The sequence below is a fragment of the Mesorhizobium sp. WSM4983 genome (assembly GCF_029625765.1).
Lineage (GTDB): Bacteria > Pseudomonadota > Alphaproteobacteria > Rhizobiales > Rhizobiaceae > Mesorhizobium.
The window spans coordinates 342,501-397,808 of record NZ_JARTVM010000002.1 but is presented as its reverse complement, the minus strand read 5'-3'; the positions used below and the strand labels follow the sequence as shown (position 1 = coordinate 397,808).

At 64.6% G+C, this 55,308-nt stretch carries 57 protein-coding genes and 1 tRNA gene (2 of these 58 running past the window's edge); 32 read left to right on the top strand and 26 right to left on the bottom strand.

What is annotated here, in order from left to right:
* A protein-coding gene (locus P9254_RS09175) for a sn-glycerol-3-phosphate import ATP-binding protein UgpC (RefSeq protein WP_278053279.1) crosses the window boundary here: on the top strand, window positions 1-232 show its 3' end. It extends 851 nt beyond the left edge of the window; only the last 232 of its 1,083 coding nucleotides appear in the window; its start codon lies beyond the left edge, outside the window; the stop codon is at window positions 230-232.
* Between the two features lie 7 nt (window positions 233-239).
* On the opposite strand, the gene P9254_RS09170 is transcribed toward P9254_RS09175, so the two are convergent.
* The 3 genes from P9254_RS09170 to P9254_RS09160 form a co-directional block, all read right to left on the bottom strand.
* Entirely contained in the window at window positions 240-1,322 is a 1,083-nt protein-coding gene (locus tag P9254_RS09170) for an ABC transporter ATP-binding protein (protein WP_067319100.1), read from the bottom strand.
* The gene (locus P9254_RS09165) at window positions 1,319-2,890 is read right to left on the bottom strand and encodes an ABC transporter permease (RefSeq protein WP_095799909.1); all 1,572 of its coding nucleotides are present in this window, start codon (window positions 2,888-2,890) and stop codon (window positions 1,319-1,321) included. The genes P9254_RS09170 and P9254_RS09165 overlap by 4 nt, the downstream gene beginning before the upstream one ends.
* Window positions 2,891-3,051: 161 nt before the next feature.
* Window positions 3,052-4,059 carry an iron ABC transporter substrate-binding protein gene (locus P9254_RS09160; RefSeq protein WP_278053277.1) on the bottom strand — a complete coding sequence of 336 codons (1,008 nt, stop codon included), beginning with the start codon at window positions 4,057-4,059 and terminating at the stop codon, window positions 3,052-3,054.
* A 204-nt stretch (window positions 4,060-4,263) separates the two neighbouring features.
* On the opposite strand from P9254_RS09160, the gene P9254_RS09155 reads away from it, so the two are divergent.
* The 4 genes from P9254_RS09155 (at window position 4,264) to P9254_RS09140 (ending at window position 7,533) form a co-directional block, all read left to right on the top strand.
* Window positions 4,264-4,800 carry a sigma-70 family RNA polymerase sigma factor gene (locus tag P9254_RS09155; protein WP_278053274.1) on the top strand — a complete coding sequence of 179 codons (537 nt, stop codon included), beginning with the start codon at window positions 4,264-4,266 and terminating at the stop codon, window positions 4,798-4,800.
* 1 nt (window position 4,801) lies between these two features.
* Window positions 4,802-5,440 carry an NrsF family protein gene (locus P9254_RS09150; RefSeq protein ID WP_127243011.1) on the top strand — a complete coding sequence of 213 codons (639 nt, stop codon included), beginning with the start codon at window positions 4,802-4,804 and terminating at the stop codon, window positions 5,438-5,440.
* A gap of 132 nt (window positions 5,441-5,572) precedes the next feature.
* Complete coding sequence (locus P9254_RS09145; protein WP_278053270.1) at window positions 5,573-7,168, top strand: PAS domain S-box protein; 1,596 nt, start codon at window positions 5,573-5,575, stop codon at window positions 7,166-7,168.
* A complete protein-coding gene (locus tag P9254_RS09140) occupies window positions 7,066-7,533 on the top strand; it encodes a GGDEF domain-containing protein (protein ID WP_278053269.1) in 468 nt (155 codons plus the stop codon). Before P9254_RS09145 ends, P9254_RS09140 begins: the two co-directional genes overlap by 103 nt.
* Window positions 7,534-7,564: 31 nt before the next feature.
* Here the strand turns inward: P9254_RS09140 and P9254_RS09135 are convergent, their stop codons facing one another.
* The 7 genes from P9254_RS09135 to P9254_RS09105 all read right to left on the bottom strand — a co-directional run bounded on the left by P9254_RS09135 (window position 7,565) and on the right by P9254_RS09105 (window position 13,185).
* On the bottom strand, window positions 7,565-8,443 hold the full coding sequence (locus tag P9254_RS09135; protein WP_066990182.1) for a 3-hydroxybutyryl-CoA dehydrogenase: 879 nt from the start codon (window positions 8,441-8,443) through the stop codon (window positions 7,565-7,567).
* Between the two features lie 271 nt (window positions 8,444-8,714).
* Window positions 8,715-9,644 carry an electron transfer flavoprotein subunit alpha/FixB family protein gene (locus P9254_RS09130; protein WP_095799913.1) on the bottom strand — a complete coding sequence of 310 codons (930 nt, stop codon included), beginning with the start codon at window positions 9,642-9,644 and terminating at the stop codon, window positions 8,715-8,717.
* A gap of 24 nt (window positions 9,645-9,668) precedes the next feature.
* Window positions 9,669-10,418 (bottom strand): electron transfer flavoprotein subunit beta/FixA family protein, encoded by a 750-nt coding sequence (locus P9254_RS09125; protein WP_127216820.1) that lies wholly within the window; start codon window positions 10,416-10,418, stop codon window positions 9,669-9,671.
* 248 nt (window positions 10,419-10,666) lie between these two features.
* Complete coding sequence (locus tag P9254_RS09120; RefSeq protein WP_127240568.1) at window positions 10,667-11,476, bottom strand: rhomboid family intramembrane serine protease; 810 nt, start codon at window positions 11,474-11,476, stop codon at window positions 10,667-10,669.
* 25 nt (window positions 11,477-11,501) lie between these two features.
* The gene (locus P9254_RS09115; protein ID WP_127240567.1) at window positions 11,502-12,083 is read right to left on the bottom strand and encodes a cob(I)yrinic acid a,c-diamide adenosyltransferase; all 582 of its coding nucleotides are present in this window, start codon (window positions 12,081-12,083) and stop codon (window positions 11,502-11,504) included.
* An 18-nt stretch (window positions 12,084-12,101) separates the two neighbouring features.
* On the bottom strand, window positions 12,102-12,293 hold the full coding sequence (locus tag P9254_RS09110) for a twin transmembrane helix small protein (protein ID WP_127240566.1): 192 nt from the start codon (window positions 12,291-12,293) through the stop codon (window positions 12,102-12,104).
* 25 nt (window positions 12,294-12,318) lie between these two features.
* The gene (locus P9254_RS09105) at window positions 12,319-13,185 is read right to left on the bottom strand and encodes an SDR family oxidoreductase (protein WP_127240565.1); all 867 of its coding nucleotides are present in this window, start codon (window positions 13,183-13,185) and stop codon (window positions 12,319-12,321) included.
* A gap of 58 nt (window positions 13,186-13,243) precedes the next feature.
* Here P9254_RS09105 and P9254_RS09100 point away from each other — a divergent pair, with 58 nt between their 5' ends.
* A complete protein-coding gene (locus P9254_RS09100; RefSeq protein ID WP_066990164.1) occupies window positions 13,244-14,095 on the top strand; it encodes a YihY/virulence factor BrkB family protein in 852 nt (283 codons plus the stop codon).
* Here the strand turns inward: P9254_RS09100 and P9254_RS09095 are convergent.
* Window positions 14,065-14,967 carry a DMT family transporter gene (locus tag P9254_RS09095; protein ID WP_278053266.1) on the bottom strand — a complete coding sequence of 301 codons (903 nt, stop codon included), beginning with the start codon at window positions 14,965-14,967 and terminating at the stop codon, window positions 14,065-14,067. The genes P9254_RS09100 and P9254_RS09095 overlap by 31 nt on opposite strands.
* A 160-nt stretch (window positions 14,968-15,127) precedes the next feature.
* On the opposite strand from P9254_RS09095, the gene P9254_RS09090 reads away from it, so the two are divergent.
* The gene (locus tag P9254_RS09090) at window positions 15,128-15,415 is read left to right on the top strand and encodes a hypothetical protein (protein WP_066990158.1); all 288 of its coding nucleotides are present in this window, start codon (window positions 15,128-15,130) and stop codon (window positions 15,413-15,415) included.
* Here the strand turns inward: P9254_RS09090 and gluQRS are convergent, their stop codons facing one another.
* The gene (gene gluQRS, locus P9254_RS09085; RefSeq protein WP_278053571.1) at window positions 15,416-16,291 is read right to left on the bottom strand and encodes a tRNA glutamyl-Q(34) synthetase GluQRS; all 876 of its coding nucleotides are present in this window, start codon (window positions 16,289-16,291) and stop codon (window positions 15,416-15,418) included.
* Window positions 16,292-16,383: 92 nt separating this feature from the next.
* On the opposite strand from gluQRS, the gene P9254_RS09080 reads away from it, so the two are divergent.
* Both P9254_RS09080 and P9254_RS09075 read left to right on the top strand, forming a co-directional pair.
* The gene (locus P9254_RS09080; RefSeq protein ID WP_066990156.1) at window positions 16,384-17,043 is read left to right on the top strand and encodes a DNA-3-methyladenine glycosylase family protein; all 660 of its coding nucleotides are present in this window, start codon (window positions 16,384-16,386) and stop codon (window positions 17,041-17,043) included.
* Between the two features lie 110 nt (window positions 17,044-17,153).
* Complete coding sequence (locus tag P9254_RS09075; RefSeq protein ID WP_040970486.1) at window positions 17,154-17,711, top strand: HNH endonuclease; 558 nt, start codon at window positions 17,154-17,156, stop codon at window positions 17,709-17,711.
* Between the two features lie 199 nt (window positions 17,712-17,910).
* On the opposite strand, the gene P9254_RS09070 is transcribed toward P9254_RS09075, so the two are convergent.
* Window positions 17,911-18,429: a disulfide bond formation protein B gene (locus P9254_RS09070; protein ID WP_278053264.1), complete on the bottom strand. Its 519-nt coding sequence runs from the start codon at window positions 18,427-18,429 to the stop codon at window positions 17,911-17,913.
* Between the two features lie 127 nt (window positions 18,430-18,556).
* Window positions 18,557-19,147: a YqaA family protein gene (locus tag P9254_RS09065; protein ID WP_095831101.1), complete on the bottom strand. Its 591-nt coding sequence runs from the start codon at window positions 19,145-19,147 to the stop codon at window positions 18,557-18,559.
* Between the two features lie 263 nt (window positions 19,148-19,410).
* Here P9254_RS09065 and P9254_RS09060 point away from each other — a divergent pair.
* A tRNA-Leu gene (locus P9254_RS09060) sits at window positions 19,411-19,495 on the top strand.
* A 96-nt stretch (window positions 19,496-19,591) separates the two neighbouring features.
* Here the strand turns inward: P9254_RS09060 and P9254_RS09055 are convergent.
* From P9254_RS09055 to secA, 7 genes are all read right to left on the bottom strand, one after another.
* Window positions 19,592-20,791, bottom strand: a complete 1,200-nt coding sequence (locus tag P9254_RS09055; protein ID WP_278053260.1) for an MFS transporter — start codon at window positions 20,789-20,791, stop codon at window positions 19,592-19,594.
* Between the two features lie 14 nt (window positions 20,792-20,805).
* A complete protein-coding gene (locus P9254_RS09050; protein WP_278053570.1) occupies window positions 20,806-22,194 on the bottom strand; it encodes an NAD(P)-binding domain-containing protein in 1,389 nt (462 codons plus the stop codon).
* 53 nt (window positions 22,195-22,247) lie between these two features.
* Window positions 22,248-22,568, bottom strand: a complete 321-nt coding sequence (locus P9254_RS09045) for an ArsR/SmtB family transcription factor (RefSeq protein WP_066990141.1) — start codon at window positions 22,566-22,568, stop codon at window positions 22,248-22,250.
* Between the two features lie 174 nt (window positions 22,569-22,742).
* A complete protein-coding gene (locus P9254_RS09040; protein WP_278053257.1) occupies window positions 22,743-23,897 on the bottom strand; it encodes a YncE family protein in 1,155 nt (384 codons plus the stop codon).
* 70 nt (window positions 23,898-23,967) lie between these two features.
* Window positions 23,968-25,248 carry a GNAT family N-acetyltransferase gene (locus tag P9254_RS09035; protein WP_067319080.1) on the bottom strand — a complete coding sequence of 427 codons (1,281 nt, stop codon included), beginning with the start codon at window positions 25,246-25,248 and terminating at the stop codon, window positions 23,968-23,970.
* Window positions 25,248-26,651, bottom strand: coding sequence for a lipopolysaccharide biosynthesis protein (locus P9254_RS09030; RefSeq protein ID WP_278053254.1), 1,404 nt, complete (start codon window positions 26,649-26,651; stop codon window positions 25,248-25,250). Before P9254_RS09030 ends, P9254_RS09035 begins: the two co-directional genes overlap by 1 nt.
* A gap of 122 nt (window positions 26,652-26,773) precedes the next feature.
* The gene (gene secA, locus P9254_RS09025; RefSeq protein WP_278053252.1) at window positions 26,774-29,506 is read right to left on the bottom strand and encodes a preprotein translocase subunit SecA; all 2,733 of its coding nucleotides are present in this window, start codon (window positions 29,504-29,506) and stop codon (window positions 26,774-26,776) included.
* 263 nt (window positions 29,507-29,769) lie between these two features.
* On the opposite strand from secA, the gene P9254_RS09020 reads away from it, so the two are divergent.
* The 6 genes from P9254_RS09020 to P9254_RS08995 all read left to right on the top strand — a co-directional run bounded on the left by P9254_RS09020 (window position 29,770) and on the right by P9254_RS08995 (window position 34,087).
* On the top strand, window positions 29,770-30,687 hold the full coding sequence (locus tag P9254_RS09020) for a peptidylprolyl isomerase (protein WP_066990127.1): 918 nt from the start codon (window positions 29,770-29,772) through the stop codon (window positions 30,685-30,687).
* Between the two features lie 166 nt (window positions 30,688-30,853).
* Window positions 30,854-32,095, top strand: a complete 1,242-nt coding sequence (gene argJ / locus P9254_RS09015; RefSeq protein ID WP_278053250.1) for a bifunctional glutamate N-acetyltransferase/amino-acid acetyltransferase ArgJ — start codon at window positions 30,854-30,856, stop codon at window positions 32,093-32,095.
* The gene (locus P9254_RS09010) at window positions 32,095-32,874 is read left to right on the top strand and encodes a GNAT family N-acetyltransferase (protein ID WP_278053248.1); all 780 of its coding nucleotides are present in this window, start codon (window positions 32,095-32,097) and stop codon (window positions 32,872-32,874) included. Before argJ ends, P9254_RS09010 begins: the two co-directional genes overlap by 1 nt.
* On the top strand, window positions 32,871-33,293 hold the full coding sequence (locus tag P9254_RS09005) for a (deoxy)nucleoside triphosphate pyrophosphohydrolase (protein WP_066990121.1): 423 nt from the start codon (window positions 32,871-32,873) through the stop codon (window positions 33,291-33,293). Before P9254_RS09010 ends, P9254_RS09005 begins: the two co-directional genes overlap by 4 nt.
* Window positions 33,294-33,475: 182 nt before the next feature.
* Window positions 33,476-33,793: a hypothetical protein gene (locus P9254_RS09000; RefSeq protein ID WP_067319072.1), complete on the top strand. Its 318-nt coding sequence runs from the start codon at window positions 33,476-33,478 to the stop codon at window positions 33,791-33,793.
* A gap of 111 nt (window positions 33,794-33,904) precedes the next feature.
* Window positions 33,905-34,087, top strand: a complete 183-nt coding sequence (locus P9254_RS08995; protein ID WP_066990483.1) for a Flp family type IVb pilin — start codon at window positions 33,905-33,907, stop codon at window positions 34,085-34,087.
* A 29-nt stretch (window positions 34,088-34,116) separates the two neighbouring features.
* On the opposite strand, the gene P9254_RS08990 is transcribed toward P9254_RS08995, so the two are convergent.
* A complete protein-coding gene (locus P9254_RS08990; RefSeq protein ID WP_278053246.1) occupies window positions 34,117-34,989 on the bottom strand; it encodes a methyltransferase domain-containing protein in 873 nt (290 codons plus the stop codon).
* Window positions 34,990-35,053: 64 nt separating this feature from the next.
* Between P9254_RS08990 and P9254_RS08985 the strand changes: the two genes are divergently transcribed.
* The 4 genes from P9254_RS08985 to P9254_RS08970 all read left to right on the top strand — a co-directional run bounded on the left by P9254_RS08985 (window position 35,054) and on the right by P9254_RS08970 (window position 37,485).
* On the top strand, window positions 35,054-35,854 hold the full coding sequence (locus P9254_RS08985; protein WP_278053568.1) for a ComF family protein: 801 nt from the start codon (window positions 35,054-35,056) through the stop codon (window positions 35,852-35,854).
* Window positions 35,855-35,930: 76 nt separating this feature from the next.
* A complete protein-coding gene (gene grxC / locus P9254_RS08980; protein ID WP_066990112.1) occupies window positions 35,931-36,200 on the top strand; it encodes a glutaredoxin 3 in 270 nt (89 codons plus the stop codon).
* 2 nt (window positions 36,201-36,202) lie between these two features.
* Window positions 36,203-37,063, top strand: coding sequence for a carbon-nitrogen hydrolase family protein (locus tag P9254_RS08975; protein ID WP_278053245.1), 861 nt, complete (start codon window positions 36,203-36,205; stop codon window positions 37,061-37,063).
* The gene (locus tag P9254_RS08970) at window positions 37,060-37,485 is read left to right on the top strand and encodes a DUF1178 family protein (RefSeq protein WP_066990107.1); all 426 of its coding nucleotides are present in this window, start codon (window positions 37,060-37,062) and stop codon (window positions 37,483-37,485) included. The genes P9254_RS08975 and P9254_RS08970 overlap by 4 nt, the downstream gene beginning before the upstream one ends.
* Here P9254_RS08970 and P9254_RS08965 read toward each other — a convergent pair.
* On the bottom strand, window positions 37,448-37,963 hold the full coding sequence (locus P9254_RS08965) for a MarR family winged helix-turn-helix transcriptional regulator (protein ID WP_278053244.1): 516 nt from the start codon (window positions 37,961-37,963) through the stop codon (window positions 37,448-37,450). The genes P9254_RS08970 and P9254_RS08965 overlap by 38 nt on opposite strands.
* 102 nt (window positions 37,964-38,065) lie before the next feature.
* On the opposite strand from P9254_RS08965, the gene P9254_RS08960 reads away from it, so the two are divergent.
* Window positions 38,066-38,980, top strand: coding sequence for a DMT family transporter (locus P9254_RS08960; protein ID WP_095823953.1), 915 nt, complete (start codon window positions 38,066-38,068; stop codon window positions 38,978-38,980).
* Between the two features lie 15 nt (window positions 38,981-38,995).
* Here the strand turns inward: P9254_RS08960 and ubiG are convergent, their stop codons facing one another.
* Both ubiG and P9254_RS08950 read right to left on the bottom strand, forming a co-directional pair.
* Window positions 38,996-39,745 (bottom strand): bifunctional 2-polyprenyl-6-hydroxyphenol methylase/3-demethylubiquinol 3-O-methyltransferase UbiG, encoded by a 750-nt coding sequence (gene ubiG / locus P9254_RS08955; protein WP_095824176.1) that lies wholly within the window; start codon window positions 39,743-39,745, stop codon window positions 38,996-38,998.
* A gap of 127 nt (window positions 39,746-39,872) precedes the next feature.
* Window positions 39,873-40,169 carry an antibiotic biosynthesis monooxygenase family protein gene (locus P9254_RS08950; RefSeq protein WP_127325526.1) on the bottom strand — a complete coding sequence of 99 codons (297 nt, stop codon included), beginning with the start codon at window positions 40,167-40,169 and terminating at the stop codon, window positions 39,873-39,875.
* A gap of 218 nt (window positions 40,170-40,387) precedes the next feature.
* Between P9254_RS08950 and P9254_RS08945 the strand changes: the two genes are divergently transcribed.
* The 11 genes from P9254_RS08945 (at window position 40,388) to P9254_RS08895 (ending at window position 55,255) form a co-directional block, all read left to right on the top strand.
* Entirely contained in the window at window positions 40,388-41,641 is a 1,254-nt protein-coding gene (locus P9254_RS08945; protein WP_066990093.1) for an aspartate kinase, read from the top strand.
* Window positions 41,642-41,724: 83 nt separating this feature from the next.
* Window positions 41,725-43,995 (top strand): phosphoenolpyruvate--protein phosphotransferase, encoded by a 2,271-nt coding sequence (gene ptsP / locus P9254_RS08940; RefSeq protein WP_278053241.1) that lies wholly within the window; start codon window positions 41,725-41,727, stop codon window positions 43,993-43,995.
* 139 nt (window positions 43,996-44,134) lie between these two features.
* A complete protein-coding gene (gene prfA, locus P9254_RS08935; RefSeq protein ID WP_127216785.1) occupies window positions 44,135-45,214 on the top strand; it encodes a peptide chain release factor 1 in 1,080 nt (359 codons plus the stop codon).
* Window positions 45,207-46,076 carry a peptide chain release factor N(5)-glutamine methyltransferase gene (gene prmC, locus P9254_RS08930; protein ID WP_067319053.1) on the top strand — a complete coding sequence of 290 codons (870 nt, stop codon included), beginning with the start codon at window positions 45,207-45,209 and terminating at the stop codon, window positions 46,074-46,076. Before prfA ends, prmC begins: the two co-directional genes overlap by 8 nt.
* 337 nt (window positions 46,077-46,413) lie before the next feature.
* Entirely contained in the window at window positions 46,414-47,379 is a 966-nt protein-coding gene (locus P9254_RS08925; protein ID WP_082953662.1) for a DUF4167 domain-containing protein, read from the top strand.
* Window positions 47,380-47,532: 153 nt separating this feature from the next.
* Window positions 47,533-47,898: an ArsR/SmtB family transcription factor gene (locus tag P9254_RS08920; RefSeq protein ID WP_067319638.1), complete on the top strand. Its 366-nt coding sequence runs from the start codon at window positions 47,533-47,535 to the stop codon at window positions 47,896-47,898.
* Window positions 47,876-48,397, top strand: a complete 522-nt coding sequence (locus P9254_RS08915) for an SRPBCC family protein (protein WP_245307350.1) — start codon at window positions 47,876-47,878, stop codon at window positions 48,395-48,397. Before P9254_RS08920 ends, P9254_RS08915 begins: the two co-directional genes overlap by 23 nt.
* Window positions 48,398-48,653: 256 nt before the next feature.
* On the top strand, window positions 48,654-51,260 hold the full coding sequence (gene clpB, locus P9254_RS08910) for an ATP-dependent chaperone ClpB (RefSeq protein WP_278053239.1): 2,607 nt from the start codon (window positions 48,654-48,656) through the stop codon (window positions 51,258-51,260).
* 181 nt (window positions 51,261-51,441) lie between these two features.
* Window positions 51,442-51,801, top strand: a complete 360-nt coding sequence (locus P9254_RS08905; protein ID WP_066990072.1) for an MmcQ/YjbR family DNA-binding protein — start codon at window positions 51,442-51,444, stop codon at window positions 51,799-51,801.
* Window positions 51,802-51,941: 140 nt separating this feature from the next.
* Window positions 51,942-53,456, top strand: a complete 1,515-nt coding sequence (locus P9254_RS08900) for a L,D-transpeptidase family protein (protein ID WP_278053238.1) — start codon at window positions 51,942-51,944, stop codon at window positions 53,454-53,456.
* 242 nt (window positions 53,457-53,698) lie between these two features.
* Window positions 53,699-55,255, top strand: a complete 1,557-nt coding sequence (locus P9254_RS08895) for an MFS transporter (protein WP_278053237.1) — start codon at window positions 53,699-53,701, stop codon at window positions 55,253-55,255.
* Here P9254_RS08895 and P9254_RS08890 read toward each other — a convergent pair.
* A protein-coding gene (locus P9254_RS08890) for a M23 family metallopeptidase (RefSeq protein WP_278053236.1) crosses the window boundary here: on the bottom strand, window positions 55,252-55,308 show its 3' portion. It continues 1,923 nt past the right edge of the window; only the last 57 of its 1,980 coding nucleotides appear in the window; the start codon falls outside the window, past its right edge; it ends in the stop codon at window positions 55,252-55,254. The genes P9254_RS08895 and P9254_RS08890 overlap by 4 nt on opposite strands.

The window sequence follows — 55,308 nt, the reverse complement described above, 5'->3', positions numbered from 1 at the left end:
CGAGGACCGATCCGGGGCGCTGATGCTGCCCGCAACGGTCGAGGTCGTGGAGCCGGTCGGCGCGGAAACCTTCCTGCACTGCTCGGCTGCCGGCAATAATATCGTGGTAGGGGTCGGCGGCCGCACGGCGGCAAAGCCCGGCGACAAGTTGCGCATCACCGCCACAGCCGAGAAGTTGCACTGGTTCGATCGGGGCGGCAGGCGCCTCGGCAGCGTAAGCCCCTCCTCTTGACTCAGCTTCAGGCAAACACATGCGCCTTGCCGGTCACCGTGAGGCGCACGATCTCGCCGACCTCCGGCACGTCCATGCCGGTCTTGCGCAGGACGAGCGGTGTGTTGCCGATCGCGGCCGCATCCGGCGGATCCGGGCTATTGAGCAGCCGCACGGCGATGGTGCAGACTGAGCCGGCGAATTCGGAGTCCGTCACCTCGCCGAACAGCATGTCCGGCGTCCCCGACATGCCTTCGCGGGAGGTTCGTTTAAGCACCACCTGCTCGGGCCTGAGCATGATACGGGCGACGTCGCGCCGCTCGGTGATGTCGACCGCGATGCGGCCGAGCGGCGATATGGCAAAGCCGTCGGCGATCTTGGCTGGCACGATGATGGCGTCGCCGAGGAACTCGGCAACCATCCTGTCCCTGGGCTGGAAGTAGAGCTCGCGCGGCGTGCCGACCTGCGAGAACAGGCCGTCGCGCATGACGGCCACCTGGCTGGCGAAGGACAGCGCCTCGGCCTGATCGTGGGTGACCAGGATGGTGGTGATGCCCGCATCCTCCAGAAGCTCGGCCACAGCCTTGCGCATCGAGGCCCGGAGGCCGGTGTCGAGCGCCGAGAACGGCTCGTCGAGCAGCATCAGGCGGGGTTTCATCGCCATGGCACGGGCAAGCGCGACACGCTGCTGCTGGCCGCCGGAAAGCTCGTGCGGACGGCGCTTCAGGATCGCCTTGTCAAGCCCGACGATATAGGCGAGCTCGACAATGTGCTCGGCGCGCTTCTCGGCGCTTCGGGGCATGCCGAAGCCGATATTGTCGGCGATGGTGAGATGCGGGAAGAGGGCGCCGTCCTGCGCCACCACGCCGATGCCGCGGCGATGCGCCGGCACCGCCGCCCCGCCATTGGCGAGCAGCTTGCCGTCGAGCGCGATGCGGCCGCGGTCTGGCGCCTCGAAGCCGGCGATCAGCCTCAGCAAAGTGGTCTTGCCGCAGCCGGAGGGTCCGACGATCGCGGTGCGGCTGCCGCTTTCGACGGTGAGGTCGACGCCGGCAAGTGCTGCCACCGGGCCATAATGTTTTGCTACGTCGCGGAGCTCGAGGAAGCTCATCGGCCGGCCATCCGCTTTGACTGGACGTAGAGCACCCAGGTCATGGGGAGCGACATCGCCACCATGATCAAGGCGTAAGGGGCGGCCGAGGCGTAGTCGATCTCGCCGCTGTAGGACCAGAACGCCATCGCAAGGGTGCGGGTGCCGTTCGGCGCCAGCATCTGCGTGGCGGTCAATTCATTGGTGATGCCGAGTGCCACCATCGCCATCCCGGCCGCCGCGCCCGGCGCCGACAGCCGGATCGTGGTCGACCATAGCGCCCTGAGCGGCGGGCGGCCGAGGCTCGAAGCTGCGCGTTCGAGTTCCACCGGCGCCTGGGCGATCGAGGCGCGCAGGCTGACCAGCGCGCGCGGCAGGAACATCAGCGCATAGCCGAAAAGGATGGTGAAGAGCGTCTGATAGAGCGGCAAGGCGATGCGTACGGTGATGGTCACCAGCGCCAGCGCGACGACCACACCCGGCAGCGAGCCGACGATGTAGTTGCAGCTCTCGAGCAGGCGCTGCAAGCGGCCGGGCGCACGGATCGAGATCCAGGCCATGGGCATTGCGGCGACCGTGGCAAGCAGCGCGCCGGCGACGGCGAGGACCAGCGTCTGGCCGAGCGCCAGGCTGATCTCGTCCCAACGCCAGACGTCGGCGCCACCGGCAAGCAGCCAGCGGCCGACGGTCACAAAGGGCACGCCGAGCGTGAGCAGCGCAGTCCCGGCGGGCAGCAGCAAGCAAGGCAGCGTGGCGCGGCCGAGGGCGACACGCTGCTGCTGGCGCGCCGCCCCGGAGCCGACGCGGGCATAACGCTCCTCACCACGCACGATCACCTCCACGCCAAGCAGCACGAAGCAGCAGGCGACCAGCACGGCGGCGAGCATGTTCGCCGCCGCGCCGTTGAAGGTCGACTGGAACTGGTCGACGATCGCGGTGGTGAAGGTATCGAAGCGGATGAAGACATAAAGCCCGTATTCGGCAAGCAGGTGCAGGCCAACCAGCAGCGAACCGCCACAGATGGCCAGCCTCAACTGCGGCAGCACGACACGCGCGAAGACGCGCCAGGGTCCGAGGCCCAGCGCTGCGGCGGCATCTTCCAGCGCCGGGTCAAGCCGGCGCAGCGCCGCTGCGATCGGCAGATAGAGAAACGGGAAATAGGCGATGACGGAGACGAGCACGCCGGCCCAGAGCCCGTGCAGGCCGGGGATCAGGCTGATCCAGGCGTAACTGTGGACGAAGGCGGGAATTGCCAAGGGCGCCACCGACAGCCACGACCACCAACGGTTGCCGGGAAGGTCGCTGCGCTCGGTCAGCCAGGCAAGCGCCACCGACAGCGCGATGGCGATCGGGACGGCCAGGACGACAAGCAGGATGGTGTTGACCAGGAGCGCGCCGACGCGAGGCCGAAAGATCAGCGCCACCACCGTGTCCCATCCCGTCTGGATGCCCACCCAGACGATGAAGGCAAGCGGCAGGAGAGCGATCAGCGAGACGATGGCGGCCGCAAGCGTAATCCACGACGTGGACCGCCGGCTCTGCCTTGCGGCAGCCGGCGGCCCCGAATGCGTGAGGTCGATCGCGGACATCAGCCGGAATGCACCGCCTGGAGACGATCTGATGAACCGCGAACGCGGTCGGAAACGCAGATGATCGTCATCGACGAGGCCATCTCCAAAACAAAAGCGCTCCCGCGGAAAGCGAATTCCGGCGGGAGCACGGTCGGTTGTCCTTTTAGGACGAACGCGGACTAAAGCAAGCCGGCTTGCGTCATCAGGTCGATGACCTTCTTCGAGTTCAGGTGCGTCGGATCGATCTTGGGCGCCTGCAGATCGGCCAGCGGCACGAGCTTCGGGTTCGACATGGCATCCTTGCCGACCGCGTATTCATAAGAGGTCCCGGTTTTCAAAACCTCCTGGCCGGCCTTGCCGGTGACCCACTTCAAGAAAGCCTGGGCTTCCTTCGGATGCTTGCTCGAGGCCAGCACGCCGCCGCCAGAGATCGACACGAACGCGCCCGGGTCCTGGTTCTTGAAATAATGCAGGCCGACATTCTTGCTGTTCTCGCCGGTCTTCGCCTGGTCGCCGAAATAGTAGTAGTGGTAGATCACGCCGCCATCGATCTCCCCGGCATTGACCGCCTTCATCACCGTATTGTTGCCCTTGTAGGCGGTGAAGTTCTCCTTCATGGCGTTCAGCCAGTCGGAAGTCGCGGCTTCACCTTTGAGCTCGAGCATCGCGCTGACGATGGCCTGGAAATCGGCGCCGGACGGCGAGGCGGCCCACCGGCCCTTCCAGCTCGGATCGGCAAGGTCGAGCAGCGACTTGGGCAGCTGGCCTTCCTTGAGCTTGTCCTTGTTGTAGGCAAAGACGGTGCTGCGCGCGGCGACGCCCACCCATTTGCCGCTCGAAGGCTGGTATTCCTGCGGAACCTGAGCGAGGGTGTCGGCATCCACCGGCGCGAACAGGCCGGCCGCCTCGACCAGCGCCATTGCAGGCGAATTCTCTGTCAGGAACACGTCGGCCGGCGAGGCAGCACCCTCGGCAACGATCTGGTTGGAGAAATCGCTGTCGCCGCCGTTGCGCAGCGTGACCTTGATGCCGGTTTCCTTGGTGAAGCCCTTCGCCCATTCCTTGGCCAGGCTTTCATGCTGGGCGTTGTAGACGATGATGCCTGCATCCTCCGCCATGGCCGGTCCGGCGATCAGGCCGAGGGCCAGCGCGGCGGCGCCGGCAAGAGTGGAAAAGGCAGTTTTCATGGGCATCGTCCTCAAATCTGGAGACAGGGGTTCGGGCTCAGGCGCACCTATAAATACCTGATTACGATAGTCAACATTCCGGCCTGCTTCAATCGGTCGCCGTGCCGCAAACTTTCGTGATTTTCCGGTACTTTGGCTTGGACATTATTTCGCCGGACACGTAACAAACCAGGGCCGAGACGCGAACATCGGGGGTAAACTCTTGTGACCGGCAAGGACGAGGCCGAGCTTTCCCGGCTGCTCAGGGCCGCGATCGCGGGAGACGAAAGGGCTTACGCCGACTTTCTTCACCGGATAGCCGCTCTCGTTCGCGGCTTCGTCCGGCGCAAGATCGTCCAGGGCGGGGTCGACCCCGAGGATGTCGTGCAGGAAACCTTGCTGGCCATTCACGTCAAACGGCACACGTGGCGAGAAGACGCGCCGGTGCTGCCATGGGTCTATGCGATCGCCCGCTTCAAGCTGATCGATGCATTCCGCAGGCGCGGCCGTCGCATCGAGGTCGAGATCGACGAGATCGCAGAGACGTTCGCCGAGCCGGAAGCGGAGACGGTGAGCGAGCGCGACATAAACCGGGCCCTGGACGGCTTGCCGCCCTCGCAGCGTTCCGTGGTTTCCTTGATCTCGGTCGACGGCCATTCGATCGGCGAAACGGCGGTCAAGCTCGGCATCAGCGAGACGGCGGTGCGCGTGTCGCTGCATCGCGGCCTTGCCGCGATCGCCAAAAGGTTCGGACGACGGTGACATGAGAACCGAGGACCTCATAAAGGCGCTCGACGCCGATGCCCGCAACAAGGCGATGCCGCTTGGCCTCGCCTGGTGGCTGGCCGTCGGCGTGGCGGTTGTGGTCGCGGCGGTGGTCTTTTTCATGACCATCGGTCCGCGCCCGGACATCATGCCGGCCATGCATACGATGCGCTTCATGTCGAAGTTCGTCTTCACCTTGGCGCTCACGAGCAGCGCATTCGCTCTGATCCGAGCCCTGTCGACGCCCGGTGCGGCGAGCAGGCGAGCGAAACTATGGACGCTCGCCGCGCCTGCGCTCGTCGTGATCGCGGTCATCCTGGAGCTTTTCGTCGTGCCGGAGGCGGACTGGGGCAGGCGGCTCGTGGGTTCCAACATGATGATCTGCATGAGCTTTATCCCGTTGATCGGCATCGGTCCCCTGGCTATCTTCCTCGGCATGCTGCGCTATGGCGCGCCGACGCGGCCGGTGTTGGCCGGCGCGGTCGCGGGCCTGCTCGCGGGCGGCTTGGCGGCGACCTTCTATGCCGCGCATTGCTTCGACGATTCGCCGCTGTTCGTCGCCACCTGGTACACGATCGCGATCGCTTTCCTCACCGCACTCGGCGCGCTTGGCGGACGGTTTTTCGTCCGCTGGTAGGATTACACACCGATCCTTAATCATGCCGGCAATTGCTTTGCCGGTTAGCGGCGTGGCCGCCGCAGCTTACAACCATTCCTTAAAATCGATCCGCCAGGGTTGTGGCAGTTGCGCATGGGGTGGGATCGCATTGTGGCGTGGTTGAGTTGGAAAGGTCCGCGGGCCGGCAAGCGCGCTGTGCTCGCCTTGATGGCGGCAGGGCTTATCACCCTGATGGCGTCGGTCCTGTTGCCGGCGCTGGAGCTCGGTGCGGACGCGCTGAAGTTCTGCCTGCAGATATCGGTCGCCGTCACCGCCGTGACGCTCTTTGTCTCGGCGCTGTTCATCCGCAGGATCATCGACGACCGCCGGCAGATTGCCGAGAGCGAGCAGCGCTTTCGCCGCGCGATGGAAGATTCGGCGATCGGCGTCGCCATCGTCGGCCTCGACGGCCGCATCCTTCAGACCAATCCCGCCTTCGCGGCGATGCTCGGCTACAGCCGGGCGGAAATCGAGGCGCTGACCTTCTTCCAGATCACGCATCCCGACGATCTGCAGATCGGCCGTGAGACGATGATCGCGCTGAAAGAGGGAAAGATCGATTCCTTTCATTTCGAGAAGCGCTACCTCAAGAAGGACGGCACTCCGGTCTGGGCGCAGCTCGCGGGCTCGGTCATTCGCGAAGACGAGACCGGCAAGCCGCTCTATCTTGTGTCGCAGATCGAGGACATCGATGCGCGCAAGCAGGCCGAAGCGCGCATCGCCGAAGCCGAGACGCGTTGGAATTTCGCGCTGACCAGCGCCGGACAAGGCGTCTGGAGCCTCGACATGCGCAAGGGCGGCACGACTTACTCCGAAACCTGGGTCAGAATGCTGGGCTATGACGATGGCGAGCTGGACGGCGACCCCGACCGCTGGCTGACGATGATCCACCCGGACGACCGCCAAATCGTCGCCGAGGCGGACCGGGCGCATCTTGACGGCGAGACGGCCTTCTTCGAGGCCGAGTTCCGGATGCGCCACAAGGACGGCCATTGGGTCTGGATCCTCGACCGCGGCAAGGCGATCGAACGCGACCGCGAGGGCCGGCTGATCCGGGCGATCGGCAGCTTGACCGATATCACGGAGCGCAAGGAGGCCGAAGAACGGCGCAAGGTCTCGGCGGCGATGCTCGCCGACGAAAAGGAGCGGCTCAGGGTGACGCTGCAGTCGATCGGCGACGCGGTGATCTGCACCGATGCCGCGAACCGCGTCACCTTCATGAATCCGGTCGCCGAGAAGCTCACCGGCATTGCCAGCGGCGAGGCGCTCGGCAAGGTGCTCGGCGATGTCTACTGGGCGGTCGACGAGGAAACCGGGCAGAGGATCGGCCTGACACGATCTTCGGCCGCCGACCGTCATCATTGCGATCAGAACGCCCGCGCCGTGCTCATCAGGCGCGACGACACGCGCTGCAGCATCCGCCAAATGGTGTCGCCGATCATGAACGACCGCGACGAGTTCTGCGGGCTCGTCATCGTCTTCCAGGATTTCACCGACGCGCGCGCCCTGCAGCGCCAGCTCGCTTATGCCGCGGCGCATGACGCGCTGACCGGGCTCGCCAACCGCCCAAGCTTCATCCGCACGATGGAGGAGCTGGTCGATCGGTGCCGGTTGAATGGCGGCGAGCATCAGTTCATGTTCGTCGATCTCGACCACTCAAGGCGGTCAACGACACTGGCGGCCACGCGGCGGGCGATGCGCTGCTGAAGCGCGTCGCCGACGCCATCCGCAACGTGCTCGGGCCGGAAGATATCGTCGCCCGCCTGGGCGGCGACGAGTTCGCGGTCATACTGAAATCGGGCGCGCCGGCGCGAGCGACGGTCGCGGCGCGTTGCATCATCGAAGCCATCCGCAACCTGGGCTTCAGCTGGGACGGTCGTCCGCATTCGATCGCCGCCAGCATCGGGCTTGCGCCGATCCGCGCCGGCTGCGGCGAGGTGGACGAGATCATCGCCCGCGCCGATGCCGCCTGCTATGCCGCCAAGGCGGCCGGCCGCGGCTGCGTTTCGGCAGCACCCGATGAAGTTTCGAAGGACGAGGCGGCGCCCCTGCCGCTTGCCGCGGCATCCTGAACGCCGCGCAGTGAGCGTTCAGTCGCGGGGCTCAGCGCGTCGGCACCGGATGGTCACCGCGATAGTCGTAGAAGCCGCGGCCGGTCTTGCGGCCGAGCCAGCCGGCCTCGACATATTTCACCAGCAGCGGGCAGGGGCGATACTTGGAGTCCGACAGGCCCTCATGCAGCACCTGCATGATCGACAGGCAGGTGTCGAGACCGATGAAGTCGGCCAGTTGTAGCGGCCCCATCGGATGGTTGGCGCCGAGCCGCATGGCGGTGTCGATGGCGTCCACCGTGCCGACGCCCTCATAGAGCGTGTAGATCGCCTCGTTGATCATGGGCAACAGGATGCGGTTGACGATGAAGGCCGGGAAATCCTCCGAAACGGTGATCGTCTTGTCGAGCCTGTTCACGAAGGTCTTGGCGGCCTCGAACGTCTGGTCCTCGGTGGCGATGCCGCGCACCAGCTCGACCAGCTTCATCACCGGCACCGGGTTCATGAAATGTATGCCGATGAAGCGCTCAGGCCGGTCGGTCTGCGCGGCGAGCCGGGTGATCGAGATCGAGGAGGTGTTGGTCGCGAGAATCGCCTCCGGATTGAGCTGCGGGCAGAGCTGGGCGTAGATCTTGCGCTTGACCGTCTCATCCTCGGTCGCCGCCTCGATGACGAGGTCGGCGGCGGCAAGATCGGCCATGGCGGACGCCGATGAGATGCGGGCCATCGCCTCGTTGCGCGCCTTCTCCTCGAGCTTTCCCGAACCGACCTGACGGGCCATGTTGCCGCTGATCGTGGCGATGCCCTTCTCGACCCGGTCGGGCGAGATGTCGTGGATCAGGACCTTGTAGCCGGCCAGCGCCGAGACGTGGGCGATACCGCCCCCCATTTGACCTGCGCCGACAATGCCGATCGTCTCGATCTTGCTCATTACCCCAATCCCGTCTGGAGCATTTCCGCTTCTGCGAGGCACGGAAGCGCTCCCTTCTCTTTGTTTCCCGCAATTCCGGACGCAAAGTGGCTCGGCACTTTCCTGGAATTGCCTTTTTTGTTTATCGCAATTCCGGAGGGAAAACCGTACGGACTTTTCCTGGAATTGCGCAAGCCTTTACCGGCCTGCTTTTTGTGCAGTGCAAACTAAAAGGGCGGGGCGACTTCGTCTACCCCACCCTTCCGATTTTAATATGCCAGAGCAGAAAGCGTCAAAGCGCCTTTTGCAGCTCCGGCAGGATGACGAAGAGATCGCCGACGAGACCGTAGTCGGCAACCTGGAAGATCGGCGCTTCCTCGTCCTTGTTGATGGCGACGATGACCTTGGAATCCTTCATGCCGGCAAGATGCTGGATGGCGCCCGAGATGCCGACGGCAATGTAGAGATCGGGGGCGACCACCTTGCCGGTCTGGCCGACCTGCCAGTCATTGGGGGCATAGCCCGCATCGACCGCTGCGCGAGAGGCACCGACAGCGGCGCCGAGCTTGTCGGCGACCGGCAGGATGACTTCCTGGAACTTCTCCGACGAGCCGAGAGCACGGCCACCCGAAATGATGATCTTGGCCGAGGTCAACTCGGGACGGTCGTTTTCGGAGAGCTTGTTCTCGACGAAGGAGGAGAGGCCGGGATTGGCGGCGGCGTTCACCGTCTCGACCGGGGCCGAGCCGCCCTCGGGCGCCCCTTGGAAGGAGGCGGTGCGCACCGTGATCACCTTCTTGGCGTCGGTCGACTGCACGGTCTGGATGGCGTTGCCGGCATAGATCGGCCGCTTGAAGGTGTCGGGCGTGACCACCTCGATGATCTCGGAGACCTGCGCGACGTCGAGCAGGGCCGCCACGCGCGGCGCGACGTTCTTGCCCGCTGAGGTCGCGGGGGCGACGATCGCGTCATAGGAGCCGGCGAGCGAGACGACGAGTGCGGCCAGCGGCTCCGCCAGGCGTTCGGAGAGCTCGTCGGCCTCGGCCAGCAGGACTTTGCGAACACCCTTCAGCTTGGCGGCCGCGTCGCTTGCCGCCTTGGCGCCTTTGCCGGCGACCAGCACATCGACATCCGAGCCGATCTGCAGGGCCGCCGCGAGCGCCTTGGCGGTCTGGTCGGAAAGGCTTGCGTTGTCGTGTTCGGCGATGAGGAGAATTGCCATTTTCCTGTTCCTTTCCTGACCGCTTTAGAGCACGCCGGCTTCGTTCTTGAGCTTCTCGACCAGCTCGGCGACGCTGTTGACCTTGACGCCCGCCTTGCGGCCGCCGGGCTCCTCGGTCTTGATCACCTTCAGGCGCGGCTTGACGTCGGCGCCGTAGTCGGCCGGGCTCTTCTCGTCGAGCGGCTTCTTCTTGGCCTTCATGATGTTGGGGAGCGATGCATAGCGCGGCTGGTTCAAGCGAAGGTCGGCGGTCACGATCGCCGGCATTTTCAGCTCAACCGTCTGCAGGCCGCCGTCGACCTCACGCGTTACCTTGGCATGATCGCCGGCGAGCTCGATCCTTGAGGCGAAGGTGCCTTGCGCCCAGCCAAGCAGCGCCGCCAGCATCTGGCCGGTCTGGTTGCTGTCGTCGTCGATCGCCTGCTTGCCGAGGATGACGAGGCCGGGCTTCTCGGCCTCGACGACGCCCTTCAACACCTTGGCGACACCCAGCGGCTCGGTCTGCTCGTCGGTCTTGACCAGGATGGCGCGATCGGCGCCCATGGCGAGCGCGGTGCGCAGCGTCTCCTGCGCCTGCTGCGGGCCGATCGAGACGACGATGATCTCCTCGGCCTTGCCGGCTTCCTTGATCCGGATCGCTTCCTCGACCGCGATCTCGTCGAACGGGTTCATCGCCATCTTGACGTTGGCAAGCTCGACGCCCAGTCCGTCGGCCTTAACGCGGACCTTGACGTTCGCGTCCACAACCCGCTTCACGGGCACAAGGATCTTCATTTTCCTGTCACCTCTCCTGAGATAGTCGGGCGCGCTATAGCAGTGTGCGCCTTGTCAGAGTTGTCGAAAGCCGACATTCCGGGCGGAATTCTGGTCTCCAACGGCCAAGAAGCAGTTCCACCCCGATGTTTCGGTTGAGCATGATCATTCCGAAAAGCGGTTCCCACTTTTCGGGATCATGCTCTGCGGTGGCGTTCCGTAGTGGCGGCAGTCCGGCGCGTCAATATGCACGTCGCACTCAAATCGGTTCAGTCTGGCGGCGACGCCGCGCCGCGGCCCCATCGAGGCGCCGTCTGTGCCGGTGCCTCGGGCGTTGGTCCGGGCTCGATCGGGAGAGGGACCTCCTGGACCTTCGGCGTCGGGTCCGGCTCGCCGTCTGCGCCGGCAAGCAGCGGCACGCCGCGACTGCGCAACACCAGGACGAGAACGGCGCCGGCAATGATGCCGCCGATGTGGCAGGCCCAGGAAATCTGATCCTCTCCGCCGGCGGCAAACATCACGAGCTGGAACAGGATCCAAAGGACGAGCGGGATGAAGGCGGGGATGCGCAGGGGAATGCGCGCAAAGGCCAATACCCACACCTTAACTCTCGGATAGAGGATCAGATAGGCCGCAACCACGCCGGCGATGGCGCCGGAGGCGCCGATCAGCGGCACCTGGGAATCCCAGCCGACCAAACCTTGAAAGAAAGCGCCCGCCGCCGCGCAGGCGAGGTAGAAGATCAGGTAGCGGATATGGCCGAGCGCGTCCTCGACATTGTCGCCGAACACCCACAGGAACAGCATATTGCCGCCGAGATGAAAGATGTCGGCATGCAGGAAGGAATAGGTGAGATAGCTGAGGCTTTCGGGAATGACGACGAATTCGGGCGACAGCTCCACCTTGTCATGGACGACAGAGGGGATGAAGCCGAGGCCAAGCACTGCGGCATTGGTGAAGCTCTCGCCGCCAAGCGTGGTCGCGAGATAGACCAAGGCATTCGCGGCGATCAGGCCGATCGTCACATATTGCAGGCGGATGTGGCGGAGCCTGTTGGTGTCATAGAGCGGGATGAACATCGGACCCTCCCGCCATACCCGATTGTCAGCGGTTCTTGCCGGGAACCCATAGCACGTCGCCATTTCCGTTGTCATTGACCGCCCGCGCGGCGACGAACAGGAAGTCGGAGACGCGATTGATGTATTTCAGTGCTTCGCGGTTGACGTGCTCGGCCGGGTCCTGCGCCAGCGCCACCATGAGGCGTTCGGCGCGCCGTGTTACGGTGCGCGCAAGATGCAGGGCTGCCGCGGCAGGCGTGCCGCCGTTCAGCACGAAGGATTTCAGCGGCTGCAGGTCGTTGTTGAGAGCATCGATGTCCTTTTCGACGCGCCCGGTCTGCGCGGCGACGATGCGCAGCGGCTCGTAGTCGAGCGGTTTGCCGTCGTCCGGCACCGCAAGATCGGCGCCGAGGTCGAAAAGATCGTTCTGGATGCGGGAGAGCATGGCGTCGAGCACCGGATGATCGGTTGCGGTGTGGACGCGCGCCATGCCGACGCAGGCATTTGCTTCGTCCACCGTCCCGTAGGCTTCGACGCGCAGATCTGACTTCAGGCGCCGCTCGCCGCTGCCCAGACCGGTGGTGCCGTCGTCTCCGGTGCGGGTATAGATCTTGTTGAGCTTGACCACGTTCTCCTCCCCGGCCCGTTACTTGCGGGTGAAGTAGACGGTCAGCATGATCAGCACCAGAGCTATGAACTGCAGCAGCACGCGGGCCTGCATCAGCTTGTTGGAGGTGAAGCCGGAGCCGCCGCGCATCATGTTGACGAGGCCGCGGATCAGCACGAACACGACGGCGGCCATGACGACAATGGCGAGGAAGTTGAAGACGGTTGCCATGTGGCTGGCTCCAGTTGGGTTTCGGTCAGGCCCGCCTGGCGAGCACGCGGTAGAGCATAGAGGCCGGCAGGATGCGCTTGAGCGCGACGCCGATTCTGGCCGGCACCGTTACCACATAATGCGGGTGCGGGCGCTGTGACAGAAGCGCGTGGCGCAAGGCGGCATGGACCACCTCAGGTCCGGGCTTCAGACGCGACACGCTGCCGCCGGCCTTGAGCCGCGCCAGCTGCGCCTGGTAGTCGGCGCGGTGAACGGAGTTCTCGACGTCGATGTTCTTCAAGAACCATGCCAGGCCGTTGCTGGCGATCTTCGAGGTCACCGGCCCCGGCTCGATCAACGAGACATGAATGCCGCTGCCTTCGAGCTCCTGGCGCAGGCAAAGCATCAGGCCTTCGACGGCATGTTTCGACGCCGAATAGGCGCCGCGAAAACGGACCGGGGCGAGCCCCAGGATCGAGGAGCAGTGGACGAGGCGGCCGTGGCCCTGGCGGCGCATGACGCGCACGACGCGGCGGGTCAGGTCGTGCCAGCCGAAGAAATTGGCTTCGAACTGCTCGCGCAGCGCTTCGACCGGCAGGTCCTCGACGGCACCGGGCTGCGCGTAGGCGCCATTGTTGAACAGCGCGTCGAGCGTGCCGCCCGTGCGCTCCAGCACGGCATCGGCCAGGGCGGCGATGGACTCAGGCTCACGATAGTCGAGATAGAAGGCTTCGATGCCTTCCGCCTCGAGCGCGGCGATGTCGGCCGGTGTGCGCGCCGTGGCGAACACGCGCCAGCCTTCCGCCTTCAGTGCGCGCGCGCAATAGGCGCCTATGCCGGAGGAGGTGCCGGTGACGATGATGCTGCGCAACTGTTCAGCGGTGGGCAACGTTGTGGGACCTGGGGTTGCCATTTGCCGCAATCCCTTCCCATATTCGCGGCGTCGACACAATCGAGCGGAGCGCGGGTCCTTGCTCAGGAATATCGTCGCGGTCAAGCGCGTGCTCTACGATGCGATCGGCCATTTCACCACCGACGACGGCTGGGCAATGGCCAGCCATCTGGCGATCACTTCGCTGATGGCGCTGTTTCCGTTCCTGATCTTCGCAACGACGCTGGCCAGCTTTCTCGGCGCGCGCGCCTTCGCCGACACGGCCGTGCATCTGGTCTTCGACACCTGGCCGGAGCAGATTGCCAAGCCGATCGCGCGCGAGGTGCAGAATGTGCTCACCGTGCGGCGCAGCGACCTCCTGACCTACGGCGTGCTCTTGGCCGCCTACTTCGCCTCGAACGGCATCGAGGCGCTGCGCACCTCGCTCAACCGCGCCTATCGCGTTACCGAGACGCGCGGCATCATCCATCGGAGGGTGCAGAGCATCGTCTTCGTGCTGATCGCGACGGCCTGCTTTCTCGCCGTCAGCGTGCTTCTGGTGCTCGCGCCCCTGCTCGCGCGGCTGGCCGAGGCGCATCTGGAATGGATCAAGCCCTATATGGGCACGATCACCATATGGCGTTACGTGATCGCCTCGACGGTCATCGTCATCGGCCTGTTCGCGGTGCATATCTGGCTGCCGGCCGGCAAGCGCCGCTTCGTTTCCATCGTTCCGGGCATCGTCTTCACGCTGGTCGCGTGGCTGGCCGGCTCGACCATCTTCGCCACCTATCTCGACCATTTCTCGTCCTATGTGACGACCTATGCGGGGTTGGCCTCGATCATGATCGCGGTGGTGTTCCTCTACATCATCTCGGCCATTTTCATCCTTGGCGGCGAGCTCAATGCCGCGATCAGCCGCTATCTCGAGGCGCGCGCCCGCGTGGGTTGAGCTCTATCCTGACGGGCGGTCGCGAGCCCGACGCCCAAAGTGGCGATCGCCATGCCGGCGATCTGCAGCAGAGTGAGCGCTTCGCCGAACAGAGCCCACGCGATGACGGCGGTTACGGCGGGCACAAGATAGAACAGCGATGCGACCTTCGACATCTCGCCGTCCCTGATCATCACCATCAACAGGAAGATGGCGCCGAGAGACAGCACCAGGACCAGCCATGCCATGGCAAAGATGAGCTCGCCGTTGACGGTGATGGTGCGCGTCTCGAAGGCGAGCGACCCCAGGATCGTGACGACCGAGCCTCCGACATACTGCCACATGGTCGCCGAGACGAGGTCGCCGCCGGAGGCGAAGCGCTTTTGCCAGATCGTACCAGCGGCCATGCCGAGCACCGAGACCAGCGAGGCCGTCAGCGTTGCCGCGGTAACACCGCCGCCAATCATGCCGAGCTTTGGCCAGAGCACGATGACGACGCCCAGAAGCCCGACGGCAAGGCCCGCCCAATGGCGCGGCAGGATCGCCTCGCCGAGAAATTTGCCGGCGAGCACCGCCGTGATCAGCGGCTGCAGGCCGACGATCAGCGCCGAAAGCCCGGCCGGCATGCCTCTGTGGATCGCCCAGAAGACGCCGCCCAGATAGACGCCGTGCATTAGGACGCCGGCCACCGTCGCATGAAGCGCCTCCTCGCGGGTGGCCCGTCGCGAGCCGATAAGGACGGTCAGTCCCGCAAACAGGATCGCCGCCAGCACGAAGCGGATGGCAAGGAAGGTGAACGGCTCCGCCCATGGCATTGCATAGCGCGCGCCGATGAAGCCGGTCGCCCACAGAACGACGAAAGAGGCGGGGATGAACCGCTTGATGCTGTGCATTGGAAGGAGGGCTCTGGCTGCGCGTGAAAAGTTGACGTCGGCAATTGCTCTAATGCCGATCAATTCGGCAAGCAAAACGAAACGGTTGATCCATAAGCTCATCCGAATTCAACAAACGGTGCCAAGAGGGGCATGGCGTTAAGGCACGCCATGAGCAGGCATGCTTTTGCATCTCGGGACGACATGGCTGCTGTTCGCGGTCGCCACCGTCGCGGTCTTCGGATTCTTCTTCGGCACCGCGCTCGATGCCATCATGAAGGATGACGGCTTCGGCTCGACCGGCAACACGCTGCTCTTCACGCTGGGCTTTTTCGTTGCGGTGATGATCGCCAACGAGCACGGCATCACCTTCCGGGATATCAAGCTAGCTGTGGCATGGGGATTGAGCGGCGCCTTCGTCTTCATCAGCGTGATGGCGCTGATCAAGGCCGGACTGGCTCGCTTGTAGTCAAAGCCCAACCAGCCGCATGACATCCTGCGGCGACACGCCTGCCTGCCTGAGTGCGGCAAGGCCGGTGTCCTTGAAACTCTTCGACAGCTTCCGCCCGTCTGAGCCGAGGATCAGCCGATGGTGGAGGTAGCGCGGCGCGGGGCGGCCGAGCAGGTCCTGCAACAGGCGCTGCACGCTGGTCGCCGCGTAAAGATCCTGACCACGCACGACATGGCTGACGCCCTGCAGCGCGTCGTCGACGACGACCGCGAGATGGTAGCTGGTCGGGATATCGCGGCGCGCCACGATGACGTCGCCCCAAGCCTGCGGCGTTGCGTCGACCGTGTGCGTCGCGGCCATAGTCTCGTCAGTGAACTCGACCCATGACAAGGCGCCCGGCACGCGCGCCATGGCTGCCTCGATGTCGAGGCGCCAGGCAAAAGGCTTGTTCTCGGCGATGCGCCGCCTGCGCTCCTTAGTCGGAAGTGCCTTGTCGAGCGGCGGGTAAAGCGGCACGCCGTCGGGGTCGCGCGGCCAGTCGCGGCCGCGTTTCTCGGTCTCGGCAATGAAGGCGCGGATCTCGCCGCGGCTCATGAAGGCGGGATAGACGAGTTCCTCGGCGATCAGCCGGTCGAGCACGGCCCTGTATTCGGAAAAATGTTCGGACTGGCGCCGCACGGGCTCTTCCCATTCGAACCCCAGCCATTCCAGGTCGCGGAATATGCCGGCCTCGAATTCCGGGGTGGAGCGGGTGATGTCGATGTCCTCGATGCGCAGCAACAGCCGTCCTCCCGCCCGCGCCGCCATTTGCCGGTTCAGCAGCGCCGAATAGGCATGGCCGAGATGCAACTCGCCATTGGGGCTCGGCGCGAAGCGGAATGTCAGGAGCGTCATGTCTCGGACGGCATTCGGGTTGAAAGGCGCTTCCGCCGGTTGATAGTTAGCCATCAATTGCCACTTCATGAGCGCCCTGGGAACAAGCAAACGTGCAACGCATCGCCTCGCTCGACGACATTGCGGCAGGACTCGACGCGCTCTGCCAGCTCGATCCACGGCTGGAGAAGGTACGCGGCATGGCCGGCGAGGTGCCGCTGAGGCTCTCCGAGCCCGGATTCGGCAGCCTCGCGTCGATCATCGTCTCGCAGCAGGTGTCCCGCGCCAGCGCCGATGCCATTTTCGGCCGGCTGATCAGGCTGGTCGATCCGCTGACGCCGGAAGGCATCCTTTGCGCCGGCGAGGATATTTTCCGCGAGGCCGGCCTGTCGCGGCCGAAGCAGCGCGGGCTGATCGCCATCGCGCAAGCCGTGGCCGGCGGGCTTGACCTCCACCATCTCTGCTCGCTCGATGCCGACGAGGCGATCGCGGCGATGACGGCGGTGCCGGGCATCGGACCGTGGACGGCGGAGTGCTACCTGCTGTTCGCCGCCGGCCACCCCGATGTGTTTCCCGCGCGCGACGTCGCGCTGCAGACGGCGGTCGGCCATGCCCTGGGCATCGACCCTCGTCCGCCGGAGAAAACTCTGATTCGACTGGCCGAATCATGGAGCCCGTGGCGAGGGGTCGCGTCGCGGCTTTTCTGGGCCTACTATCGGGAATTGAAGGGCAGGGACGCGGCGCCACCTGTCGAGATGGCCGAAAAAGCATGAAAATCATGCGTTTTTGAACGTTTCGCCGAACGACAATCCGCTTCACATCCCTGTCATGTCGGGCTTACAGTATCCGTGGCGTTCGGTTTGGAACGAAGGAGGCCAACTACGTGACGGTTGCCGTATCTCCGGATGGGCTTCCCGCGCTGGTGCTGAATGCGGATTACCGTCCGCTCAGCTATTACCCCCTGTCGCTCTGGTCGTGGCAGGACGCCATCAAGGCTGTCTTCCTCGACCGGGTCAATATCGTCGCCGAATACGAACACGCCGTCTCCTCGCCGACCTTCTCGATGAAGCTGCCGAGCGTGGTGAGTCTGAAGGCCTATGTGAAGCCGTCGCGGCATCCCGCCTTCACCCGCTTCAACGTCTTTCTGCGCGACCGCTTCCAGTGCCAGTATTGCGGCACGACCGACGATCTCACCTTCGACCATGTCATCCCGCGCCATCGCGGCGGGGCGACGACCTGGGAGAACGTCGTGGCCGCCTGCTCGCCCTGCAATCTCAGGAAAGGCGGCATGATGCCGGCGCAGGCCAAGATGTGGCCGCTGCAAAAACCCTATCAGCCGACCGTGCACGATCTGCACAATAACGGCCGCCTGTTCCCGCCCAACCATCTGCATGAAAGCTGGATGGATTATCTCTACTGGGATGTCGAATTGGAGCCGTAGAGTTCGGCACAATCGACCGGCCATGCAACGACAAATTGCCGATCTTCGGCGTTGCCCTCATCCGGCTGGCGCCACCTTCTCTCCGTTTAGTTACGGGGAGAAGGAACTGTCCGCCGCGACGTCACCCATTCTGCACGTCGATCATTGGCGAAGCCATTGATGACGGCCTCTTTTCTCCCCGTCACTACGGCTGTGTAGCTCAGTCGCGCGCGAGCGCGCAGCGTAAGGCGACGGCGGCCAGGATGAGGCTAGCGATGGCGTTCCAGCCGGCGAGCGACAGGCCGAGAATGCGAAGCGCGGCCTTGTCGCAGGAGGGCGGCACGAACTTGTCCAGCGCATCGAGCACGCCCTTGCCGCCGGTGTCGACCGGACCGGCGCCGGCCGTGCAGTCGGCGGGGCCAGGCCACCACGCCCACTCGACGCCCGCGTGGTAGACGCCGAGATAGAGGCCATAGAGCATCAACAGGCCACCGATCGCCAGCAGGCCGCGCGTCAGCCAGGCCGGCGCGCGCATCATCGAGGCAGCGGCCGCGACCAGCATCAGCGGCGCGCCGATGTAATAGGGCGTGCGCTGTTCCAGGCAGAGATGGCAGGGGATGTAGCCGCCAATATACTGGAAGGCGAGCGCCGAGCCGACGGTCGCTCCCATGGCGACGGCCAGGAACAGCGCGGCACGCGTCCGCTGGCGTCCAGTGTCGGCGGTCATGGTCGCTGTCATCGGTCGTGATCCGTTCGCTTGGCACCTAAAGCGCGTCGCGCAGAAATGAATTCAGGCGCCGCGCTTGAGTCTTGTTTCGATGCATGTCGTTCTCCCAAAACCGCTGCGCACTTTTGGGCGACATGCATTATCCGTGAGCGTATCTGACCGCGATATAGAGCAAAATAAGGGCAGCGGCGCCGGCGCTGACGATCATGCCCAGCCGTTTCTCGATGAACTCTCTGATCGACTCGCCGTAGCGGCGCAGCAGCCAGGCAAGCAGCAGAAAACGGGCGCCGCGCGCAACGATCGCCAGCACGATGAACAGCAGGAGGTTGACGCCGATGACGCCTGACAGGATCGTCACGACCTTGATCGGCGGCAAATGCGCCGCGCCCGAGGTGATCAGCATCAGGACGATGAAGCCGACGCCGGATGAGGTGCGCAGCTGCTCGAACTCGTCATACTTGCCGTAGAATTCCAGAATCGGCTTGGCGACCGCCTCGTAGGCGTAGTGGCCGATGAACCAGCCGGCGACGCCGCCGAGCACCGAGGCCACCGTTGCTACCAGCGCGTAGCGATAGGCGCGCTCCGGCTTGGACAGCGCCATCGGCAGATAGAGCACGTCGGCCGGAACCAGAAAGACCGAGCTTTCGACGAAGGCGATGAAGGCCAGCCACCATTCGGCCGATTTCCTTGCCGCCAGGGACATCGTCCAGTCGTAAAGTCCGCGAAGCATCGGCTCTCCTGAAAAGCGCGCAGTGGTTTTGGACACCGGGTGGCAGGAAGACAAGGTCCCAAAGCGCCGCATCCACCCTTTGGGATCCGAGGCGCTTCAACGCATCCCCTGTCTAGAAAGATTTTCCGCGCCGCACAATGGCGGCACCTTCACGAGACTGAAAGGCATGGCCGGGTGCAGAGCGCCTGCAAATCGGCAACAGGCCAGTTGACGAAAGCCTGTCCGCCCGTATAGTCCGCGCCCATCCAGGCTGCCCGGCCTGAGCCCCTATGGCGGAATTGGTAGACGCGCTCGACTCAAAATCGAGTTCCGCAAGGAGTGCTGGTTCGATCCCGGCTAGGGGCACCAATTGGTCTCTTTGACATCAACCAGGCAGTAGCCGAAGTGACGGAGGTTCATGGGCTGGCCAACCACTTCACAGGGCTACCGGCCGGTTACAAAGCATCACTGCGCCTGTACCTCTAAGGTTCGACGACGGAAGATCAGCCAGCCAAGGCTACACGCCAGTCCGACGTTCAGCAGCGCCAAGCCAGCGAGAGCTGCTAGAGTGCCGTGAGCGCCCACATGCTCCAACAATAGCGCTCCGACAGACGGCGCTGCTGCTTGAGCGATCAAGCTGGGCATGGCAAGTCGCCCCATCAGTCTCGCGTATCCCGACGGACCGAACAGAGCGAGCGGCAGCGTGCCTCGCGCTATCGTTTCGAGGCCGATGCCTGCACCGTAGAACGCCAGCGCCACGGGCACCACCGGAACCCCGACGCAGAGCGCACCAATGCCGGTGGCGACGAAGCTCACCGACGCGAACTTGGTCCAGATGGGATGATGGTAGCGGGCGATGATCATCTCGACGACACGCGCCGACACCTGAGCAGGGCCGACCAGTGCCCCGAGCCCAACGGCAGCGGCGAGCGCCATGCCGCTGGCCTGCAAGATGGTGAGGAGATGAACTGACACCGTCGCCGAAATGACCGCCGCCAAGGTCAGCGTGGCAGCCAGGACGACCATGATCGGAACTGCGGCCGGCTGAACTGGGGTGCCCACCTGCTCCTTTCCCGGCCGATCTGTGACGCTCGGCAGCGGCGCCCGACGCGGCAACATTACGAGATAAAGGGGCAGGGCGAAGAACAACTGCACCGAAGCATAGACGAGGCATGTGCCGCGCCAGCCCGTCTCGCCCATCAGGAAGGCCGAGATCGGCCAACAGAACGTGCTGGCGAAGCCGCCGAACAGCGAAAGGGTTGTGATGGCCGAGCGCGCGCTATGTCCGTAGAGCCGGCCGAGGGTCGCGAAGGCGGCATCGTACAAGCCCGCCCCCATTCCAAGCCCAACAACGAGCCACGCTGCGATGTAGGCGGCAAGGTTCGGCGAGGCAGCGAGCCCGATCTGGCCGACGCCGATGCAGCCGGCGCTGAACGCAAGAACGTTCCGGCCGCCGTGGCGCTCAATGGACGAGCCGACGCGAGGTGAGATCAGCCCGGCGACGAGCAGGCCAAGCGACAATCCACCCACGACCCAAGCCAGCGGCCAGCCGGTGTCGGCGGCGACCGTCGGCGCAATCACCGCCGGCAGGTAATAGGTGGACCCCCAGGCCATGATTTGGGTCAGGCCGAGGACGGTGATGATCGTTCGGCGACTGCGTTCCATCGGGCGTGATGCGATTAGGCTGCCACCCCGCACCCGCAGCCACCCTTGCCAGCGGCCTTCGCTTCAGCATCGGCGAGACAACAGGCGTCAGCCTCGGAAGAAGCGGGACCACCACAGCATCCGCCAGCGGTCGCGCGTATGGTCGACTGGGGAACCGTGCAGACGCCGGTTTCGGGTAGCACCAGTTGCACCGCATCCGCGGCCGCCATGTCGCCAGCAATGGCTGCCGCGACCGACCGCACCTGTTCATACCCGGTCAGCAGCAAGAAGGTCGGGGCGCGGCCGTAGCTCTTAACGCCGACAGTGCAGAAGTCGGGCTCGGGGTGGCTCAGTTCGCGATAACCGTGCGGGGGAACATCGCCGCAGGAGTGCTCGTTGGGGTCGATCAGAGGCCCCAGCGCCTTTACGCCCTCAAGCCATGGGTCAAGATCAAGCCTAAGCTCGCGCGTAAGGGACAGATCGGGCCGCTGGCCGGTCGCCGCGATGATGCAGTCGAAAGGCCCGAGAGTTTGTAGGCCATCCTTCGTTTGACCTTCGACTGCCAGGCGGCCGTTTGAGCGGCGGATGGCCAGCGTTGCGAACCCAGTGACGAGCTTTGTGCGCCCGCTCTCCGCAAGTTCGCGAACGTCAGAACCAAGCTCGCCACGGGCCGGCAGTTGATCCAAGTCTCCGCCGCTGTAAATGCGAACCAGATCGGTCCCGCGTGTCGCCCAGACAAAAGTGGTTCCCGGCTCAACCGCAGCCAGCCTATCGAGATCGAGCAGGGCATTGGCGGCCGAATGACCCGAACCGACAACAAGCGTGGCGCGGCCGGCATAAAGGGTGCGGTCGCGGCCGAGAATGTCGGGAATGCCATAGGCAATCTTGTCTGCGAACTCCGCTTCGCCCTCCGCCGGGACACCACCGGCCCCAAGTGGATTTGGCGTCTGCCACGTGCCTGAGGCGTCAATGACGGCTCGTGCACTGTCGCGCCTGATGCCTTCCCTGGTTTCGACCACCAGCATGAACGGTCGCGCCTTTCGATCTTTGCTCAAGACCTTGTCTGCGCCCCAGCGCGAAACAGCAATCACGCGTGCACTGGTTTCGATGGACGAGGAGAGTTCAGGGAGCCTTGCTAGCGGCTCGAGGTAGCGGGCAATCAGTTCATCAGCGGTGGGGAACGCCTCGGGCTTGGGCATCGTCCAGCCGCTCTCCTCAAGACGCTTTCGGGACGCCTGATCAACACAGTAGCGCCAAGGCGTGAACACCCGGACATGGCCCCAGTCCTTGAGATTTGTGCCGATGCCAACGCCGGCCTCATAGACCTTCACCTGGAGCCCCCTTTGGATGAGCTGGACGGCAGCCGCCAAGCCGACCGGGCCGGCTCCGATGACGGCGACAGGGAGGGCGTCAGGGTCGTTCATCGACATTTTTTCCATCCTTCCGGGATCATCGAAATACGATGCAAAAAAAGAGGCTATGCCGCCGCGTCGCTCTCCGTCGCGCCGCAAGCTGCGTCAGCACAGCACTCGTCAGCCAGGAAGCCGATCAAGTCGCGCATGATAGGATAGTTGGCCCGGCAGATGAGGGTCGTCGCCTGACGCTCCTGCGTCACGAGGCCGGTCAGAATGAGGCGATGCAGGTGATGGGACAGCGTCGAGGCCGCGATACCAAGGGTGTCCTGCAAGTACCCCACCGGCCGGCCAGCTTCGCCGGCTCTGACCAGTGTGCGATAGAGCTTGAGCCGTGTCGGGTTGCCGATGGCTTCGAGCTGTTTTGCGGCTTGTTCGAGTTTCATGGAAATAGACTGCACCCTCCGCCGCCGCCGGTCAACTCCTATTTCGAAAATGATCGAAATACGGTCTGACGAGTTCCAAGTTCATCGGCAGCGAGCCGTCGCGGAAGGTCGGCGGACATGGTGACAAGGCTCCATTGAGATTGAGGTCGTCAGCATGTGCAGGTCACCGACACCCTACCGCATATTCCCCGTATGCCCCTGCGAGTATCGCCCCGGCTGCGGCCACACCGTCAGGCCGTGCGGCTCGACGCCGACGCGGATCTTCGTGACAGCGCCCGACGTCGTGTCGATCATATAGACCTCGCTGTCGAAGCGGCCGGAGAGCCAGAGCTGCTTGCCGTCGGCGCTGACATTGCCCATGTCGGGGCTGCCGCCGCCGGGGATCGGCCATTGGGCGACGACCGAGCGGGTCGCGAAGTCGATCACCGTCACGCTGCCCGGCCCGTCGGCGCGGCCCTGTTCCATTTTGTGCGAGCCGCGGTTCGAGACATAGAGCCGCTTGCCGTCGCGGCTAACGACGAAGCCGTGCGCGCCAATGCCCGTCGGAATGAAGCCGATCTCCTTGAAGCTGTCGCCATCGATCAGGAAGACGCCGTCATTCATCATGTCGGCGACGTAGAAGACCTTGCCGTCGGGCGAGAGCCTTATGTCCTGCGGCATGCCCATCTTCGACAGGTCGAGATGGCCGAGCACCTTGCGGTTCTTCAGGTCGATCTTGGCCAGTCCGCCGTCGCCATATTCGCAGGTGAAGATCGCATAGGAATTGTCGGCCGCGAAATCGGCATGGTTGATGCCGGGGCAGGCCGGCGTCGGGATGACGGCTTGCAGCGCCATGGTCCGCCGATCGCGCAGATCGAGCCGCCTCAGGGCCTCGTCGACGATGATGGCGGCGCTGCCGTCCGGCATGAAATACATGTTGTAAGGGTCGTCGACCGGCACCTGCTTGCCGGGCTTTCCGGTCGTCGGGTCGATCGGCGTCAGGCTGCCGTTCTTGCCGGTGCCGTTATTGGCCACCCAAAGCGTCTTCAGGTCCCAGGAAGGAACGACGTGCTGCGGCTTGCTGCCGACCGCAAACCTGTCGACCTCCTTCAGCGTCGCCGGGTCGATGACGGAAACGCTGTTCGAGGAACGGTTGGGCACATAGACGCGCGGCAACGCAGCTGCCGCGGCTGGAGCCATATGGCCGGCGGTGGTGTGGCTGTAGATGTCGACGGGCGCAGGCTCGGAGCAATCCTCGGGGCAGGACTCGGCGAAGGCTCGCGCCGGGAGCATGGCGAGCAGGACAAGCGGCGCACAGAGGCGGGCGAAGCGCAGGAAGGTTTCGAACATCTGGATTGCTTTGTGAAGAGGCAGGCCGGATCCGGCCGCCGGATGCCATAGCCGGTGTGCGGCCTTTCAGCTAGCGCCTTTTCAAGAGGCTCCGCATGCGATTGCGCAGGAGCCGCGCCATGTTGCGGGTCTCGCGGTAGAGATGGAGCTGCGAGGCCGCCTGGCGGGCCGGCCGGTCGGCGTCGGGCGTCAGGCCGACCACCAGCGTGCCCATCGGCTTGCGCTCCGTCCAAAGGCGACTCATCACCGGATGGTCGGGCACCGCGCAGGAATCGGTCGTGGCGACATTGGGATCATCGAGATGCTGCTTGGTCACCTCGATCATCAGCAGCGTGCCCGGCGAATAGGCCGAGAGCGTCTCGTCATAAGCCGTCTTCCAGGTGTAGGCGACGCCCGCTTCGACGAAGACGACGAGAGAAGCGATCGTGCGGCCGTCGAGCGTCAGTGTGTGGATGCGGCACATGTCGTGCTCGGCGAGCCTGTGCACCGCCTCGCGGGCGAAGGCGGCGCGGTAGCGGTCGATCGCCATGGCCGTGCGCTCGCGGCCCTTCCAGCCGGCCGCCTCCAGTGTCAGGAAGCTTTCGATGGCGTGGCGGATCTCTTCCGGTCCGCGCGCCACCACATGGTCCAGCTTGCCGAGGCCGGCGAGACGCCGCTTCAGCCGGCGGAATTCACGGTAGTGATGCGCGCGCAACGAGGCCTTGAGGTAGTCGTCGCCGTCGGCTTCGCTTTCCAGCACGGGGCGCTCGACCTTGCCGGTGACGACCAGGGTCAGGCCGCGGCTGTCGGCAAAGGAGGTGAGCAGGCTCGCCACCGGGCCGTCCAGCTTGATGTCGGGGAGCACAAAGACCTTCGGCAATTTGAGATGCGGCCTGGACAGCATCGAGAAGAAATCCTCGATGACGCCGACCGGATCGTCACGATCGACCAGCGGCGTGCCGAGCGGGCCGAACGGGCTCGACCATGTGCGCATGACCGGGACGCCGAGCGGAATTGCGGGGCGCTCGACCGAGAACGGCACAAGGAGGCGCAGCCGGTTGCGGAACTCGTCGCCGTCGCGGATCACCGCCAGCCGCACTTCGCGGTCCTCGAGCCTCGGCATGGCCGGCGCCAGGAAGCGCGGGTTGAAGAAGACGTTGGGCTCGATCGTGCGGGCGCTAAGATAGTCGAGCTCCTCGACTAGGTCGAAGCCGGCCGAGGCGGGATAGATCGCGAGCTTGCGCTCCGGCCGGTTGTTGGCGAACAGCTCGATATGGGCGGGATCGGCCTCCCTGACGAGGCCGGCAAGGCCCGACACCATGGCGCCGGCGGGCCCGCCGCTGGTCTCTTCAAGCAGCGGAATGGCGGCCATCAGGCGACTTCCTTGTTTGCGGGCACGAAAATCGCCATGACGATGCCGAGCTTGCGCCAGACGGTGAAGGACAGCGCGCCGGCCTCGAAGACCATGGCGAGGCTGGTGGCGATCGCCGCGCCCCAGAGGCCGAAGTGCGGGATCAGGACGACATTGAGACCGATATTCAGCGCGAGCGTCATGGCATAGACGGCGGCGCAGATGTTCTGGTTGCCGCTCATGGTGAGCAGGCTTTCGCAGGGGCCGACGGCGCCGCGCGCGACGACGCCGAAGACCAGCAGGAAAAGCAGCGGATAGCCGGCAGTGAATTCGGGGCCGAACAGCACCAGCATCGGCTCGCCGAGCGCCAGCACCAGCAGCGCCATCGCAAGCGAGGGCCAGAAGGTCCAGGAGACGGTCTCGCGGGCGAAGGCGGCGAGCCTTTCCGGCTCGCCATGGGTGAATTGCGCATAGCGCTGGGCAACGCCCGCCTTGACGGCGAAGTAGACGAAATGCACCAGAGCCAGCGTTTTCACGGTGGCGAAATAGACGGCGACGTCATTGGGCTCGAGATAGGCGCCGACCATCAGCACGTCGGCATTGGTGAGCAGGAAGAAAAAACTCTCGACCAGGAAGATCGGCAGCGAGACCAGGAACCACCGGCCGAAATGCACGGTCATCGGCCCGGCCGGGATCTGCTTGTCCATGCGCGAGGTGACGCCCATCAGTTGGCCGAGCGTCGTGGCATAGGTGGCGGCGATCGAGGCGAAGATCGCGGTCTTGGCGTCCGGCACGTAGTGCATGGCGAGCATAAGCGCCATGAACACCAGGATCAGCACCGGCCGCACCAGATAGGTCGGCGACAGGGCGAACAGCGCCCATGAGTTCGCCCGCGCCAGTCCCTGAAGGAGGTCGCCCATCGCGATCATCGGCAGGCAGATGACGCCGAGGATGAAGGGAATGACGTAGTAGTTCTCGATCCAGGGCGAGGCGAGCCACACGCCGAGCGCGCCCAGCCCCGCGATCACCGTCGAGGCGACAAGCACGAACAGCCGGCTCGCCAGCACGATGCCGCGCAGCTCGGCGAGCATGCCGCGCTCGCGATATTCGGGAATGAAACGGATGACCGAGGTGTGGAAGCCGAGGCAGGCGAGATTGCCGACGATGACCATCGTCACCCAGACCAGCACGAAGATGCCGTATTCGAACGAGCCCATCCAGCGTGCCATCAGCACCTGGCTGACGAAGGCGATGACCGCGCTGACGATGCGGATGGTGAATGCGATCAGCGACATGCGGCCGGCTTCGCCGCGTTCGTCGGCGCTGAACAGCACGGCGTCGATGCGGCCAAGCAGCGGCCGCATGCGCAGCGCCCAGCGCTGCGGCAAGAACCGCCCGGCAGTCGTCGCCGCGGAAAAGCGCACCCCGAATACTCTCCGTTTTCCGCCTGTTTCCAAGGTTTCGGTGTATGCGAAACACATTAAGAAACGGTTGGGTGGAGGGCTTCCTTCTCCCCGTCATATCCGGGAAGAAGAAGTGAAGGGGATCAGGCGAAGGCGCCGTGGCAGTGCTTGTATTTCTTGCCGGAGCCGCACGGGCAGGCCTCGTTGCGGCCGACCTTGCCCCAAGTCGCGGGATTCTTCGGATCGCGATTTTCGGGTGCCACCATGGCATGGGATTCCTGGCGGACCAACAACGCCGTCTCGCCGCCCTGGAAGTCGTCCTCGCCGGTGGTGCCGTCGATATGGCTGCCGAACATATCCGGCGCCGACGGCGGCGGCGCTTCAGCCGCCTGGCGGACCAGCTCGACGCGCATCAACTGCGCGGTCACGGCCTGGCGCAGATTGCCGAGCATGCCCTGGAATAGCTCGAAGGCCTCGCCCTTGTATTCCTGCAGCGGATCGCGCTGGGCATAGCCGCGGAAGCCCACGACCGAACGCAGATGGTCGAGGTTGACGATGTGCTCGCGCCACAGATGGTCGAGCGTCTGCAGCACGACCGAACGCTCGACATAGCTCATGACGTCGGGGCCGAAGCGCTCGGCGCGTTCCTTGGCGGCTGCCTCGGCGGCGGCGGAGATGCGCTCGCGGATGTCGTCCTCGGCGATGCCCTCCTCCTTGACCCAGTCGTCAATCGGCAGGTCGAGATTGAGGTACTGCGCCACTTCCTCCTTCAGGCCTGCGACGTTCCACTGCTCGGCATAGGCGTTTTCCGGGATGTTCTTGGCGACGATTTCCTCGATGACGCCCTCGCGCATCTCGGCCACCGTCTCCGACAGGCCTTCGCCATCCATCAGCTCGATGCGCTGCTCGAAAACCACCTTGCGCTGGTCGTTGGAGACGTCATCGTATTTCAGCAGGTTCTTGCGGATGTCGAAGTTGCGCGCCTCGACCTTCTTCTGCGCCTTCTCCAGCGCCTTGTTGATCCACGGGTGGATGATGGCCTCGTCTTCCTTGAGGCCGAGCTTCTGCAGCATGCCGTCCATGCGCTCGGAGCCGAAGATGCGCATCAGATCGTCCTGCAGCGACAGGAAGAATTTCGAACGGCCAGGATCACCCTGGCGGCCGGAACGTCCGCGCAGCTGGTTGTCGATGCGGCGCGATTCATGGCGCTCGGTGGCCAAGACGTAGAGTCCGCCGGCGGCCAGCGCCTTTTCCTTCAGCTGCGCGACGTCGTCGCGGATCTGCTGTTCGCGCGCTTCGCGTCCCGGGCCGGCGGGCATATCCGCCAGTTCTTCGGCGATGCGCATGTCGGCATTGCCGCCGAGCTGGATGTCGGTACCGCGTCCAGCCATGTTCGTGGCGATGGTGATGGCGCCGGGCTTGCCGGCCTGGGCGACGATAGCCGCCTCGCGCTCGTGGTGGCGGGCGTTGAGCACCTCGAAATTCTTGACGCCTTCCTTGCGCAGGCGCTCGGCCAGCTGCTCGGATTTCTCGATCGAGGTGGTGCCGACCAGGATCGGCTGGCCGCGCTCTCGCGCGTCGCGGATCTCCTTGACGATGGCCTTGTACTTCTCTTCCACCGTCCGGTAGACCTCGTCGTCCTCGTCCCTGCGGGCGACCGGCAGGTTGGTCGGGATCTCGGTGACTTCGAGATTGTAGATGTTGGCGAATTCCTCCGCCTCGGTCAGCGCCGTGCCGGTCATGCCGGCGAGCTTCTTGTAAAGGCGGAAATAGTTCTGGAAGGTGACGGAGGCCAGCGTCTGGTTCTCCGGCTGGATCTGCACATGCTCCTTGGCCTCGAGGGCCTGGTGCAGGCCTTCCGAATAGCGGCGGCCCGGCATCATGCGGCCGGTGAACTCGTCGATGATGACGATCTCGCCGTTGCGCACGATGTAGTCCCTGTCCTTCTGGAACAGCAGGTGCGCCTTCAGCGCATTGTTGACGTGGTGGACAATGGCGACGTTCTCGACGTCGTAGAGCGACTCGCCCTTCAACAGGCCGGCATCGCGCAACATGTTTTCCAGCTTCTCGGTGCCGTCCTCGGTGAAGATCGTGGTTTTCTGCTTTTCATCGACCTCGTAGTCGGCCGGGCCGAGCTTCAGCATGAAGGCGTCGATGGTGTTGTACATTTCCGAGCGGTCCTCGAGCGGACCGGAAATGATCAGCGGCGTGCGCGCCTCGTCGACCAGGATCGAGTCGACCTCGTCGACGATGGCGTAGGCATGGCCGCGCTGGACCATCTGCGAGCGCTCATACTTCATGTTGTCGCGCAGATAGTCGAAGCCGAGCTCGTTGTTGGTGGCGTAGGTAACGTCGGCGGCGTAGGCCTCGCGGCGCTCGTCGTCGGAGAGGCCATGAACGATGATGCCGACGGTGAGGCCGAGGAACTTGTAGACGCGGCCCATCCATTCGGCGTCGCGCTTGGCAAGATAGTCGTTGACCGTGACGACATGCACGCCCTTGCCGGCGAGGGCGTTGAGATAGACCGGCAAGGTGGCGACCAGCGTCTTGCCCTCACCGGTGCGCATCTCGGCGATGCCGCCATTGTGCAGCACCATGCCGCCGATCAATTGGACATCGAAGGGACGCATGCCGAGAACGCGGCGGGCCGCCTCTCGCACTGTTGCGAAGGCCGGTATCAGCAGGTCGTCGAGCGAGGCGCCATTGGCGAAGTCCTGGCGGAATTTCTCGGTGCGGCCGGCAAGCTCGGCATCGGATAGCGCCCGCATCTCGTTTTCCAACCCATTGATGGCCTCGACCCGGGGCCTGGTCGCCTTGACTCGGCGGTCGTTGGAAGAGCCGAAAACCTTACGCGCGAGAGCGCCGAGACTGACCATCCAATGGTCCTTTCGATAGCAATTTTAGCCGTTTGCGACAGGCGCCTGGCGGGCCCATCAAATCCGCGTGAATGCGGACAAACGCAAAAAGCGCCCGGAAAACGGTTCTGGACGCCAAGTCGTTGGACAGATAAGAGGGGGCTCAACTGATGTCAACGCCGCGTTAGCCCTATGGGCAGCGCCAAATTCCGCCACAATCGGACTGATCTGGAACCTTCCCGTTCAAGCGATCCTTATCGGCAATCCCCATTGGAGTTATCTTGATGTCCCTGTCGTTCCGCCGCGCGTCGCTCGCCAGCCTTGGCTTGGCCTTCGGGCTCTCGGCTCTTTCGCTGTCGCCGCTGATGGCGCAGGAAACCAAGCCCGCCCAGCCGGGCGCAGCGGCTCCCGCAGCCGCTCCCGTGGATCCCAACGCCGTGGTCGCCACCATCAACGGGGAGAAGCTGACCGAGGCCGACCTCGCGCTGGCCGAAGGCGAGCTGTCGCAGCAGTTCGCGCAGCTGCCGCCGGAACAGCGCCGCGCCGCTGCTCTTTCGGCGGCCATTGAAATCCGCGTCATGGCCAAGAAAGCGGTCGACAGCGGCCTCGACAAGGATGCCGATTTCCTGCGTCGGATGGCCTTCCTGCAGCAGCGCGCCCTGCACGGCGAGGTCGTCGAGAAGGAAGTCGTCGACAAGGTGACGGATGCAGATGTCCGCGCCCGCTACGACCAGGAAATCGCCAACACGCCGCCGGTCAATGAGATCCACGCCCGTCACATCCTCGTGAAGACGAAGGAAGAAGCCGAGGCGATCATCAAGCAGCTCGACGGCGGCGCCGATTTCCAGAAGCTCGCCAACGAGCACACCAGCGACCCGAGCGGCAAGTCGAATGGCGGCGACCTCGGCTGGTTCGGTCCCGGACAGATGGTGCCGGAGTTCGACAAGGCCGCGTTTGCGCTCGATGTCGGCAAGTACAGCAAGGAGCCGGTGCAGTCGCAGTTCGGCTGGCATGTCATCAAGGTCGAGGACAAGCGCGCCAAGCAGCCGCCGGCCTTCGACGACGTAAAGGACCAGGCCAAGCAGGCCGTCATCCGCGACAAGTATTTCGCCATGGTCAAGGAATTGCGCGGCGCCGCCAAGATCGAGATCCCGGACGCGAAGCTGAAGTCGGCGGTCGACACGCTGGAGAGCGGCAAGTAAGGAAAGATGCTGCTCAGGGCGCCTTCGGGCGCCCTTTCGCATTTCAGGCGCGCGCTATGCCGCGCACCCCGAGAGAGCCCATGAAGCGCGGCCAGAACGCTCTTGCGCCATCGCGCGCTATCGGGCAAACCGGCCTCCTATTTGCGTTCTGCCGCTCCGGGGTCCCATGTCCGCAACGATTTCGCCGCTCGCACCGAAGAAATATCCCAAGATGCCGGTCATCGAGGGCGTGCGCATCGCTACCGCCGAGGCCGGGATCAAATATCGCAATCGCACCGATCTGCTTGCCATGATCTTCGATCCCGGCACGGCCGTCGCCGGTGTCTTCACCAAGTCGAAATGCCCCTCGGCGCCGGTCGACTACTGCCGCCAGAACCTGTCCGCCGGCAAGGCGCGTGTGCTGGTGGTGAATTCCGGCAATGCCAACGCCTTCACCGGCAAGAAGGGCCGCGCTTCGACGGCTTTGATCGGCGAGGCGGCGGCGAAGGCCGCCGGATGCTCCGAGAGCGAAGTGTTCCTGGCCTCGACCGGCGTCATCGGCGAGCCGCTCGACACCAACAAATTCAGCCATCTGCTCGCCGGCCTGGTGAAGGACGGCAAGCCGGACCTGTGGACCGAGGCGGCGAAGGCCATCATGACCACGGACACCTATCCGAAGGTGGCGTCCCAGACGGTGAAGCTCGGCGACGCCGACGTCACCATCAACGGCATCGCCAAGGGCGCCGGCATGATCGCGCCCGATATGGCCACGATGCTCTCCTTTATCGCCACCGACGCGCCGATCGCAGCCCCGGTGCTGCAGGATCTGTTGTCGCGCGGCGCGGCAAAGACCTTCAACGCGGTCACCGTCGACAGCGACACCTCGACTAGCGACACGCTGCTCTTCTTCGCCACCGGCAAGGCTGGTTCGCGTGGCGCGCCCAAGATCAGCGACCCGAAAGATGCGCGGCTCGGCGCCTTCCGCCGCGCACTCGGCAAGGTGCTGAAGTCGCTGGCGCTGCAGGTGGTGCGCGACGGCGAAGGCGCGCGCAAGCAGGTCGAGGTCACCGTCACCGGCGCCAAATCCGCGCGCTCGGCCAAGCGCGTCGCGCTTTCGATCGCCAACTCGCCGCTGGTCAAGACGGCGGTCGCCGGCGAGGACGCCAATTGGGGCCGCGTCGTCATGGCCGTCGGCAAGGCCGGCGAGCCTGCCGACCGCGACCGGCTGTCGATCTGGTTCGGCGACAACCGGCTGGCGCATGAGGGCGAGCGCGATCCGGCTTACTCGGAAGAAGCGACCTCGGCCTATATGAAGCGCGACGACATCCGCATCCGCGCCGACCTCGGCATCGGCCGCGGCAAGGCGACGGTGTGGACCTGCGACCTCACCAAGGAATATGTCGCCATCAATGGCGACTACCGGAGCTGATGGCACCGGTGTCGACGCATCCGGCAAGCGTGCTCGCGATCGTGCGCCGCTACGAGGCGGCGGGCTTTCGCGCCTGGCCGGCGGCGGCCGTTCATTATGACGGGACATGGTTGGTGCGGCTGACGGCGGGCCATCCGGCGAAGCGCCTGAATTCGGTCAATCCGCTCGATCCCGGCGACACGCATGCCATTGCCGAACGCATCGTGCGCGCCAGCCGTCGCTTCGAGGCTTACGGCCGGCCGCTGACCTTTCGTATGTCGCCGCTTTCGGGGCAGGTGCTGTCGACGCATCTCGACGATGCAGGCTGGAGCCGGTTCGACGAATCGGTGGTGATGCGTCTGCCGCTCAAGGAGGCGCAACTCGACGCCGCGATGGACCAGATTCCGCTGAAAGACATCAGCCGCTTCATCGGCGCGGCGATCAGGACGAACGGCTCGGACGCCTCGCTGCGAGCCGGCCTCTCGGAAGTCATCGGCGCAATCCAGCCTGAGGCGGGGCTGTTTGCGCTCGAGGACGGCAATGAGCCGCTGGCAACGCTGGTCTGCGTCCACGACGGCGATCTCGCCGGCCTGTTCGAGGTCGCCACCGAAAAATCGGCGCGCAATAAGGGCCATGGCCGCAACCTCATCCTGTCGGCGCTGAAATGGGCCAGGCTGCGCGGCGCGCGCGAAGCCTGGCTGCAGGTGGAAGCCGGCAATGTAGCGGCGCTGTCGCTCTACCGGTCGCTCGGCTTCGAGGAAGTCTATCGCTACCATTATTGCCGGCGGCCGGACGCATGAGCGAGATCACGCCAGCTGGAAAGCGTCTGCTTCTTGTCGCGGCCTGCGCGCTGGTGGACGCCGACCGACGCGTGCTTCTGGCGCAGCGTCCCGAGGGCAAGCAGCTCGCCGGCCTTTGGGAGTTTCCGGGCGGCAAGGTCGAGCCAGGCGAGACGCCCGAGGAATGCCTGGTGCGCGAGCTGCATGAGGAGCTCGGTATCGAGACCGAGATCCCCTGCCTGGCGCCGCTCACCTTCGCCAGCCACAGCTATGACCATTTCCACCTGCTGATGCCGCTCTACATCTGCCGGCGCTTCCGCGGCATTGCGCAGCCGAGGGAAGGGCAGGGGCTGAAATGGGTCAGGCCGCGCCAGATGCGCGACTACCCGATGCCGCCGGCGGACGCGCCGCTGATCCAGTTCCTCATCGATCTCTTGTGATCGTCACAGCCGCTTCAGCGTTTCCACCAAAATGCTGATTTGGCGACCTGCGGCCGGAATTGCTCCAAGCTGCCGTTTGCTCCGTCTGCTTTAGGCAGCGTTAATGGAAGATTTATCTCGACATGGAAAATTGAGGCAAATCGTCCGCGCGGCGGCATGCCGATTTTGATTGGAGCCAATCCATGAGCCTCGACAGAGAATGGGACTCGATCCGGCCCGACCGCGCTTTCCGCGCCGCCGATGCCGGCATGGGTATCTTGCGGATCACCCTGCTTTTCGGGTCGGCCGCGGTGGCGCTGGCTCTGATCGCGACGCCTTTCCTGGACAGCCAGTTGCGTCCGCAAGGCGCGCGCGAGAGCTTGACCGGCGGACTCGACCTAAGCAGCACCGGTTCGATCGGTCGCCGCGATACCTACACCCTGCGGCGAAGCGTGCTGCAGCCGTTGCCAAGTTCCGTTTGCGTAATCCGCAACGATGGCAGCCGCTACGGCGAGTGCTAATTGGTTAATAAATCCAGCAAGAAACCGCTATTTCACCGCCCGTTAAGCTTTTGCCGTTAACCTTTCTTAACGGGTAGGCGCTATGGTTCCCGCCAAGAGGGATCGACGACCATGAAAAACCTGCTGCAGCAATTCATAGAAGATGAATCAGGCGCCACGGCCATCGAATATGGCCTGATCGTTGCCGTGCTGTCGCTTGTAATCGTCGGCGGCGTCGGTAAGGCCGCCGACGCGATCCAGTGGCTGTTCTCCGACAACAACAGCAGGCTTGCCAACGCCTTTGCCCAGCACTGATCGCATCGGTCAGACCGCGGCGCGCATGGTCAGTGCCCCGTCGGCTTCTCGAGGATCGTCTTCAGCGAGACCTTGGCCGAGCCAGGCTTCAGCGGTTTCTGCTGTGAGGCATCGGGCGCCCAGCCGGACATCCACACAATCGAAAAGCTTGCCCGGATGCGGCCGTCCGGGTCGGAAAACCGATCAGCATAAATTTCGGCGGCGCGGGCGAACAGCCGCCGGGTGGCGGGACGCCGGCTGCGGTCCAAAAGCGGGCTGGTCTCACCCATGGCGCGCAGGTCGGCGGCAAGTCCGAACAGCGAATCGTAGCGCACCGTGACCGTCTCCACGTCGGCGACCGGCAGCGCCAGGCCGGCACGTTGCAGCAGCGCGCCGGCGTCGCGCACATCGGTGAACGGCAGGACGCGAGGGCTCGCGCCACCGTAAAGCTCGGTCTCGGCGGCAAGCAGGCTCTCGCGCAACTCGGAAAGCGTGCCGGCACCGGCTAAAGCGCCGAGGAACAGCCCGTCGGGCTTCAGCGCGCGGCGGATCTGCGCCAGCACGCCGGGGATGTCGTTCATCGCCTGCAGCGACAGCAGCGAGACGACGAGATCGAGGCTCTCGGCCTCGAACGGCACGGTCTCCGCCGGGGCGACGATGCCGGCTTCTCCGGCAAGGAAGGCACCGTCTGTTTCCACGCGCACTGTGTCGGCCACCTTGCCGCTGCCGGCGAGCAGCCTGGTCGCGGCCGATGTCTGGCAAAACAGCGCCGCCGCCTTGCCGAATTTGCGCTCGACGGCGCCCAGCCGGTCGGCAAGGTCCTCCGCTGCCCGCCGCATCAGGAAATCGGCTCCGTCGACGGGGTGCATCAGCGCCCGGCGTTTGTGCGCAAGCCAGAGCTCCGTGTCGATCAAAGGCTGCAATGGGTTATTCCTGTTGTCGGTGCGTGCCGGACCGATGCTATGGTGGCGCGGGGTTTCGCTTCACGTGGCCGATCCGGTGCGCAAGATCAAGACCATTGCGATGAAGGGCATGACGCGGCAGGCTCTGGGCTGGCCGGCGCGCCTGCTGTTTCCGCCGGTCTGTGCCGGCTGCCGCCGCCACGTCTCGCAGCCTGGCGTGCTGTGCGGCGCCTGCTGGCCGAAGCTTCGACTGCTGGAGAAGCCTTGGTGTCCAGTGATGGGCACGCCGTTTACGCATGACATGGGCGACGGTTTTCTTTCCGCCGAAGCGATCGCTGATCCGCCGCCTTTCGAGCGGGCGCGGGCGGCGGTCGTCTACTCAGGGGTCGCGCGCCAGATGGTGCAAGGGCTGAAATACCAGGATCGCACCGATCTCGCGCCCTGGATGGCGCGCTGGATGATGCGCGCCGGCGCCGAACTGATCGCTGAAGCCGATGTCGTGGTCCCGGTGCCGCTGCATTGGCGACGCTTCTTCCGGCGGCAGTTCAACCAGTCGGCGGAGCTGGCACGGGCGGTTTCGAAGCTGAGCGGCCTGCCTTTCGCGCCGGCTGCGGTGAGTCGCGTAAAACTCACCCGCCAGCAGGTCGGGCTGGAGCGGCACGAACGCGAGGAGAATGTGCGCGCCGCCTTCCGCGTCCCGCCCGAGGCGGAAATCGAGATCGCCGGCCGAAGGGTGCTCGTCATCGACGACGTCTTCACCACCGGCGCCACCGTGCGGTCGGTGGCCAAGGCGCTGAAGAAAGGCGGCGCCGGAGCGGTCGACGTGCTGACCTTTGCCCGCGTCCTGCCGGGGGACTTCCGGGCCGATGAGTCTGCAACTATATAGGGCTTAAGTTGTTGTTTTGGTGCATGTCGCTTTCGCATAACCGCTGGGCGATGGGCGCAGGCAGGATTGCTGATCGATGGTTGATGTGACGATCTATACCCGGATGATGTGCGGCTATTGCACCGCAGCCAAGCGGTTGCTCGAGCGCAAGGGTGTAGCCTATACCGAGCATGACGCGTCGTTCTCGCCGGAATTGCGCCAGGAAATGATTTCGCGGGCGCATGGGCGCACCACTTTTCCGCAGATTTTCATCGGCGACACGCATGTCGGCGGCTGCGACGACCTCCATGAATTGGAGTCCGAGGGCCGGCTGGACGTGTTGCTTGCCAACGGGGCGAGGGTTTGATCATGAGCGTTTTCAAGGCGGCGGCGGTGCAGATGCGTTCGGGCACCAGCCCGGAGCGCAACGCGGCCGACATGGAAAAGCTGGTCCGCGAGGCCGCACAGCAGGGCGCCACCTACGTGCAGACGCCGGAAATGACCGGCGCGCTCATCCGCGACAAGCAGGCGGGTGCCGCCGCGTTCACCAGCCAAGACAAGGACGTCGTCGTTTCGACGGCGCGGAAACTTGCGCAGGAACTCAGCATTTTCCTGCATGTCGGCTCGACGGCCATCCTGCGCGCCGACGGCAAGCTCGCCAACCGGGCGTTCCTGTTCGCGCCCGACGGCACCATGATCGCCAATTACGACAAGATCCACATGTTCGATGTCGACCTCGACAACGGCGAGAGTTGGCGCGAATCCGCCTCCTACGAGCCGGGAACAGAGGGCGTCGTCACCGATATCAACGGCGTGAAGCTGGGCTTCGCCGTCTGCTACGACCTGCGCTTCCCGCAGCTATTCCGTGCCGAAGCGCTGGCGGGGGCTCAGGTGCTTTCGGTGCCTGCGGCCTTCACCCGCCAGACCGGCGAGGCGCACTGGCACGTGCTGCTCAGGGCACGCGCGATCGAGAACGGCGCCTATCTCATCGCGGCCGCGCAGGGCGGCCTGCACGAGGACGGCCGCGAGACTTACGGCCATTCGCTGATCGTCGACCCGTGGGGACGCATCATCGCCGAGGCCGCGGATGACGAGCCCCGCGTGATCGTCGCCGAGATCGACCCGGCGCAGTCTCTTGCGGCACGCCGCAAGATTCCCAATCTCAAGAACGCGCGGGATTTCACCGTCAATGCCGGCGAGGCGCCGCGTCTCAGGGGTGCAGCCTCTTGATCCGCTTTTCGCTCATCTGTGAACACGAGCACGAATTCGAAGCCTGGTTCCGCAGCAATGACGACTTCGGCACGCAGAAGAAACGCGGTTTCGTCGATTGCCCGATCTGCGGCTCGCACAAGGTCGAGAAGGCGCTGATGGCGCCGGCGGTCTCCACCTCACGCAAGCAGGAGAAGATGGCGCTGGCCATGGGCGACGCGCAGAAACAGGCGCTGGCACAGCTCAAGGCGCTCGCCGACAAGGTGCGGGAGAATGCCGACTATGTCGGCGACAAGTTCGCCGAGGAAGCGCGCAAGATCCATTTCGGCGAGACCGATCCGCGCGGCATCTATGGCGAGGCTACGCCGGACGAGGCGAAAAGCCTCGCCGAGGACGGCGTCGAATTCATGCCGATCCCGAGCTTTCCGGAGGACCGGAACTAAGGGTTCCGATCAGCTTTTTCAGCAGTGTCGCGAGCATTTTCCGGTCCTCTGGCGCCAAACCGGCGAGGATTTCATGCTCGTTCGCGACGTGGGCGGTAAGTGCCTCATCGATGAGTTCGAGGCCTTTCGCGGTGAGTTGCACCACAACGCCGCGCCGATCGGTGGGATGCGGCGCGCGCTGGATCAAGCGGGCCTTTTCCAGCCGGTCGAGCCGGGCGGTCATTGCTCCGGAGGTCACCATCGTCGCCTCGTAGAGCTCGGTCGGCGTCAGCGCGTGAGGCGCGCCGGAGCGGCGAAGCGTGGCCAACACGTCGAATTCGCCCTGCTGCAGGCCGAAACGGGCAAAGAGCGGCGCGAGCCGGTCGCGCGCGATCAGCGAGGACGCTTCGTCCAGTCGCCCGATCACTCCCATCGGCGAGACGTCGAGGTCCGGCCGTTCCTTGCGCCATTGCTCCATCGCTCTTGCCGCACGGTCCATGTGCCTCACCGTAAAGTATCTTGATATTGAGAATCTTTACGCTATATTATCCCAAGTTGGAGCGGCCGCCAAGCTTGGCCGCGTAGCCACAGGATCACGCAGATGAAATTGCTCTGGGACTCCGCACTGGGTCTTCTGATCGTCACCGGCGGATTGCTCGGCATGACGCTCCCCTTCGGCAAGCTGGCAACGGCGGCCGGTGCCCCGGCAATGGTCTGGGCTTTCGTGATCTCGTTCGGCGCCGGCGGCGTGTTGCTCACAACGCTTCTGCTGCTCGGTCAGCGCATCCGGCTCACGGCGCACAAGCTGCGTTATTTCTTCATCACCGCAGCCATCTCCTACGCTCTTCCTAACTTGCTGATGTTCTCGGCCATCCCGCATCTCGGCGCGGGTTACACGGGCATCATGTTCACGCTGTCGCCGGTCATCACGCTGGTGTTCTCGATCCTGCTTGGGGTGCGGCGACCCAACCTGCTCGGCGTCATCGGCATTATCGTTGGTTTTATCGGCGCGGTCATGGTCGCGCTTACGCGTGGGGAGGCCGGCCAGCCGGCCGAATATTTCTGGGTGGCGGTCGGCCTTCTCATCCCCGTCAGCCTCGCCGCCGGCAACATCTACCGCACCATCGACTGGCCCGAGGACACCGGTCCGATCGAGCTCGCCGTCGGCAGCCATCTGGCGTCGGCAACCTTGCTTCTCATCGGCATCCTGACGCTGCTCGGCTGGCAGGCATTTGCTCCGCTCGGCGGCGCGCCGCTGGTGGTGGCCGCACAGGTAGCATCGGCATCGGCGATGTTTGCCTTCTTCTTCCGGCTGCAGGCGATCGGCGGGCCGGTCTATCTCAGCCAGATCGGCTATGTGGCGGCGGCGGTCGGGCTCTTTGCCGGCACGATCTTCCTCGGCGAGCATTATCAGCTGCTGACTTGGCTGGGCGCGGCCATCATCACCGCCGGCGTGCTCATCACCACCAAGGCGCAGAGCCAGCCAAGCCCGAAGCTGCAAAGCCAGGCGGCGTAAACGCTTCGTTGGCCCTCAGACCGAGGCTTTTTCGGCCAGCACCATGTAGTTGACGTCCATGTCCCTGGATTTCTGCCAGCGGTCGGCCAAGGGATGATAGATCACGCCGGTCCGGTCGACGATGGTCAGCCCCGCCGCGCCAAGCGCCTTTGCCAACTCCTCCGGCCGCACCAGCTTGCCGAACTGATGCGTGCCGCGCGGCAGCCAGCGCAGAACATATTCGGCGCCGATGATGGCAAGACCAAGCGCCTTCAGCGTGCGGTTGATGGTGGCGACGAACATGATGCCGCCGGGCCGGACCATCTCACTGCATTTGGCGACGAAGAGATCGACATCGGCGACATGCTCGACCACCTCCATGTTGAGGATGACGTCGAATGTCTCGCCGGCGTCGGCCAGCGCCTCGGCCGTGGTGGCGCGATAGTCGACATTTACGCCGGCTTCGGCCGCGTGCAGCTTAGCGACCTCGATGTTGGTGGCCGAGGCGTCGGCACCGACCACTTCCGCGCCAAGCCGCGCCATCGGTTCGCATAAGAGCCCGCCGCCGCAGCCGATGTCGAGGAAGCGCAGTCCCTCGAATGGCCTTGCCGCGCGCGGATCGCGGCCGAAGCGCGCCGCCACCTGGTCGCGGATATAGGCAAGCCGCACAGGGTTGAACTTGTGCAGCGGCCGGAACTTGCCGTTCGGGTTCCACCATTCGGCGGCAAGGGCGGAGAAGCGTTCGACTTCTCCGGCATCTATGGTCGATCGGCGGGGCTCAGGCATGGGGCGGGTCTCCTCGAACGCCAGCAAGTCGGGGAACGCTAGGAAGTCGGGTCCCCGGCAGCGAAAGTCAAGGCAGGTTTTTTCCGTTGCCGCCAACCAGCCGCAGCGGGACGAGGGACAGTCGAGCCTAGGCCGACAGCGCGACCGCGGCATGACTCATGGCGACGCTGGCCGGCTCGATCGCCCGCATGGCCTCGCAATCGCCGATCTCGGCCATGATGCGCTGTGCCGCCGCCTGGGCCTGCTCGAGGCTCTGCCAGCGCACGACGTCGACCCAGCTCCCGTCGTCTCGCTCGCCAAGATGGCGGCTGAGAAAACCGGGCTGGCGCACCAGCCAGTCGGTGACGAAGCCATTTTGGGCAACAAAACCAGCCGCAGTATCCGGCTTGAGGCGGAAGGTCACGATCTCCAGCGTCTCGGTCATGAATTCCTCCATCCGATTTTCCAAGTTTATCGCATTGCGCGACAGGAATCCGCCAGGAGGCTTCAAAAATCGGGCCAAGGCCGCTTCTCCTGCGCCCTCGCTTGCGAAGCCTTGCTGTTTTAGCTAAGGAGGCCGCGCATTTCCGCGGCTCGGCTGGTCCGGGCGCATTTTCCATTTTCCGGCCCCAAGCCGGCTTCAGTCAAAGGCATCTCGCTTCCATGGCGCGCATCGTGATGAAATTCGGCGGAACTTCGGTCGCCGACATCGCCCGCATCCGCAATGTGGCGCGCCATGTCAAACGCGAGGTCGATGCCGGCCATGAGGTCGCCGTGGTGGTTTCGGCCATGGCCGGCAAGACCAACGAGCTGGTCGGCTGGACGCGCGAGGCCTCGCCCATGCACGACGCGCGCGAATATGACGCCGTTGTCGCCTCCGGTGAGCAGGTCACGGCCGGCCTGTTGGCGATAACCCTGCAGAACATGGGTGTCCATGCCCGTTCCTGGCAGGGCTGGCAGATCCCGATCAAGACCGACAACGCCCATGGCGCCGCGCGCATCCTCGACATCGACGGCGCGTTCCTGATCAAGCGCTTCGGCGAGAGCCAGGTGGCGGTCATCGCCGGTTTCCAGGGCATCGGCCCGGACAACCGCATCTCGACCCTCGGCCGCGGCGGCTCCGACACCAGCGCCGTGGCGATCGCGGCCGCGGTCAAGGCCGACCGTTGCGACATCTACACCGATGTCGACGGCGTCTACACGACTGATCCGCGCATCGAGCCGAAAGCCCGGCGGTTGGCCAAGATTTCGTTCGAGGAAATGCTCGAAATGGCCTCGCTCGGCGCCAAGGTGCTGCAGGTACGGTCGGTGGAGCTTGCCATGGTGCACAGGGTGCGTACCTTTGTGCGGTCGTCCTTCGACGATCCCGACGCGCCCGGAATGGGGGATTTGCTCAATCCGCCCGGAACGCTTATTTGCGACGAGGAAGAGATCGTGGAACAGCAGGTCGTCACCGGAATTGCCTATGCCAAGGACGAAGCGCAGATCTCGCTGCGCCGCGTCGGCGACCGCCCAGGCGTCGCCGCCGGCATCTTTGGCCCGCTGGCCGAGGCCAACATCAATGTCGATATGATCGTCCAGAACATCTCCGAGGACGGCAAATTCACCGACATGACCTTCACGGTACCGTCGGGCGACATCGACAAGGCGCTGGCAGTGCTCGAGCGGCTGAAGGCCGATGTTGGCTACGACGTCGTGCAGTCGGAAGCCGGCATGTCGAAGGTCTCGGTCATCGGTATCGGCATGCGAAGCCATGCCGGCGTCGCGGCCACCGCCTTCAAGGCACTGGCCGATAAAGCGATCAATATCCGGGCGATCACCACCTCCGAGATCAAAATCTCGATACTGATCGACGGTCCCTATACGGAACTTGCAGTTCGTACTTTGCATTCCGTCTACGGGCTCGATAAGCAATAGCAAGAACTGAGTCCGTTATTGCGTGAGCGCCGGCCGTGGCGGAAGCTACGGCGGGCAACGTGCCCATTGGAGAAGAAGCCGCGATGCGTGACATGGCCGGTGGCCCGCGCGTTCTGCTGAGACGGCTCCGCGAGCTCATGCAGGAGCCGCTGGAGCCGCAGGAGCGGCTCGACCGTATCGTGCGCGACATCGCCTCCAACATGGTCGCCGAGGTATGCTCGCTCTATGTGCTGCGCGCCGATTCGGTGCTGGAGCTCTACGCCACCGAAGGTCTGAACCCCACCGCCGTCCATTTGGCGCAGTTGAGGCTCGGGCAAGGCCTGGTCGGCACCATCGCCGCCAGCGCGCGGCCGCTCAATCTCTCCAACGCGCAGGAGCATCCGGCCTTCGCCTACCTGCCGGAGACGGGCGAAGAGATCTACAATTCCTTCCTCGGCGTGCCGGTGCTGCGGGCAGGGCGCACGCTGGGCGTCCTGGTGGTGCAGAACAAGACCATGCGCCACTATCGCGACGACGAGGTCGAGGCGCTGGAAACGACGGCGATGGTGATCGCCGAGATGGTCGCCACCGGCGATCTTGCCCGCCTCACCCGGCCGGGGCTCGAACTTGACCTGCGCCGTCCGGCAAGCTTCACCGGTCTTGCCTTCAACGAAGGCGTCGGGCTTGGCCATGTCGTGCTGCACGAGCCGCGCATCGTCGTCACCAATCTGTTCAACGAGGACAGCGAGGAGGAGGTGCGTCGCCTCGACCGCTCGCTCGGCTCGCTGAGGCTGTCGATCGACGACATGCTCGAGCGCCGGGACGTCGCTTTCGAGGGTGAGCATCGAGAGGTGCTCGAGGCGTATCGCATGTTCGCCAACGACCGCGGCTGGGTGCGCCGGCTGGAAGAGGCGATCCGCAACGGCCTGACTGCGGAAGCGGCCGTCGAGAAGGTGCAGAGCGACATGCGCGCACGCATGCTGCACATGACGGACCCCTATCTGCGCGAGCGCATGAGCGACTTCGACGATCTCGCCAACCGGCTCTTGCGCCAGCTGATGGGGCGCGGTCCGGAGGATGTCGCGGCCTCGCTGCCAAAGGATGCCATCATCGTCGCCCGCTCGATGGGTGCGGCCGAACTGCTCGACTATCCGAGGGACAAGCTGCGCGGCCTGGTGCTGGAGGACGGCGCCGCCACCAGCCATGTCGTCATCGTCGCGCGCGCCATGGGCATTCCGGTCGCAGGCCAGGTCAAGGGCGCCGTCTCCATGGCGGAAAACGGCGATGCCATCATCGTCGACGGCGAGGAAGGCACCATTCACCTGCGGCCGCAGTCCGACCTCGAGGCCGCCTATGCCGAAAAGGTCCGCTTCCGAGCTCGGCGGCAGGAAATCTATCGCGAACTGCGCAAGAAGCCGTCGCTGACCAAGGACGGCGTCCCCGTCGATCTCCTGATGAATGCCGGCCTTGCCGTCGACCTGCCGCAGCTTTCAGAATCGGGAGCGGCCGGCATCGGCCTGTTCCGCACCGAATTGCAGTTCATGGTGGCCTCGACCTTTCCGCGCGCCGAGGCGCAGGAGCGGCTCTATCGCGATGTACTCGAGGCGGCTCGCGGCAAGCCAGTCACCTTCCGTACCATCGACATCGGCGGCGACAAGGTGCTGCCCTATTTCAAGGGCGCGGTGCAAGAGGAAAACCCGGCACTCGGCTGGCGGGCGATCCGCCTCACTCTCGACCGCCCCGGCCTCCTCAGGACACAGATCCGCGCGCTGCTCAAGGCTTGTGGCGGGCGTGAGCTGAAGCTGATGCTGCCAATGGTGACGGAACTGTCGGAAATCGCGCAGGCGCGCGAGATCATCGACCGCGAAGTCCGGCACCTGTCGCGTTTTGCGCATCATTTGCCGACGAGCCTCAAGCTCGGCGCGATGCTGGAGGTGCCGTCGCTGCTGTTCCAGCTCGACGAGTTGATGAAGGCGGTCGACTTCGTCTCGGTCGGCTCCAACGACCTCTTCCAGTTCGTCATGGCGGTGGACCGCGGCAACACGCAGCTTGCCGACCGTTTCGACACGCTGTCGGCGCCGTTCCTGCGCGTGCTGAAGCAGATCGCCGACGCCGGCGCGCGCAACCATACGCCGGTGACGCTGTGCGGCGAGTTGGCGGGCAAGCCGATCTCGGCGATGGCGCTGATCGGCGTCGGCTTCCGCTCGATCTCGATGTCGCCGGCCTCGATCGGCCCGGTCAAGGCGATGCTGACCGAATTGCCGCTGCAGGAGCTGGAAGCCTTCTTCAAGGACAATCTGATGGCCCCCGTCCAAGGGACGCCAATGCGGGCGCTGCTGCAAGCCTTTGCCGACGACCGCTCCATTCCGCTCTAGATTCACGTGAGGGCGGTCTGCAAATGTCGATTTTCTGCGCTTCCGGTGCTCATGGACCTAAATGTACATTCCGCTCCGGTTCTCGAAATTCGCCAGTTTCGACTCGTCCTGACGTGAATTCCATCGAAGTCCCGAGCCCATGATCAACTTGCCCCGCGACCGCATGGACCAAGTCGTCAAGCGTTTCGACATGCTCGAAGCGCAGATGTCGGCAGGGCCGACGGCCGATGCCTACGTCAAAATGGCTTCCGAATATGCCGATATCCAGGAGATGGTGGGCAAGATCCGGGCGCTGCGCGCCGCCGAGCAGGAACAGGCCGACCTCGAAGCGATGCTCGCCGACAAGAACATCGACGCCGAGATGCGGGCGCTGGCCGAGGCCGACCTGCCGGAGGTTAAGGAGCGCATCGAGGTGCTGCAGAAGGATATCCAGATTCTGCTCCTCCCCAAGGATGCCGCCGACGACAGGAACGCCATCCTCGAAATCCGCGCCGGCACCGGCGGCGACGAGGCGGCCCTGTTCGCCGGCGATCTGTTTCGCATGTATGAGCGCTACGCCGCCTCGCGCGGCTGGCGTTTCGAGGTCGTTTCGGCGAGCGAAGGCGAAGTCGGCGGCTACAAGGAAATCATCGCCTCGGTGTCGGGCAAGGGCGTGTTCGCGCAGCTGAAATTCGAATCCGGCGTGCATCGCGTGCAGCGCGTGCCGGAAACCGAGGCCGGCGGGCGGATCCATACCTCGGCGGCGACGGTCGCCGTACTGCCCGAGGCCGAGGAGGTCGATATCGATATCCGGGCAGAGGACATCCGCATCGACACGATGCGCGCGTCCGGCTCCGGCGGGCAGCACGTCAACACCACCGATTCGGCGGTGCGCATCACGCATCTGCCGACGGGCATCATGGTGGTGCAGGCGGAAAAGTCGCAGCACCAGAACCGGGCGCGGGCCATGCAGATTTTACGGGCGCGGCTCTATGACCTGGAACGCAGCCGCGCGGACGAGGAGCGCTCGTCGTCGCGAAAATCGCAGGTCGGCTCGGGCGATCGCTCGGAGCGCATCCGCACCTATAATTTCCCGCAGGGACGCGTCACCGACCACCGCATCAACCTCACCCTTTACAAGCTCGACCGGGTGATGATGGGCGAGCTCGACGAGGTGATCGACGCGCTGATCGCCGACCATCAGTCGAAGCTGCTCGCCGACATGGGTATTGATGGCTGATCCTTTGCCCTCGGCACTTCGACCGCTGCTGCACGCGGCGAGGGAGCGGCTCGCTGCCGCCGGCATTGCCGATCCGGCGCTCGATTCCAGGCTGATCGTCGAGCATTTTTCCGAAACCACGCGCACCCAGGCTATCGCGGAGCCGGGCCGAACGGTGGATTCTGCGGCTCTTGCGGCAATCGAGGCGGCCCTGAGGCGTCGCGTCGCAGGTGAGCCGGTGCATCGCATTCTCGGCTATCGCGAGTTCTATGGGCTGCGGCTGTCGCTGTCGCCGGACACGCTGGAGCCGCGCCCCGATACCGAGACGCTGGTCGACGCGATCCTGCCCTTCGCCAAGTCGACGGCCGAAAGGCTTGGCCAGTGCCGTATCCTCGATCTCGGCACCGGAACCGGCGCAATCGCGCTGGCGCTGCTCAGCGCCATTCCGGCGGCGACCGCGACCGGCGTCGATATTTCACCCGGCGCGCTGGCGACCGCTACGCGAAACGCCGCGGATCTGGGGCTCGGCGGGCGCTTCAAGGCCTTGCATTCCAACTGGTTCGAAAAAGTTTCGGGCCGATACCATTTAATTGCCGCGAATCCACCCTATATACCCAGTCGAGACATTGGAAATCTGCAGGACGAGGTCCGCGATTTCGATCCACGCCAGGCCCTCGATGGCGGTGTGGACGGGCTGATCCCCTATAGGATCATCGCCGGAGAGGCGGAAGGATTTCTGGAAGCGCAGGGCAAGGTAGCGGTCGAGATCGGCCATACGCAGCAAAGCGAGGTGACCGCAATCTTCGCGGCAGCCGGCTACAGGCTGTCGGAGGCGCGACGCGATCTTGGCGGAAACGACAGGGTTCTGGTGTTTGAGCGTTGAAAGCCCTGATGCAGTGCGAAAAAACGCTTGGCAATATTAGGGAATGCAGCTAGGTTCCGGCTTAACCGGATGAGACGAAGCAGGCAGTGCTCTTAGCGATTCGGTTTTCCTTGGAAATAGCTGCCTCCTTGCGCAAACGACGCCCATGCTTCGTGCGGGAATCGTCCGGCAAGTGATGTAACCGGAACAGGATGGCACGTGGCGCCAACGCAATCGATGCGGGCGAACGCCGGTGAAAAAACGAAACGGTCGGCTGCATGAGCGCCACCGTTCGCGACGAGTTTTAGAAAATTCACATGAAGAGAGTCGAATGAGGCCACAACAGCAGAACAGGCGCATGCGCGGTCGCAACAACAATGGCGGCGGTGGCAACAACAACCGCAAGGGGCCCAATCCCCTGACGCGCAACTATGAGAGCAACGGTCCGGACGTGAAGATCCGCGGATCGGCTCAGCAGATCGCCGAAAAATATGCCGCACTCGCCCGTGACGCGCAAAGCTCCGGCGACCGGGTGATGGCGGAGAACTATCTCCAGCACGCCGAGCACTACAATCGCATCATCGCGGCCGCGCAGGCGCAGATGCCCATCCAGAACGCCCAGCAGAACCGCGACGACTTCGATGACGACGTCGATGAGGATCGCGACGAGTTCGACACGGTCGGCAACGCAAATGCCGGCGAGTCGCAGGCCGCCGCGAACGGTTCCGGGCCGCAGCCGGTGATCGAAGGCACGCCGGCGGAACTCGCCTACAACCAGGAAAACGGCCGCGACAACAACCGGCGCGACAATAATGGTCGTGACAGGCACCGCGACCGCCGCAATGGCGGCTATGGCCAGTACGGTCAGAATGGTCAGCGCGGCGACAATGGTCAGCGAGAGCGCAGCGAACATGGCGGCCAGCAGATCGATCAGAGCCGCCGCAATGAGGCGCAGGCCAAGCCGGAGGGCTCCGCCGAAGACGGCGTTGCGGCCGAGCAGGCTCCGCTGTTCGACAGCTTCTCGCCTGCGGGCCTTGCTGCCCAGGCCGAGCGCAACGAAGCCGGCACGGACAATGGCGGTGGGCGTCGGCAGAGACGTCCACGTCGCGGTCGCGGCAATGCCGAGCAGGGCCATAGCGCCGAGCAGGGCAATGGCGATGAAAGCAATGCCGGCCGGGCGGACAGCGCCGCCGATGGCGGCAACGTCGCGGACAGCGGCAGCGCGACTGCCGCCAAAGAGGCAAATGCAGCGCCGAGCGAGAACGGCGCCGGTGAGCCGGCAGGCGGCGCCGGCGAGCCGGCAGTCGCCGACGCAGATAGCTGACCGCAGGTCTATTTCCAGGCAATTCGAACGGCGGAGAGGTTTCTCCGCCGTTTCTCGTTGTGCGTGCCTAAAGCACGTCGCCTGAATCCGTTTCAGCGCGACGCGCTTTCGTTTCCTTGCATGGCGGTAATTTGTGCGCTAATACTGAACCATATGGTTCAGTATATCAAGACCCGCCTCGATGCTTCATTCGCCGCGCTCTCGGATGCGACCCGACGCGGCGTGCTGGAGCAGCTCGGCCGTGCGGACGCTTCGATCACGGAACTGGCCGAGCAGTTCCACATGACCCTTACGGGCATGAAGAAGCACGTCGGTGTCTTGGAGCAAGCGGGGCTCGTCAGCACGGAAAAGGTCGGGCGTGTGCGGACCTGCAAGCTCGGCCTGCGCGGGCTGGAGCAAGAGGCGGCATGGATCGAGAGGTACAGCCAGCTCTGGGACGCACGCTTCGACGGGTTGGACAAGGTGGTCGAGGAACTGAAACGAAAGGAGAAGGTCGATGGACGCAAGCAAAGCGAGTGAGGCCACACCGATGCAGAACCGCACGACTGTGGAACGGACGTCGGACCGCGAGCTCGTCGTCACGCGAACCTTCAACGCTCCGGCGCGCATCGTGTTCGAGGCGTGGACCAAGCCTGAGCTGTTCAAGCAGTGGTGGGCGCCGAAGTCGATGGGAATGGTGCTGCGTTCCTGCGAGATGGATGTCCGTGTCGGGGGCAGGTACCGTTTGGCGTTCGGCCACGATGGCTCAAACCTTGACGAGTTCTTCGGCAGGTACATCGAAGTGACACCGCAGTCGCGCCTCGTCTGGACCAATGAGGAAGGCGGTGAGGGTGGACCCGTCACGACGGTGACCTTCGAGGAAAAAGGTGGCAAGACGCTGCTGGTCCTGCACGAGCTCTATCCCTCGAAGGAGGCTCTCGACGCTGCCGGCACCGGTGCGGCGGAGGCGATGGGCGAGACGTTCGGGCAACTGGACGAGCTTCTCGTCACCCTGGGCGCGAGCGGTGGACGATCATGAAGCCGTCGATGTCGCGCGTCACGCAGCCGCAGCATTTAAGCCCTTGTTTTAATGACTAATATTCGCCCAAAACCGCTGCGCGCTTCGGGCGACCAGGCCCCTAGAATATTCTGCGCTGACCGAGATCAGGGCGTCTTGAGAGACCTGAGCTGATACACCATATCTCGGCTGAACAGGACTCGGCTCGAATGAGCGGGTCCGTCACCGCAATCTGATCCGGTGCCGCAAAGCGGGCCGGTGATGGAAGGAGACATACATGAATACGGAGAAATATTCCGAGCGCGTGCGCGGTTTCATCCAGTCCGCGCAGACCATGGCGCTCTCGCGCAACCACCAGCAATTCACTCCCGAACATATGCTCAAGGTGCTCGTCGATGATGACGAGGGCCTTGCCGCGTCTCTGATCGAGCGCGCCGGCGGCAGCATTCGCGACGTGAAGCTCGGCGTCGAGGCGGCGTTGGAGGCTATGCCCAAGGTCGAAGGCGGCAACGGCCAGCTCTATCTCGCCCAGCCGCTTGCCAAGGTGTTTTCGACCGCAGAGGAACTGGCCAAGAAGGCCGGCGACAGCTTCGTTACCGTGGAGCGGCTGCTGCAGGCGCTCGCCATGGAGAAGTCGGCGAAGACCGCCGACATCCTGGCCAAGGCCGGTGTCACCGCGCAGGCGCTGAACCAGGTTATCAACGATGTCCGCAAGGGCCGCACCGCCGATTCGGCCAGTGCCGAGCAGGGCTACGACGCGCTGAAGAAATACGCCCGCGACCTGACCGCGGATGCGCGGGCGGGCAAGCTCGACCCGGTCATCGGCCGCGACGACGAGATCCGCCGCACCATCCAGGTGCTGTCGCGCCGCACCAAGAACAATCCCGTGCTGATCGGCGAGCCCGGCGTCGGCAAGACGGCGATCGCCGAAGGCCTGGCGCTGCGCATCGTCAATGGCGACGTGCCGGAATCGCTGAAGGACAAGCGGCTGATGGCGCTCGACATGGGCGCGCTGATTGCCGGCGCCAAGTATCGCGGCGAGTTCGAGGAGCGGCTGAAGGCCGTGCTGTCGGAAGTCACTTCCGCCGCAGGCGGCATCATTCTGTTCATCGACGAGATGCACACACTGGTCGGTGCCGGCAAGGCCGATGGCGCGATGGACGCCTCGAACCTTTTGAAGCCTGCGCTGGCGCGCGGCGAGCTGCACTGCGTCGGTGCGACTACGCTCGACGAATACCGCAAGCATGTCGAGAAGGACGCGGCGCTCGCCCGCCGCTTCCAGCCCGTTTTCGTCGACGAGCCGACGGTCGAGGACACTGTCTCGATCCTGCGCGGCTTGAAGGAGAAATACGAGCAGCACCACAAGGTGCGCATCTCCGATTCGGCGCTGGTTTCGGCCGCGACGCTTTCCAACCGCTACATCGCTGACCGTTTCCTGCCGGACAAGGCGATCGACCTGGTGGACGAAGCCGCATCGCGGTTGAGGATGCAGGTCGATTCCAAGCCCGAGGCGCTGGATGAGATCGACCGCCGCATCATGCAGCTCAAGATCGAACGCGAGGCGCTGAAGGTCGAGAAGGATGACGCCTCTAAGGACCGGCTGACCAAGCTGGAGAAGGATCTGGCCGACCTCGAGGAGCAGTCGACCGAGCTGACCGCCAAGTGGCAGGCCGAAAAGCACAAGCTCGGCCTTGCCGCCGACCTGAAGAAGCAGCTCGACGAGATGCGCAACGAGCTGGCGATTGCCCAGCGCAAGGGCGAGTTCCAGCGCGCCGGCGAGCTTGCCTACGGCAAGATCCCGGAGCTGGAGAAGAAGCTCAAGAAAGCCGAAGCCCAGGACGGTAAGGCCGGCATGGTGGAAGAGGTGGTCACGCCTGACCACGTCGCCCATGTCGTGTCACGCTGGACCGGCATTCCGGTCGACAAGATGCTTGAGGGACAGCGCGAGAAGCTGCTGCGTATGGAGGACGAGATCGGCAAGCGCGTCGTCGGCCAGGGCGAGGCGGTGCAGGCGGTCTCCAAGGCCGTGCGGCGCGCCCGTGCGGGTCTGCAGGATCCGAACCGGCCGATCGGCTCGTTCATGTTCCTGGGTCCGACCGGCGTCGGCAAGACGGAGCTCACCAAGGCGCTCGCCGCCTTCCTGTTCGACGACGAGAGCGCCATGGTGCGCATCGACATGTCGGAGTTCATGGAGAAGCACTCGGTCGCCCGGCTGATCGGCGCGCCTCCCGGCTATGTCGGCTATGAGGAGGGCGGCGCGCTCACCGAAGCGGTGCGGCGCCGGCCCTACCAGGTCGTGCTGTTCGACGAGATCGAGAAGGCGCATCCGGACGTGTTCAACGTGCTGCTCCAGGTGCTCGACGACGGCCGGTTGACCGATGGTCAGGGCCGCACGGTCGACTTCCGCAACACGCTGATCGTCATGACGTCGAATCTCGGCGCCGAATATCTGGTCAATCTCCGCGACGACCAGGACGTCGATGCCGTGCGCGACGAGGTGATGGGCGTGGTGAGAGCCTCGTTCCGTCCGGAATTCCTCAACCGCGTCGACGAGGTGATCCTGTTCCACCGGCTGCGACGCGAGGATATGGATCGCATCGTCGAGATTCAGCTCAAGCGGCTGGAGAACCTGCTTGTCGATCGCAAGATCACGCTGTCGCTCGATCACGATGCGATCGAGTGGCTGGCCGGCAAGGGCTACGATCCGGCCTATGGCGCCAGGCCGCTGAAGCGGGTGATGCAGAAGGAACTGCAGGATCCGCTGGCGGAGAAGATCCTGCTCGGCGAAATCCTCGACGGCTCGACCGTCAAGGTCACCGCCGGTTCCGATCGCCTGAACTTCCGTTCGAAGCCGACGGTGATGGCGGCTGAAGCCGCCGCCTGAGTCGAGCCGGGGCATGTGACCGGAGCCATTCCAGGAAAAGCGCTTGGCGGTTTTCCGTCCGAATTGCGCAAACAAGGATACGAGGAGCGCGTCGCATCCGGCAGGGCGGCGCGCTCTTGCTTTTCGACAGGGCCCTGCGGCAAAACCGAGCTTGATCGCGGGTCCCGGAGGGCCGATTCCAATGAAGCTCGAGGACTATAACGGCTTCTGCGCCACATTGCCCGCCACGACCCACGTCGTGCAGTGGGGCGGGGCTCACGTCTGGAAGGTCGGCGGCAAGGTGTTCGCGATCGGCGGCCATGACCGGGAAGGCGAGGTCTTCGTTACCTTCAAATGCTCCGACATGGCGTTTGACGTGCTGAAGGAACAGCCGGGCTGTCGGCCCGCGCCCTATCTCGCGTCGCGCGGCATGAAATGGATCCAGCGCCAGACAAGCCAAAGCGTGGATGATGCCGCGCTGAAGGACTACCTGCGCGAAAGCCACCGCCTGGTCGTGCTGAAGCTGACGAAACTGGCGCGCAGCGAATTGGGGCTGCACTGACATTCGGTTGGGACCATGGTGAAACGCCGGAAATCCGCCATCTTCATGCCCGGTTCATATTGGAACCTTAGTTTTGGTAACTGGTTTGCTGGCGAAGGGTTCGCCCAGCAAGACCGAGCCGACCGGAGAGCCTGACCCACATGCTGCGCACGATCTTTTCCCTTTCGGCACTCGCGGCCGGGCTGGCGGCTTCCGGCGCGCTCGCAGCGCCGAGTCTGGAAGGCGCGCAGAAGACGGTTCGGTCCGCTCAGCACGGCGCGCTCCTGCTCGCCCAGGACGGCAATATCGACATCTACTACGATGCCAGGGGCAACCGGGTGCTTGTCGATGCCGATACCGGAAAGGTGATCGCCATCCAGCCGCCGCAGACCCGGCTCGATCGTCGGGCGCTGCGCCGTCAGCTGCGGATGCAGGAGCTCGGGCGTGCGCCCGTCGAGGACGACGACCGTTATTATCTCGACGATCCCGACGACATGGCCCGCTTCCGCCGCAGGCAGCTGGACGAGAACGGCCGGTATATCCCGCCGCCGGTCGACGACTACGATTCCAACAGCGGCAATTCCGTCGAGGCCTATCCGCCGGCGCCGAGCGACGAAGGGTATGCCACAACCTATCCGGAGGCGCCAAGGTCGGACACCATCAAGCGCGAGCCGCTGAACGAAGCATCGATCGAACCGCACCCTGGGCAGGGGGACGTGCTGCAAGTCAATCCGGAGACCCAGGCCGCGCTGCCGCCGGACACGGGCGGCAAGGCGACCGTCGATCCGTCGCTTTCGCTCGGCGTGCGCCAGGACGTGGCCGAACTCCAAGTGCTGCTCGACCGCGCCGGCGCCTCGCCGGGAGTCATCGACGGCCGCTTCGGCTCGAATGTCGACAAGGCCCTGGCCGCCTACAACCAGATCACCGGCAGCAATCTGAAATCGACCGACTCGGCCGCCATCAAGGCGGCGCTCGCCCAGTCGGGGGGCGACGCCTTCGCCTCCTACACGATCACGCCCGAGGACGTGGCCGGACCCTATGTCGCCTCGATTCCGGAAGATTACAGCCAGAAGGCCAAGCTCGACCGCATGGGTTACACCTCGGTCACCGAGGCGCTCGCCGAGCGCTTCCACATGGACGAAGGCTATCTGAAGTCGATCAACAAAGGCCTTGACTTCAACCGTCCCGGGACCATCGTCAAGGTCGCCAATTTCGGCCAGCTTGTGTCGACGCCGGTTGCCCGCATCGTCGCCGACAAGGACCAGAAGGAAGTTTTCGCTTATGACGCGGCCGGCAAGCTGGTCGCGGCCTATCCGGCCACCATCGGTTCGGCCGACACACCGTCGCCCACCGGCATCCACACCGTGTCGCGCATCGCGCTCGATCCCAATTACACCTATAATCCCAGCATCAATTTCAAGCAGGGCCAGAACGACAAGATCTTGACCATCCCGCCGGGGCCGAACGGTCCGGTCGGTTCGGTCTGGATCGCGCTGGACAAGCCGACCTACGGCATCCACGGCACGCCCGATCCTTCCAAGATCGGCAAGACCGAAAGCCACGGCTGCGTGCGCCTGACCAACTGGGATGCGCGAGAGCTCGCGAAGCTGGTGTCGCCGGGCGTGACGGTCGAGTTCGTCGGGGGGTCTTCAGTCGATGATTTTGCGCAGCAATGAGCCGCGCAGGGCGGTTGCATAGATCAGCTGCATCGCCAGGATGAACCCGCGCTGAGCAGCGGGTGATGAGGCATAGGCTGGCTCTTCCCCTTCTGGAATGACGGGCCGGAACCTACCACGCGACGGCTCGTTTGCATTTACGATGGCTACCTTCCTGGCCATGCCGTCAGACCAAACTGGTTTCAGAACTGCAATCTTCTGGCTCGTTGTTACCGATACGCCGGAGAGCTAAGCAGGTTTTCATGCCTTCCTCGAGTGAAGCCACAGCCGATTCGCTTTCGACCGCGACGCGCGCGAACGGCACCTTTTGCCCGCAGACGCAGCGCAAGTTCGTGCTGGTCGCGGCAATTCTGGCCTCGGCGCTCGGCTTCATCGACGGTTCGATCCTGGCGATCGCCATGCCGGCCTTGCGCGTCGATCTCGGCGCCAGCCTGGCGCAAGCGCAATGGATCTCCAACGCCTATGCGCTGACGCTTTCGGCGCTGATTCTGGCCGGTGGCGCCGCCGGCGACCGATTCGGCCTCAGGCGCGCATTCGTGACCGGCATAGCGGTCTTCATCGCGGCGTCGCTCGCCTGCGCGCTGGCGCCCAATCCGGCAATGCTGATCGTGTTCCGCGCCATCCAAGGCGTCGGCGCCGCCATCATGGTGCCGGGCAGCCTCGCCATCATCGCCAAGGCCTACCCCAAAAAGGAGCGTGGCCGGGCGATCGGCATCTGGGCCGCGGCCTCGGCGCTTACCACGGCGCTCGGGCCGGTGCTCGGCGGCTTCGTGCTATCGACTTTCGGCAACGGCGTCTGGCGCACGATCTTTGCCGTCAACCTGCCGCTCGGACTGGTTTCGATCTATCTGCTGCTCGCCAAGATACCGGCGGACCAGCCGACCGAAAAGCGCGGCCTCGACCTCGGGGGCGCCGCGCTCGCCACGCTCGCCTTCGGGGCGCTGGCCTATGGGCTGACGGCGATGAACGCCGAGGGCGGCGGGATAATGGCCGGGCCGGCGATCGTCGCCGGCGTCGTCCTGCTTTTCATTTTCATTCTCTATGAGCGCTGGCAGCGCGAGCCGATGATCGATCTCGGCCTGTTTCGCATCGGGGCCTTCGCCGGCGCCAATCTCGCGACCTTCTTCCTCTATTTCGCGCTGTCGGCGAACCTGTTCTACCTGCCCATGGTTCTGATCGCGAGCTGGGGCCTGAGTTCGGCCGAGGTCGGCTTCATCTTCCTGCCGCTGTCGGCATTGATCGCGCTGCTGTCGGGGCCGGTCGGCCAGTGGTCCGACAAGATCGGCCCGCGCCTGCCGATCGCCGCCGGCAGCTTGGTCGTCGCCATCGCCTTTGCCGGCATGGCCCTGCTCGCCCATGCCGGGATCCACAATTTCTGGACCGGGACCTTTCCGCTGATGGCGGTGATGGGGCTCGGCATGGCGCTCGTCGTGTCGCCGCTGTCGACGGCGATCATGACCTCCGTCGAGGACAAGGACACGGGCGCGGCATCCGGCATCAACAATGCCGTCTCGCGCATCGGCGGCCTGATCGCGGTGGCGGCGATGGGCTCGCTCGCGGCTTTCGTCTATGCGCGATCGACCGGCAGCCCTGCCGGCATGCCCGGTTTCGGCGAACTGCCGGCGTCCGGGCTCGCGGCCAATCTCGACGCGTTGAGGATTGCGGCAAGCGATTCGGCCTTTGCCGCGGTCGCCGCCGTCACGACGCTGCTTTGCCTGCTATCGTCGATCCTCGTCTGGCTCACCGTGCCCGGACAGGCGCTGCCCTGGCCACGGCAGACGGGCGATTCGCCGGATTAGTTGGGAAGCTGCGAATCGGTCTTGGCGCTGGCGACCTTCAGCGAATTTCCGTC

Excerpts from the sequence above, each read along its gene's own strand:
- P9254_RS08900 (WP_278053238.1), top strand. The coding sequence starts at position 51,942 with ATGCTGCGCACGATCTTTTCCCTTTCGGCACTCGCGGCCGGGCTGGCG.
- P9254_RS08915 (WP_245307350.1), top strand. The coding sequence starts at position 47,876 with ATGGACGCAAGCAAAGCGAGTGAGGCCACACCGATGCAGAACCGCACG.
- P9254_RS09170 (WP_067319100.1), bottom strand. The coding sequence starts at position 1,322 with ATGAGCTTCCTCGAGCTCCGCGACGTAGCAAAACATTATGGCCCGGTG.
- grxC (WP_066990112.1), top strand. The coding sequence starts at position 35,931 with ATGGTTGATGTGACGATCTATACCCGGATGATGTGCGGCTATTGCACC.
- P9254_RS09000 (WP_067319072.1), top strand. The coding sequence starts at position 33,476 with ATGAGCCTCGACAGAGAATGGGACTCGATCCGGCCCGACCGCGCTTTC.
- P9254_RS09125 (WP_127216820.1), bottom strand. The coding sequence starts at position 10,418 with ATGAAGATCCTTGTGCCCGTGAAGCGGGTTGTGGACGCGAACGTCAAG.
- P9254_RS09130 (WP_095799913.1), bottom strand. The coding sequence starts at position 9,644 with ATGGCAATTCTCCTCATCGCCGAACACGACAACGCAAGCCTTTCCGAC.
- argJ (WP_278053250.1), top strand. The coding sequence starts at position 30,854 with ATGTCCGCAACGATTTCGCCGCTCGCACCGAAGAAATATCCCAAGATG.
- P9254_RS09040 (WP_278053257.1), bottom strand. The coding sequence starts at position 23,897 with ATGTTCGAAACCTTCCTGCGCTTCGCCCGCCTCTGTGCGCCGCTTGTC.
- P9254_RS09105 (WP_127240565.1), bottom strand. The coding sequence starts at position 13,185 with ATGGCAACCCCAGGTCCCACAACGTTGCCCACCGCTGAACAGTTGCGC.
- P9254_RS09135 (WP_066990182.1), bottom strand. The coding sequence starts at position 8,443 with ATGAGCAAGATCGAGACGATCGGCATTGTCGGCGCAGGTCAAATGGGG.
- prfA (WP_127216785.1), top strand. The coding sequence starts at position 44,135 with ATGATCAACTTGCCCCGCGACCGCATGGACCAAGTCGTCAAGCGTTTC.
- P9254_RS08960 (WP_095823953.1), top strand. The coding sequence starts at position 38,066 with ATGAAATTGCTCTGGGACTCCGCACTGGGTCTTCTGATCGTCACCGGC.
- ubiG (WP_095824176.1), bottom strand. The coding sequence starts at position 39,745 with ATGCCTGAGCCCCGCCGATCGACCATAGATGCCGGAGAAGTCGAACGC.
- P9254_RS09070 (WP_278053264.1), bottom strand. The coding sequence starts at position 18,429 with ATGACAGCGACCATGACCGCCGACACTGGACGCCAGCGGACGCGTGCC.
- P9254_RS08895 (WP_278053237.1), top strand. The coding sequence starts at position 53,699 with ATGCCTTCCTCGAGTGAAGCCACAGCCGATTCGCTTTCGACCGCGACG.
- P9254_RS08975 (WP_278053245.1), top strand. The coding sequence starts at position 36,203 with ATGAGCGTTTTCAAGGCGGCGGCGGTGCAGATGCGTTCGGGCACCAGC.
- P9254_RS09090 (WP_066990158.1), top strand. The coding sequence starts at position 15,128 with ATGCTTTTGCATCTCGGGACGACATGGCTGCTGTTCGCGGTCGCCACC.
- gluQRS (WP_278053571.1), bottom strand. The coding sequence starts at position 16,291 with ATGACGCTCCTGACATTCCGCTTCGCGCCGAGCCCCAATGGCGAGTTG.
- P9254_RS08950 (WP_127325526.1), bottom strand. The coding sequence starts at position 40,169 with ATGACCGAGACGCTGGAGATCGTGACCTTCCGCCTCAAGCCGGATACT.
- P9254_RS08920 (WP_067319638.1), top strand. The coding sequence starts at position 47,533 with ATGGTTCAGTATATCAAGACCCGCCTCGATGCTTCATTCGCCGCGCTC.
- P9254_RS09055 (WP_278053260.1), bottom strand. The coding sequence starts at position 20,791 with ATGGAACGCAGTCGCCGAACGATCATCACCGTCCTCGGCCTGACCCAA.
- P9254_RS09165 (WP_095799909.1), bottom strand. The coding sequence starts at position 2,890 with ATGTCCGCGATCGACCTCACGCATTCGGGGCCGCCGGCTGCCGCAAGG.
- P9254_RS09005 (WP_066990121.1), top strand. The coding sequence starts at position 32,871 with ATGAGCGAGATCACGCCAGCTGGAAAGCGTCTGCTTCTTGTCGCGGCC.
- secA (WP_278053252.1), bottom strand. The coding sequence starts at position 29,506 with ATGGTCAGTCTCGGCGCTCTCGCGCGTAAGGTTTTCGGCTCTTCCAAC.
- prmC (WP_067319053.1), top strand. The coding sequence starts at position 45,207 with ATGGCTGATCCTTTGCCCTCGGCACTTCGACCGCTGCTGCACGCGGCG.
- P9254_RS09010 (WP_278053248.1), top strand. The coding sequence starts at position 32,095 with ATGGCACCGGTGTCGACGCATCCGGCAAGCGTGCTCGCGATCGTGCGC.
- P9254_RS08945 (WP_066990093.1), top strand. The coding sequence starts at position 40,388 with ATGGCGCGCATCGTGATGAAATTCGGCGGAACTTCGGTCGCCGACATC.
- clpB (WP_278053239.1), top strand. The coding sequence starts at position 48,654 with ATGAATACGGAGAAATATTCCGAGCGCGTGCGCGGTTTCATCCAGTCC.
- P9254_RS09150 (WP_127243011.1), top strand. The coding sequence starts at position 4,802 with ATGAGAACCGAGGACCTCATAAAGGCGCTCGACGCCGATGCCCGCAAC.
- P9254_RS09110 (WP_127240566.1), bottom strand. The coding sequence starts at position 12,293 with ATGGCAACCGTCTTCAACTTCCTCGCCATTGTCGTCATGGCCGCCGTC.
- P9254_RS09035 (WP_067319080.1), bottom strand. The coding sequence starts at position 25,248 with ATGGCCGCCATTCCGCTGCTTGAAGAGACCAGCGGCGGGCCCGCCGGC.
- P9254_RS09020 (WP_066990127.1), top strand. The coding sequence starts at position 29,770 with ATGTCCCTGTCGTTCCGCCGCGCGTCGCTCGCCAGCCTTGGCTTGGCC.
- P9254_RS08995 (WP_066990483.1), top strand. The coding sequence starts at position 33,905 with ATGAAAAACCTGCTGCAGCAATTCATAGAAGATGAATCAGGCGCCACG.
- P9254_RS09050 (WP_278053570.1), bottom strand. The coding sequence starts at position 22,194 with ATGAACGACCCTGACGCCCTCCCTGTCGCCGTCATCGGAGCCGGCCCG.
- P9254_RS09065 (WP_095831101.1), bottom strand. The coding sequence starts at position 19,147 with ATGCTTCGCGGACTTTACGACTGGACGATGTCCCTGGCGGCAAGGAAA.
- P9254_RS08925 (WP_082953662.1), top strand. The coding sequence starts at position 46,414 with ATGCGCGGTCGCAACAACAATGGCGGCGGTGGCAACAACAACCGCAAG.
- ptsP (WP_278053241.1), top strand. The coding sequence starts at position 41,725 with ATGCGTGACATGGCCGGTGGCCCGCGCGTTCTGCTGAGACGGCTCCGC.
- P9254_RS08965 (WP_278053244.1), bottom strand. The coding sequence starts at position 37,963 with ATGGACCGTGCGGCAAGAGCGATGGAGCAATGGCGCAAGGAACGGCCG.
- P9254_RS09045 (WP_066990141.1), bottom strand. The coding sequence starts at position 22,568 with ATGAAACTCGAACAAGCCGCAAAACAGCTCGAAGCCATCGGCAACCCG.
- P9254_RS09160 (WP_278053277.1), bottom strand. The coding sequence starts at position 4,059 with ATGAAAACTGCCTTTTCCACTCTTGCCGGCGCCGCCGCGCTGGCCCTC.
- P9254_RS08905 (WP_066990072.1), top strand. The coding sequence starts at position 51,442 with ATGAAGCTCGAGGACTATAACGGCTTCTGCGCCACATTGCCCGCCACG.
- P9254_RS09120 (WP_127240568.1), bottom strand. The coding sequence starts at position 11,476 with ATGTTCATCCCGCTCTATGACACCAACAGGCTCCGCCACATCCGCCTG.
- P9254_RS09095 (WP_278053266.1), bottom strand. The coding sequence starts at position 14,967 with ATGCACAGCATCAAGCGGTTCATCCCCGCCTCTTTCGTCGTTCTGTGG.